At 69.6% G+C, this 55,264-nt stretch carries 57 protein-coding genes and 2 tRNA genes; 31 read left to right on the top strand and 28 right to left on the bottom strand.

Going from position 1 to position 55,264, the window contains the following annotated elements:
• Window positions 1-28 precede the first annotated feature (28 nt).
• The 7 genes from AB0J42_RS13280 to rpmH all read right to left on the bottom strand — a co-directional run bounded on the left by AB0J42_RS13280 (window position 29) and on the right by rpmH (window position 4,327).
• Window positions 29-952, bottom strand: a complete 924-nt coding sequence (locus AB0J42_RS13280) for a ParA family protein (RefSeq protein WP_364292752.1) — start codon at window positions 950-952, stop codon at window positions 29-31.
• A gap of 145 nt (window positions 953-1,097) precedes the next feature.
• Entirely contained in the window at window positions 1,098-1,769 is a 672-nt protein-coding gene (rsmG, locus tag AB0J42_RS13275) for a 16S rRNA (guanine(527)-N(7))-methyltransferase RsmG (RefSeq protein ID WP_364292749.1), read from the bottom strand.
• A 257-nt stretch (window positions 1,770-2,026) separates the two neighbouring features.
• On the bottom strand, window positions 2,027-2,515 hold the full coding sequence (locus AB0J42_RS13270; RefSeq protein ID WP_364292746.1) for a R3H domain-containing nucleic acid-binding protein: 489 nt from the start codon (window positions 2,513-2,515) through the stop codon (window positions 2,027-2,029).
• A 23-nt stretch (window positions 2,516-2,538) separates the two neighbouring features.
• Window positions 2,539-3,486, bottom strand: coding sequence for a membrane protein insertase YidC (gene yidC, locus AB0J42_RS13265; protein WP_364292743.1), 948 nt, complete (start codon window positions 3,484-3,486; stop codon window positions 2,539-2,541).
• Between the two features lie 4 nt (window positions 3,487-3,490).
• A complete protein-coding gene (gene yidD / locus AB0J42_RS13260) occupies window positions 3,491-3,769 on the bottom strand; it encodes a membrane protein insertion efficiency factor YidD (protein WP_364292740.1) in 279 nt (92 codons plus the stop codon).
• On the bottom strand, window positions 3,766-4,128 hold the full coding sequence (gene rnpA / locus AB0J42_RS13255; RefSeq protein ID WP_364292737.1) for a ribonuclease P protein component: 363 nt from the start codon (window positions 4,126-4,128) through the stop codon (window positions 3,766-3,768). The genes yidD and rnpA overlap by 4 nt, the downstream gene beginning before the upstream one ends.
• Before the next feature lie 61 nt (window positions 4,129-4,189).
• Window positions 4,190-4,327 (bottom strand): 50S ribosomal protein L34, encoded by a 138-nt coding sequence (gene rpmH, locus AB0J42_RS13250; RefSeq protein WP_043614899.1) that lies wholly within the window; start codon window positions 4,325-4,327, stop codon window positions 4,190-4,192.
• A 444-nt stretch (window positions 4,328-4,771) separates the two neighbouring features.
• Here rpmH and dnaA point away from each other — a divergent pair, with 444 nt between their 5' ends.
• The 9 genes from dnaA to AB0J42_RS13205 all read left to right on the top strand — a co-directional run bounded on the left by dnaA (window position 4,772) and on the right by AB0J42_RS13205 (window position 16,560).
• Complete coding sequence (dnaA, locus tag AB0J42_RS13245; RefSeq protein WP_364292734.1) at window positions 4,772-6,367, top strand: chromosomal replication initiator protein DnaA; 1,596 nt, start codon at window positions 4,772-4,774, stop codon at window positions 6,365-6,367.
• Between the two features lie 523 nt (window positions 6,368-6,890).
• Window positions 6,891-8,030 carry a DNA polymerase III subunit beta gene (gene dnaN / locus AB0J42_RS13240; protein WP_364292731.1) on the top strand — a complete coding sequence of 380 codons (1,140 nt, stop codon included), beginning with the start codon at window positions 6,891-6,893 and terminating at the stop codon, window positions 8,028-8,030.
• A gap of 17 nt (window positions 8,031-8,047) precedes the next feature.
• On the top strand, window positions 8,048-9,031 hold the full coding sequence (gnd, locus tag AB0J42_RS13235) for a phosphogluconate dehydrogenase (NAD(+)-dependent, decarboxylating) (protein ID WP_364293341.1): 984 nt from the start codon (window positions 8,048-8,050) through the stop codon (window positions 9,029-9,031).
• Between the two features lie 62 nt (window positions 9,032-9,093).
• A complete protein-coding gene (recF, locus tag AB0J42_RS13230; RefSeq protein WP_364292728.1) occupies window positions 9,094-10,326 on the top strand; it encodes a DNA replication/repair protein RecF in 1,233 nt (410 codons plus the stop codon).
• On the top strand, window positions 10,316-10,837 hold the full coding sequence (locus AB0J42_RS13225; RefSeq protein WP_364292725.1) for a DciA family protein: 522 nt from the start codon (window positions 10,316-10,318) through the stop codon (window positions 10,835-10,837). The genes recF and AB0J42_RS13225 overlap by 11 nt, the downstream gene beginning before the upstream one ends.
• A 337-nt stretch (window positions 10,838-11,174) precedes the next feature.
• Window positions 11,175-13,118 (top strand): DNA topoisomerase (ATP-hydrolyzing) subunit B, encoded by a 1,944-nt coding sequence (gene gyrB / locus AB0J42_RS13220; protein WP_364292722.1) that lies wholly within the window; start codon window positions 11,175-11,177, stop codon window positions 13,116-13,118.
• A gap of 36 nt (window positions 13,119-13,154) precedes the next feature.
• Window positions 13,155-15,656: a DNA gyrase subunit A gene (gyrA, locus tag AB0J42_RS13215; protein WP_364292719.1), complete on the top strand. Its 2,502-nt coding sequence runs from the start codon at window positions 13,155-13,157 to the stop codon at window positions 15,654-15,656.
• A 3-nt stretch (window positions 15,657-15,659) separates the two neighbouring features.
• Complete coding sequence (locus tag AB0J42_RS13210; protein WP_364292716.1) at window positions 15,660-16,358, top strand: DUF3566 domain-containing protein; 699 nt, start codon at window positions 15,660-15,662, stop codon at window positions 16,356-16,358.
• Between the two features lie 128 nt (window positions 16,359-16,486).
• A tRNA-Ile gene (locus AB0J42_RS13205) sits at window positions 16,487-16,560 on the top strand.
• 500 nt (window positions 16,561-17,060) lie between these two features.
• Here the strand turns inward: AB0J42_RS13205 and AB0J42_RS13200 are convergent.
• Entirely contained in the window at window positions 17,061-18,644 is a 1,584-nt protein-coding gene (locus AB0J42_RS13200) for a hypothetical protein (RefSeq protein WP_364292713.1), read from the bottom strand.
• A gap of 113 nt (window positions 18,645-18,757) precedes the next feature.
• On the bottom strand, window positions 18,758-19,480 hold the full coding sequence (locus AB0J42_RS13195; protein ID WP_364292710.1) for a TetR/AcrR family transcriptional regulator: 723 nt from the start codon (window positions 19,478-19,480) through the stop codon (window positions 18,758-18,760).
• Window positions 19,481-19,587: 107 nt separating this feature from the next.
• Here AB0J42_RS13195 and AB0J42_RS13190 point away from each other — a divergent pair, with 107 nt between their 5' ends.
• The 5 genes from AB0J42_RS13190 to AB0J42_RS13170 all read left to right on the top strand — a co-directional run bounded on the left by AB0J42_RS13190 (window position 19,588) and on the right by AB0J42_RS13170 (window position 24,776).
• Complete coding sequence (locus tag AB0J42_RS13190; RefSeq protein ID WP_364292707.1) at window positions 19,588-20,784, top strand: DUF418 domain-containing protein; 1,197 nt, start codon at window positions 19,588-19,590, stop codon at window positions 20,782-20,784.
• 350 nt (window positions 20,785-21,134) lie between these two features.
• The gene (locus tag AB0J42_RS13185; protein ID WP_364292704.1) at window positions 21,135-22,079 is read left to right on the top strand and encodes a siderophore ABC transporter substrate-binding protein; all 945 of its coding nucleotides are present in this window, start codon (window positions 21,135-21,137) and stop codon (window positions 22,077-22,079) included.
• Window positions 22,076-23,053 (top strand): iron chelate uptake ABC transporter family permease subunit, encoded by a 978-nt coding sequence (locus AB0J42_RS13180; RefSeq protein ID WP_364292701.1) that lies wholly within the window; start codon window positions 22,076-22,078, stop codon window positions 23,051-23,053. The genes AB0J42_RS13185 and AB0J42_RS13180 overlap by 4 nt, the downstream gene beginning before the upstream one ends.
• The gene (locus tag AB0J42_RS13175) at window positions 23,050-24,021 is read left to right on the top strand and encodes an iron chelate uptake ABC transporter family permease subunit (protein ID WP_364292698.1); all 972 of its coding nucleotides are present in this window, start codon (window positions 23,050-23,052) and stop codon (window positions 24,019-24,021) included. Before AB0J42_RS13180 ends, AB0J42_RS13175 begins: the two co-directional genes overlap by 4 nt.
• Window positions 24,018-24,776, top strand: coding sequence for an ABC transporter ATP-binding protein (locus AB0J42_RS13170; protein ID WP_364292695.1), 759 nt, complete (start codon window positions 24,018-24,020; stop codon window positions 24,774-24,776). Before AB0J42_RS13175 ends, AB0J42_RS13170 begins: the two co-directional genes overlap by 4 nt.
• Before the next feature lie 235 nt (window positions 24,777-25,011).
• On the opposite strand, the gene AB0J42_RS13165 is transcribed toward AB0J42_RS13170, so the two are convergent.
• Window positions 25,012-26,568, bottom strand: a complete 1,557-nt coding sequence (locus AB0J42_RS13165; protein WP_364293338.1) for an RICIN domain-containing protein — start codon at window positions 26,566-26,568, stop codon at window positions 25,012-25,014.
• A 227-nt stretch (window positions 26,569-26,795) separates the two neighbouring features.
• Here AB0J42_RS13165 and AB0J42_RS13160 point away from each other — a divergent pair, with 227 nt between their 5' ends.
• On the top strand, window positions 26,796-27,653 hold the full coding sequence (locus tag AB0J42_RS13160) for a fumarylacetoacetate hydrolase family protein (protein ID WP_364292692.1): 858 nt from the start codon (window positions 26,796-26,798) through the stop codon (window positions 27,651-27,653).
• On the opposite strand, the gene AB0J42_RS13155 is transcribed toward AB0J42_RS13160, so the two are convergent.
• Window positions 27,628-28,626: a methyltransferase gene (locus tag AB0J42_RS13155; RefSeq protein ID WP_364292689.1), complete on the bottom strand. Its 999-nt coding sequence runs from the start codon at window positions 28,624-28,626 to the stop codon at window positions 27,628-27,630. The genes AB0J42_RS13160 and AB0J42_RS13155 overlap by 26 nt on opposite strands.
• Before the next feature lie 336 nt (window positions 28,627-28,962).
• Here AB0J42_RS13155 and AB0J42_RS13150 point away from each other — a divergent pair, with 336 nt between their 5' ends.
• Both AB0J42_RS13150 and AB0J42_RS13145 read left to right on the top strand, forming a co-directional pair.
• A complete protein-coding gene (locus AB0J42_RS13150; RefSeq protein ID WP_364292686.1) occupies window positions 28,963-29,286 on the top strand; it encodes a hypothetical protein in 324 nt (107 codons plus the stop codon).
• 443 nt (window positions 29,287-29,729) lie between these two features.
• Window positions 29,730-30,410 (top strand): hypothetical protein, encoded by a 681-nt coding sequence (locus AB0J42_RS13145; RefSeq protein ID WP_364292683.1) that lies wholly within the window; start codon window positions 29,730-29,732, stop codon window positions 30,408-30,410.
• Window positions 30,411-30,455: 45 nt separating this feature from the next.
• Here the strand turns inward: AB0J42_RS13145 and AB0J42_RS13140 are convergent, their stop codons facing one another.
• Together AB0J42_RS13140 and AB0J42_RS13135 are read right to left on the bottom strand one after the other, a co-directional pair.
• Window positions 30,456-31,046 carry an ATP-binding protein gene (locus AB0J42_RS13140; protein WP_364292680.1) on the bottom strand — a complete coding sequence of 197 codons (591 nt, stop codon included), beginning with the start codon at window positions 31,044-31,046 and terminating at the stop codon, window positions 30,456-30,458.
• A gap of 369 nt (window positions 31,047-31,415) precedes the next feature.
• A complete protein-coding gene (locus AB0J42_RS13135; protein ID WP_364292677.1) occupies window positions 31,416-32,072 on the bottom strand; it encodes a response regulator transcription factor in 657 nt (218 codons plus the stop codon).
• A gap of 131 nt (window positions 32,073-32,203) precedes the next feature.
• On the opposite strand from AB0J42_RS13135, the gene AB0J42_RS13130 reads away from it, so the two are divergent.
• From AB0J42_RS13130 to AB0J42_RS13115, 4 genes are read left to right on the top strand one after another with little or no spacing between them, the layout of a single operon-like run.
• Window positions 32,204-32,683, top strand: a complete 480-nt coding sequence (locus AB0J42_RS13130; RefSeq protein WP_364292674.1) for a hypothetical protein — start codon at window positions 32,204-32,206, stop codon at window positions 32,681-32,683.
• Window positions 32,683-33,726: a peptidoglycan-binding protein gene (locus tag AB0J42_RS13125; RefSeq protein ID WP_364292671.1), complete on the top strand. Its 1,044-nt coding sequence runs from the start codon at window positions 32,683-32,685 to the stop codon at window positions 33,724-33,726. Before AB0J42_RS13130 ends, AB0J42_RS13125 begins: the two co-directional genes overlap by 1 nt.
• Window positions 33,723-34,394 (top strand): ABC transporter ATP-binding protein, encoded by a 672-nt coding sequence (locus AB0J42_RS13120; RefSeq protein WP_364292668.1) that lies wholly within the window; start codon window positions 33,723-33,725, stop codon window positions 34,392-34,394. Before AB0J42_RS13125 ends, AB0J42_RS13120 begins: the two co-directional genes overlap by 4 nt.
• A complete protein-coding gene (locus tag AB0J42_RS13115) occupies window positions 34,394-35,599 on the top strand; it encodes an ABC transporter permease (protein ID WP_364292665.1) in 1,206 nt (401 codons plus the stop codon). Before AB0J42_RS13120 ends, AB0J42_RS13115 begins: the two co-directional genes overlap by 1 nt.
• Before the next feature lie 47 nt (window positions 35,600-35,646).
• Here AB0J42_RS13115 and AB0J42_RS13110 read toward each other — a convergent pair whose 3' ends face one another.
• The 3 genes from AB0J42_RS13110 to AB0J42_RS13100 are packed head-to-tail and all read right to left on the bottom strand — an operon-like array spanning window position 35,647 to window position 37,939.
• Complete coding sequence (locus AB0J42_RS13110; protein WP_364292662.1) at window positions 35,647-36,801, bottom strand: Dyp-type peroxidase; 1,155 nt, start codon at window positions 36,799-36,801, stop codon at window positions 35,647-35,649.
• Window positions 36,801-37,328 (bottom strand): copper chaperone PCu(A)C, encoded by a 528-nt coding sequence (locus AB0J42_RS13105; protein ID WP_364292659.1) that lies wholly within the window; start codon window positions 37,326-37,328, stop codon window positions 36,801-36,803. The genes AB0J42_RS13110 and AB0J42_RS13105 overlap by 1 nt, the downstream gene beginning before the upstream one ends.
• Window positions 37,329-37,384: 56 nt before the next feature.
• The gene (locus AB0J42_RS13100; protein ID WP_364292656.1) at window positions 37,385-37,939 is read right to left on the bottom strand and encodes an MFS transporter; all 555 of its coding nucleotides are present in this window, start codon (window positions 37,937-37,939) and stop codon (window positions 37,385-37,387) included.
• A 94-nt stretch (window positions 37,940-38,033) separates the two neighbouring features.
• Between AB0J42_RS13100 and AB0J42_RS13095 the strand changes: the two genes are divergently transcribed.
• Together AB0J42_RS13095 and AB0J42_RS13090 are read left to right on the top strand one after the other, a co-directional pair.
• Window positions 38,034-38,717, top strand: coding sequence for a hypothetical protein (locus AB0J42_RS13095; RefSeq protein ID WP_364292653.1), 684 nt, complete (start codon window positions 38,034-38,036; stop codon window positions 38,715-38,717).
• 72 nt (window positions 38,718-38,789) lie between these two features.
• Window positions 38,790-39,308 (top strand): universal stress protein, encoded by a 519-nt coding sequence (locus tag AB0J42_RS13090; RefSeq protein WP_364292650.1) that lies wholly within the window; start codon window positions 38,790-38,792, stop codon window positions 39,306-39,308.
• Window positions 39,309-39,313: 5 nt separating this feature from the next.
• On the opposite strand, the gene AB0J42_RS13085 is transcribed toward AB0J42_RS13090, so the two are convergent.
• From AB0J42_RS13085 to AB0J42_RS13075, 3 genes are all read right to left on the bottom strand, one after another.
• Entirely contained in the window at window positions 39,314-41,515 is a 2,202-nt protein-coding gene (locus AB0J42_RS13085) for a heavy metal translocating P-type ATPase (protein ID WP_364292647.1), read from the bottom strand.
• A 19-nt stretch (window positions 41,516-41,534) separates the two neighbouring features.
• Window positions 41,535-42,209 (bottom strand): hypothetical protein, encoded by a 675-nt coding sequence (locus AB0J42_RS13080; protein ID WP_364292644.1) that lies wholly within the window; start codon window positions 42,207-42,209, stop codon window positions 41,535-41,537.
• A gap of 182 nt (window positions 42,210-42,391) precedes the next feature.
• Window positions 42,392-42,604, bottom strand: coding sequence for a heavy-metal-associated domain-containing protein (locus AB0J42_RS13075; protein ID WP_364292641.1), 213 nt, complete (start codon window positions 42,602-42,604; stop codon window positions 42,392-42,394).
• Between the two features lie 279 nt (window positions 42,605-42,883).
• On the opposite strand from AB0J42_RS13075, the gene AB0J42_RS13070 reads away from it, so the two are divergent.
• From AB0J42_RS13070 to AB0J42_RS13060, 3 genes are all read left to right on the top strand, one after another.
• Window positions 42,884-43,003: a DLW-39 family protein gene (locus AB0J42_RS13070; RefSeq protein ID WP_013130296.1), complete on the top strand. Its 120-nt coding sequence runs from the start codon at window positions 42,884-42,886 to the stop codon at window positions 43,001-43,003.
• Between the two features lie 15 nt (window positions 43,004-43,018).
• Window positions 43,019-43,750: an HAD family hydrolase gene (locus tag AB0J42_RS13065; RefSeq protein WP_364292638.1), complete on the top strand. Its 732-nt coding sequence runs from the start codon at window positions 43,019-43,021 to the stop codon at window positions 43,748-43,750.
• Window positions 43,751-43,768: 18 nt separating this feature from the next.
• A tRNA-Ala gene (locus AB0J42_RS13060) sits at window positions 43,769-43,844 on the top strand.
• A 379-nt stretch (window positions 43,845-44,223) separates the two neighbouring features.
• Here the strand turns inward: AB0J42_RS13060 and AB0J42_RS13055 are convergent.
• Complete coding sequence (locus AB0J42_RS13055; protein WP_364292635.1) at window positions 44,224-44,532, bottom strand: hypothetical protein; 309 nt, start codon at window positions 44,530-44,532, stop codon at window positions 44,224-44,226.
• A complete protein-coding gene (locus AB0J42_RS13050; RefSeq protein ID WP_364292632.1) occupies window positions 44,529-44,714 on the bottom strand; it encodes a hypothetical protein in 186 nt (61 codons plus the stop codon). Before AB0J42_RS13050 ends, AB0J42_RS13055 begins: the two co-directional genes overlap by 4 nt.
• 142 nt (window positions 44,715-44,856) lie before the next feature.
• On the opposite strand from AB0J42_RS13050, the gene AB0J42_RS13045 reads away from it, so the two are divergent.
• Complete coding sequence (locus tag AB0J42_RS13045; protein WP_364292629.1) at window positions 44,857-46,251, top strand: helix-turn-helix transcriptional regulator; 1,395 nt, start codon at window positions 44,857-44,859, stop codon at window positions 46,249-46,251.
• The gene (locus AB0J42_RS13040; protein ID WP_364292626.1) at window positions 46,248-46,790 is read left to right on the top strand and encodes a flavoprotein; all 543 of its coding nucleotides are present in this window, start codon (window positions 46,248-46,250) and stop codon (window positions 46,788-46,790) included. The genes AB0J42_RS13045 and AB0J42_RS13040 overlap by 4 nt, the downstream gene beginning before the upstream one ends.
• 176 nt (window positions 46,791-46,966) lie before the next feature.
• Here the strand turns inward: AB0J42_RS13040 and AB0J42_RS13035 are convergent, their stop codons facing one another.
• The gene (locus AB0J42_RS13035) at window positions 46,967-47,458 is read right to left on the bottom strand and encodes an SRPBCC family protein (RefSeq protein WP_364292623.1); all 492 of its coding nucleotides are present in this window, start codon (window positions 47,456-47,458) and stop codon (window positions 46,967-46,969) included.
• 112 nt (window positions 47,459-47,570) lie between these two features.
• Window positions 47,571-48,149, bottom strand: a complete 579-nt coding sequence (locus AB0J42_RS13030) for a TetR family transcriptional regulator (RefSeq protein ID WP_364292620.1) — start codon at window positions 48,147-48,149, stop codon at window positions 47,571-47,573.
• A gap of 87 nt (window positions 48,150-48,236) precedes the next feature.
• Between AB0J42_RS13030 and AB0J42_RS13025 the strand changes: the two genes are divergently transcribed.
• Window positions 48,237-49,691: a hypothetical protein gene (locus AB0J42_RS13025; RefSeq protein WP_364292617.1), complete on the top strand. Its 1,455-nt coding sequence runs from the start codon at window positions 48,237-48,239 to the stop codon at window positions 49,689-49,691.
• Between the two features lie 239 nt (window positions 49,692-49,930).
• On the opposite strand, the gene AB0J42_RS13020 is transcribed toward AB0J42_RS13025, so the two are convergent.
• From AB0J42_RS13020 to AB0J42_RS13010, 3 genes are all read right to left on the bottom strand, one after another.
• Window positions 49,931-50,086 carry a hypothetical protein gene (locus AB0J42_RS13020; RefSeq protein WP_364292614.1) on the bottom strand — a complete coding sequence of 52 codons (156 nt, stop codon included), beginning with the start codon at window positions 50,084-50,086 and terminating at the stop codon, window positions 49,931-49,933.
• A 358-nt stretch (window positions 50,087-50,444) separates the two neighbouring features.
• Complete coding sequence (locus AB0J42_RS13015; RefSeq protein ID WP_364292611.1) at window positions 50,445-51,758, bottom strand: FAD-dependent oxidoreductase; 1,314 nt, start codon at window positions 51,756-51,758, stop codon at window positions 50,445-50,447.
• Window positions 51,755-52,654: an LLM class flavin-dependent oxidoreductase gene (locus AB0J42_RS13010; protein ID WP_364292608.1), complete on the bottom strand. Its 900-nt coding sequence runs from the start codon at window positions 52,652-52,654 to the stop codon at window positions 51,755-51,757. Before AB0J42_RS13010 ends, AB0J42_RS13015 begins: the two co-directional genes overlap by 4 nt.
• 64 nt (window positions 52,655-52,718) lie before the next feature.
• Between AB0J42_RS13010 and AB0J42_RS13005 the strand changes: the two genes are divergently transcribed.
• On the top strand, window positions 52,719-53,081 hold the full coding sequence (locus tag AB0J42_RS13005; RefSeq protein WP_364292605.1) for a helix-turn-helix domain-containing protein: 363 nt from the start codon (window positions 52,719-52,721) through the stop codon (window positions 53,079-53,081).
• Here the strand turns inward: AB0J42_RS13005 and AB0J42_RS13000 are convergent.
• Entirely contained in the window at window positions 53,078-53,713 is a 636-nt protein-coding gene (locus AB0J42_RS13000; protein WP_364292602.1) for a methyltransferase domain-containing protein, read from the bottom strand. The genes AB0J42_RS13005 and AB0J42_RS13000 overlap by 4 nt on opposite strands.
• Before the next feature lie 61 nt (window positions 53,714-53,774).
• Between AB0J42_RS13000 and AB0J42_RS12995 the strand changes: the two genes are divergently transcribed.
• Window positions 53,775-54,413 (top strand): helix-turn-helix domain-containing protein, encoded by a 639-nt coding sequence (locus AB0J42_RS12995; RefSeq protein WP_364292599.1) that lies wholly within the window; start codon window positions 53,775-53,777, stop codon window positions 54,411-54,413.
• Here the strand turns inward: AB0J42_RS12995 and AB0J42_RS12990 are convergent.
• Window positions 54,382-55,140 carry a hypothetical protein gene (locus tag AB0J42_RS12990; protein WP_364292596.1) on the bottom strand — a complete coding sequence of 253 codons (759 nt, stop codon included), beginning with the start codon at window positions 55,138-55,140 and terminating at the stop codon, window positions 54,382-54,384. The genes AB0J42_RS12995 and AB0J42_RS12990 overlap by 32 nt on opposite strands.
• Window positions 55,141-55,264: the final 124 nt, after the last annotated feature.

The following is a 55,264-nucleotide window of genomic DNA, read 5'->3' as shown; positions in this document are numbered from 1 at the left end:
CGGTGCCGCACGCAGCGGTGACCGGCCGTTAGACCAGGGCGCGGTGCGCGATTTCGCGGGCGGCGTCCATGTAGGCCATCGCGCCGCTGGAGCCCGGGTCGTACGTCATGACCGACTGCCCGTAGCTGGGCGCCTCCGAAAGGCGGACGCTGCGCGGGATGACGGTCTTGAGCACGGTGTCGCCGAAGTGGGCCCGGACCTCCTCCGCCACCTGCGACGCGAGCCGGGTGCGGCCGTCGTACATGGTGAGGACGATCGTGGAGAGCCGGAGCGTCGGGTTGAGGTGGGCCTTGATGAGGTCGATGTTCCTGAGGAGCTGGCCGAGGCCTTCCAGCGCGTAGTACTCGCACTGGATCGGGATCATGACCTCGTCGGCCGCCACCAGGGCGTTGACCGTGAGCAGGCCGAGCGACGGCGGGCAGTCGATGATGATGTAGTCGAAGTCGACCGCGTCGTAGGCGGCCAGCGCCCGGCGGAGGCGGGCTTCCCGGGCCACCAGGGAGACGAGCTCGATCTCGGCGCCGGCCAGGTCGATGGTGGCGGGGGCGCAGTAGAGGTTCGGCATGTCGGGGACCTGCTTGACGATCTCGGCCATCGGCAGGTCGTCGACCAGCACCTGGTAGACGTCCGGAACGTCGCCGCGGTGCTCGGTGGCCAGCGCGGTGGACGCGTTGCCCTGCGGGTCCAGGTCGACCACCAGCACCCGCTCCCCCTTCATGGAGAGCGCCGCCGCGATGTTCACCGACGTGGTGGTCTTGCCGACGCCACCCTTCTGGTTGGCCACCGCGATCACGCGGGTCTTGGGCGGCTTGGGCCAGGCGTCGTTCAGGTCGCCGGGGACGTCACCCGTCTGAAGCGGTGGCTGCGCAGCCGGTGTTTCACGTGAAACCACTGAGTTGAGCGCCTCTCGTACCAACGGCGAATCACCTGGGTTCAGGGGGGTCTGGGTCACGATGGCCATCCTTTCAACCCGTGGCGTACCGGTGACGGGGGTTCGCTGTCGCGACCTGCCCGTTTCGGGCCAGCCAACCCCCCTGGGATTCTCGGGCGGAGGCCTGTCGGGCCAGCCGAGACCGCTCTGCGCGACTGGCATGCCGTCACCTCCTCCGTCGCCGCCTTTTCTGCTCCGGCGCGCGACCAGCTACGACCCGCACCAGTGTTGCAGGCGGCTCGACCTTACCGCGCCCCACGGTCACAAGCTCGGCCGTACGGGCGCCGACGGCCTTGAGTCGCGCCTCGGCCTCGGCGAGCTCTTCGGCGGCCCGCTCCCCCTTCATGGCGAACAGCTCGCCGCCCTCGCGGAGCAGCGGCATCGCCCAGGTGAGCAGCCGGTCGAGCGGCGCGACGGCCCGGGCGCTGGCGACGTCGAACACGCGCTTGCCCTTCAGCTCCTCGGCGCGGCCGCGCAGCACCTCGACGTTGTCGAGCTTGAGCTCCGCGACGCACTCCTCCAGGAAGACCGTACGGCGGAGCAGCGGTTCCAGCAGGGTGATGGTGAGATCCGGCCGGACGATCGCCAGCACCAGCCCGGGCAGTCCGGCCCCGGAGCCGATGTCGACCAGGTGGACGTCCCGCGGCACGGCCTCGGCGACGACCGCGCAGTTGAGCAGGTGACGGTCCCAGATCCGCGGCACCTCGCGCGGGCCGAGCAGGCCGCGCACCACCCCCGGACCGGCGAGCAGTCCGGCGAACTGCCGGGCCTGATCCCAGGCTTCGCCCGCGAACACCTCCCGCGCGATGTCCGGCGGAGGCGGCAGTTCGTCGCTCACTACTTGGGGACCCTTTCTCACGGGTGACGGTTTCTAGGCTAGGCGGGCGGACCAGGACTGAAGACTATCGGCCCCGCGTGAACAGCACCTCAGAGCGCGCCGCGCCGACTTTTCCACAATGCGGAAGTGCAGATGGGCGTGGGTGCTGTGGATAAAGCTGTGGATAAAAGCGCGCTCGTTCGTACGGGAGAAAACGCCGGGAACGCGACCGGCCGCCGGGCCCGAAGGCGCCGGCGGCCGGGAGGTCTGGGAGGTGGTCAGGCGGGCATGACCACGACGTAGCGGTTGGGCTCCTCGCCTTCGGACTCGCTGACGAGGCCGGCGGCTGCCACCGCATCGTGAACGATCTTGCGCTCGAAGGGGGTCATCGGCTCCAGCGCCCGGGGTTCGCCGCGCTCCTGCACCTCGCTGGCGACCTCGGCACCCAGCTTGGTGAGCTCGGTGCGGCGGCGCTCCCGGTAGCCGGCGATGTCGAGCATGAGGCGCGACCGCTCCCCCGTCTGCCTGTGGACGGCCAGGCGGGTGAGCTCCTGGAGGGCTTCCAGCACCTCGCCGTGCGGGCCGACCAGCTCGGTGCTCTTGATGCCGACGACGGAGACCAGGGCGCGGTCGCCCTCGACGTCCATGTCGATATCGCCGTCGATGTCGGCGATGTCGAGAAGGCCTTCGATGTAGTCGGCCGCGATCTCGCCCTCCTGCTCCAGCGCGCTGAGATCAGGAGCCTTGTCCTGCTCGGCCTCGGTCATGGCCGGCCTCTCCTTCGTGTTCACTACTTCTTGCTGCCGGTGCGCTTGCTGCGGCTCTGGCGGACGGGCTGGTTCCTGACGATCTTAGGCTGCGGAGGCGGGGCGGGGGCCTCTTCTTCCGGAGTCGTCCCGCGCACCCGCTGAACCAGCGTCGGCTTGGGCTTGACCGGGATGACGTTGCCCTTGGCGTCGAACTGCGGCGCCGGGTGCCGGCTGTAGAACCAGTGCTGCTGGCCGAGCGTCCACAGGTTGGTGGTCACCCAGTAGAGGATCAGGCCGAGCGGGAAGTTCAGGCTGAAGAACGCGAACAGCGGCGAGATCCACATGAGGATCTTCTGCTGCTGGGCCATCGGGTTGTCGGGCATCTGCGCCATCGAGCGGGTGACGCTCTGCCGGACGGTGAGGAACGTGGTCAGCGAGCTGAGCGCGACGAAGACGCCCATCACGACCCGGGTCTGGATCGGGTTCGCGTTGAGCGCCACCATGTCCGCCTCGGACATGAAGAAGTAGGCGGGCAGCGGCGCGCCGAAGATGTGGGCCGCGCCGGCGCTGTCGACCAGTTCCTGCGTCATGCCGAACTTCGGCTGGCCGCTGGCCATCGCGTTCAGCACGGTGAACATGCCGATGAAGATCGGGAACTGCGCCAGGACGGGGAGGCAGCCGCCGAGGGGGTTCGCGCCCGCCCCCTGGTAGAGCGCCATGACCTCCTGGTTCATCCGCTGTTTGTCGTTCTTGTAACGCTTGCGGATCTCGGCGACCTTGGGGGCGAGTTCCTGCATCTTCTTCGACGAGCGCATCTGCTTGAGGAAGAGCGGGAAGATGCAGATCCTCATCAGCACGGTCAGCGTGATGATGGTCAACGCCCACGTCAGACCACTGTCCGGGTTCAGGAAGGTGGCGTATCCCGTATGGATCCAGGTGATGACGAAGGCTACGGCTTCATAGAGCCAGTTCAGCCAGGACAGCTCCACCGAGCTATCTCCCTTGCAATTCGTGAGACCGAACCGGGCGTGGGGGCACCGGGTCAATACCTCCGGGGTGGAATGGGTGGCACCGCCCGATGCGCCGGACAGTCAACCATGTGCCGCGCAGTGCCCCGTGTACGGCGATCGCCTCCAGCCCGTACGCGCTGCACGACGGGTAGAAGCGGCAGCGTGGACCGAGCATGGGGCTGATGAACGCCCGGTAGAACCGGATGGGGACGATCAGCACCCGAGCGGCGAGGCTCGGCGTCCCTTGCGGTTGCTCCGTCATCTCTGCCTATCCGTCGCGGACTCGTGCCGCCTGAGCACTCGGTCCAGGGTGGAGTCGAGCTCGGCGGCGAGGTGCTCGTATCGCGCTGACGCGGCCGGGGGGTTGGCGCGTACCACAAGCAGGCTACCTCTCGGAAGCCGGTCTAGACGCTCGCGCATCAGGTGTCGAAGCCGCCGCTTGACCTTGTTGCGCACGACCGCGCCTCCCACGGCCCGGCTCACCACGAAGCCCACCAGAGGCGTCTCTTCCCCGGAAACGGCGAAATGCACCACCAGAGTGGGGCGTCCGGCGCGTTTACCGCGCCTGATCGCCTTCTGGAAGTCTTCGCCCCGCCGCATGCGGGATTGCCGGGAAAGCACGGATACGCCTATCGCCCGCCGGCGGAGGTCGCCGGCGGGCGGAAGGTCGGGCGCGGAACGCTCAGGCCGACAGCTTCTCGCGACCCTTGCGGCGGCGGGCGGCGAGGATGGCACGACCGGCCCGGGTGCGCATCCGCAGCCGGAAGCCGTGGGTCTTCGCGCGGCGACGGTTGTTCGGCTGGAAAGTACGCTTGCTCACGAGTGGGCTCCAGGCTTGAAGGTGCGCACGAGGCGCTGAACACACAGGGCTGGCTTGTCGTGGCGCGAGGGCACGCGAAATAGCCGACGCGTGACAAGCCGACCGTCGTACGTTACGGGTCAGAGGCGCCCGAGGTCAAACCGGAGACCGTCATCCACGAATCCACAGGCCGGTTTTCCACCGGTCGCACGCGTCCACATGTTGTGCACTCAGGTACCACTAGGCTGTGGACAACGCCTTGAACCCGGCTGTGCACATAGATACTGTCGGCCCTTCCAGACCCGCTAGAAGGCTGTGTACAACCTGTGGATCTTCTGTGGAGGCCGCGGGTGTTCCGCTCAGGCGCGAGGCTGTGGACGACAGGGTTGCCCGCGACGTGGCGACCCTCTGTTTGTGGATAACTATCGCGGGGGGCCGCGAGAAGGAAGGAGGGGGAGTCGCGCGATGACCAATGTCGACCTCGGCGCGGTATGGGCCAGGGCTTTGGGCAACTTTCTCAACGAGAACGTGCCCATTCAGCAGCGCACCTGGCTCGGGATGGTGCGCCCCATCGCCCTCGCGGACGACACGATCGTGCTCGGCGTCCCCAACGACTTCCTGAAGGACCTCATCGAGGGCAAGCTGCGCCCGCTGGTGACCCACGCGCTCTCCCAGGAGCTGGGCCGCGCCATGCGGCTGGCCGTGATGATCGACACCACCGCCCCCGAGCAGCCCAAGCAGGACCACAATCCCCAGCCTGGGGGTAACGGTTATCCCCAGGGTGGGGATGCCCAGCCGCGTTTTCCACAGGGCACGAATCCCCAGCATTTCCAGGCTTCCGAGCCGCCGCAGTTCTACTCTCCGCAGTCGGAGCCGGGCCAGCCGTCCACCGATTATCCACAGCCTTCGTTCACCTTCGACCAGGGCTCGTTCGACCAGGCTCCCTCGTACACACCCCCTGTGGAGAAGGCGCCGGAACCGGCGCCGAACCGGTGGGAGGCCAAGAGCAGCAAGCCCAGCGAGCCGGCCCGGCTGAACCAGAAGTACACGTTCGAGACCTTTGTCATCGGGGCCAGCAACCGGTTCGCGCACGCCGCCGCCGTGGCCGTCGCCGAGTCGCCCGCCAAGGCGTACAACCCGCTGTTCATCTACGGAGACTCGGGGCTGGGGAAGACGCACCTGCTCCACGCGATCGGGCATTACGCGCAGAGCCTGTACGACGGCGCCCGGGTGCGGTACGTGAGCTCCGAGGAGTTCACCAACGACTTCATCAACAGCATCCGCGACCACAAGGCCGACGGTTTCCGGGGCCGCTACCGCGCGATCGACATCCTGCTTGTGGACGACATCCAGTTCCTGGAGGGCAAGGAGCAGACGCAGGAGGAGTTCTTCCACACCTTCAACACGCTCCACAACGCCAACAAGCAGATCGTGATCTCCAGTGACCGGGCGCCGAAGCAGCTGATCACGCTGGAGGACCGGCTGCGCAACCGGTTCGAGTGGGGCCTGATCACCGACGTGCAGCCGCCCGAGCTGGAGACGCGGATCGCGATTCTGCGGAAGAAGGCCATACAGGAGGGCCTGGCGGCGCCGCCCGAGGTGCTGGAGTACATCGCCAGCCGGATCTCCACCAACATCCGCGAGCTGGAGGGGGCGCTGATCAGGGTCACCGCGTTCGCCAGCCTCAACCGGCAGGGTGTGGATCTCCAGCTGGCCGAGGTGGTGCTGAAGGATCTGATCACCTCCGAGTCGGGGCCGGAGATCACGATCGCGACGATCATGGCGAAGACGGCGGAGTACTTCGGCATCAGCGTCGACGACCTGTGCGGCAGCTCGCGCAGCAGGGCGCTGGTGAACGCGCGGCAGATCGCGATGTACCTGGCGCGGGAGCTGACGGAGCTGTCGCTGCCGAAGATCGGGCAGCAGTTCGGCGGCCGTGACCACACGACCGTGATGCACGCCGAGCGCAAGATCCGGTCGCTCATCGCGGAGCGCCGCTCGATGTACAACCAGGTCAATGAGCTGACAATGCGGATCAAGCAGACGTCCCGTGGATCTTGACCGTCATACACAGCCTGTGGATAACACTGTGGACCAGGGAAAACGCGCTGAGAGCCCGTTCGTACGCCCGTCTATGCCCCGAAATCTTCCGCACAAGGCCTGGGGATAACCATGGGGACATCCTGTAGAGAACCTGGGGACGACCGGTGGATGACTTGGGGACGCCCTGTGAACAGTCTCCGAGAGGCGAGAAGAACACACGTTTACCCCGTGGATAACCGGTGGAAACCCGGTGGATGACCGGTGGACGAAGACCCCATGATCTGGGGACGGCCTGTGGGTGAAGATGCTCCGTCCCCAGGCGGCGAAGTTACCCCCAGGCGTCACCCACACCCCCGGTGGATGAAAATCGGGGGGCTGAGCTGCGAAGACGCCGGTTGTCCACAGTATCCACCGCCCCTACTGTGATGACTCCACCTATCTCTTAAGAAGAAACTCAAGACCCATAGAGGGGTTCTCTCGGTCCGCGCGTGCGGGAGGCGAGACACTTGCAAAGCAACGACGAACCAGGAGGCTGATCACCGTGATGTTCCGAATCGAGCGAGACGTCCTCGCTGAGGCGGTGGCATGGACGGCGCGCAGTCTCCCCGCCCGTCCGTCCGTGCCCGTCCTGGCCGGCATGCGCCTGGAGGTGACCGAGGAGCAGCAGCTGAAGCTGTCCGGCTTCGACTACGAGGTCTCGGCGGAGGTGACGCTCGAACTCCACACCGGTGAGCCCGGCGTCGTCCTGGTCTCGGGCAAGCTGCTCGCCGAGATCACCCGCTCGCTCCCCGCACAGCCTGTGGACTTCGTGGTGGAGGGCGCCAAGGCGGTCGTGACGTGCGGCAGCGCCCGGTTCACCCTCCTCACCATGCCTGTGGAGGACTACCCGACGCTCCCCGACATGCCGCCCGCGGCCGGGCGGGTGGGCAGCGACGTCTTCGCCTCCGCCGTCAGCCAGGTGGCCGTCGCCGCCGGGCGCGACGACACGCTGCCGATGCTCACCGGTGTGCGGATGGAGATCGACGGCGACACCGTCACCCTGGCCGCGACCGACCGCTACCGCCTGGCCGTGCGCGAGCTGAAGTGGCAGCCGGGCCAGCCCGACTTCTCCGCCGTCGCGATGATCCCCGGCAAGACCCTGGCCGACACGGCCAAGGCCCTGGGGGCGACCGGCGCCGAGGTGGAGATCGCGCTCAGCTCGGCGGGCGGCACCGGCGAGGGCATGATCGGCTTCTCCAGCGCGGGCCGGCGCACCACCACGCGCCTGCTCGACCCCGAGTTCCCCAAGTACCGCTCGCTGCTGCCGACCGAGTTCTCCGCCCGCGCCGACTTGTCCACAGGCCCGTTCGTGGAGGCGGTCAAGCGGGTGGCCCTGGTCGCCGAGCGCAACACCCCGGTCCGGCTGGCGTTCCGGAGCGGCGAGGTCGTGCTGGAGGCCGGCAGCGGCGACGAGGCCCAGGCCGTCGAGGCGCTGCCTGTGGACTACGAGGGCGAGGAGATGAACATCGCCTTCAACCACCAGTTCCTGCTGGAAGGGCTGGGCGCCATCGACTCCGACGTGGCCCGCCTGCAGATGACCACCTCGACCAAGCCCGCCATCCTCACCGGCGGCAAGCCTGTGGACGAAGACGGCACTCCCGACTACCGCTACCTGATCATGCCCATCCGCCTGTCAAGCTGAATAATCAGGACGGAATCATCAAAGCCCGACCAGGGGGTAGGTGGCGCAGCATGCAGATCGGCATGGTGGGACTCGGCAGGATGGGCGGCAACATGGCCGAGCGGCTGCGCCGCGGCGGTCACGACGTGGTCGGATTCGACCGCGACCCCTCGGCCAGCGACGTCGCAAGCCTGAAGGAGCTGGTCGAAAGGCTGCGAGCACCCCGCGTGGTCTGGGTGATGGTGCCCGCCGGCGCGCCCACGCAGCAGGTGGTCGACGACCTCGGCGAGCTGCTGTCCGAAGGCGACCTGGTCGTCGACGGCGGCAACGCGCACTATGTGGACGACCAGCGGCACGCCGAGGAACTGGCGCGCAAGGGCGTCGGCTTCGTCGACTGCGGCGTCAGCGGCGGCGTCTGGGGGCTGGACAACGGCTACGCGCTCATGTGCGGCGGCGAGAAGGCCCACGTCGAACGGCTCATGCCGATCTTCGAGACGCTCAAGCCCGAGGGCGAGGACGGCTTCGTGCACGCCGGCGACGTGGGCGCCGGCCACTTCGCGAAGATGGTCCACAACGGCATCGAGTACGGCATGATGCAGGCCTTCGCCGAAGGCTGGGAGCTGCTCGAGGCCTCCGACGTCGTCAAGGACGTGCGGGGCTGCTTCAGCAGCTGGCGCACCGGCACCGTGATCCGCTCCTGGCTGCTCGACCTGATGGTGCGGGCGCTCGACGACGACGAGCACCTGGAGCACCTGCGCGGTTACGCACAGGACTCCGGCGAGGGCCGGTGGACGGTGCAGGCGGCCGTCGACCACCAGGTGCCGCTGCCGGTGATCACCGCCGCGCTGTTCGCCCGGTTCTCCTCCCGGCAGGACGACTCCCCGGCGATGAAGGTGGTGGCCGCGCTGCGCAACCAGTTCGGCGGCCACGAGATCACCTCCACCGAGGGCTCGACGGCCAAGGGCGTCGACTCGCCGGGCGCGGACGTGCTGCCCCCGCCCCGCGACGGCGAGCGGTCGTGAGTTTTCCACAGGCTGTGCGCCGGTGACCGCAGCGGTCGGCGGGGCGGGCTAACCTTCGTGACGTGCATGTCGCCCACCTTTCGCTGACCGACTTCCGGTCCTACGAGTCTGTGGAGCTCGGCCTGGAGCCGGGCGCCACGGCCCTCGTGGGCCCCAACGGCCAGGGCAAGACCAACCTGGTCGAGGCGCTCGGCTACGTGGCGACCCACTCCAGTCACCGGGTGGCGAGCGACGCGCCGCTGGTGCGCCACGGCGCCTCGCGGGCCGTCGTCCGCTGCGCCGTCCAGAGAGGCGACCGGCGCGCCCTGGTGGAGCTGGAGATCAACCCGGGCCGGGCCAACCGCGCCCGGCTCAACCGCTCCCCCGTCCCCCGCGCCCGCGACGTCGTCGGGCTGCTGCGCACGGTCCTGTTCGCCCCGGAAGACCTCGCCATGATCAAGGGCGACCCGTCGGAGCGCCGCCGCTTCCTCGACGACCTGCTGGTCTCGCGGGCGCCCCGGTTCGCGGGTGTACGAGCCGACTACGACCGGGTGCTGAAGCAGCGCGGCGCGCTCCTGCGTACGGCCGCGCAGGCCCGCAGAGGCGCCAGGCGGGGCCGCAGAGCCGAGAGCGAGGCCGCGTTCGCCGCGGCGGGCGCCGGCGACGTGCTGAGCACCCTGGAGGTGTGGGACGCCCAGCTGGCCCGCCACGGCGCCGAGTTGCTGCGCGGCCGCCTGGAGCTGATCGAGGAGCTCCGCCCGCTGGTCGCCGGGGCGTACGCCGCGCTGGCTCCGTCGAGCGGCGCCGCGACGCTGAGTTATCGCAGCACGTTGTCCACAGGTGTGGATGACGCGGAGGGTGAAACCCCCGGTAGGAGCGGATCTTCCGATGCGCAGACGTTATCCACAGACCTGGGGATAACTCTCGAAGAGCGGTTCCGCGAGCGGCTGCTTGAGGTGCGTCCCGCCGAGCTCGAACGCGGTGTGACGCTCGCCGGCCCGCACCGCGACGACCTCGTCCTCAGCCTCGGCGAGCTGCCCGCGCGGGGCTACGCCAGCCACGGCGAGTCCTGGTCGTTCGCGCTCGCCCTGCGGCTGGCCGCCTACGACCTGCTGCGCGCCGACGGCGACGACCCGGTGCTGATCCTCGACGACGTCTTCGCCGAGCTCGACACCCAGCGCCGGCGCCGCCTCGCCGAGATCGTCGCCCCGGCCGAGCAGGTGCTCATCACCGCGGCTGTGGACGACGACGTGCCGCCCGAGCTGTCCGGAGCCAGGTTCCGAGTCGCCGAAGGGAGCGTGAGCCGTGTCAGCTGATCACCCTGCCGATCACACCGCGAACCACGACGCCAACGCCAGGGGCGCCGCCCTGGCCAGGGAGAAGCTCGCCCAGGCCAAGGCCGACGCGGCCAGGCGGGGCCGGCTGCCGCGCGAGCCCCGGCGCAGGGCGTCCGGCCCGCGCCGGGAGGCCGGCGACCCGCAGCTGTTCGGCCAGGCCATCGCCGACCTGCTGGCGGCCCGGGGCTGGGAGCAGTCCGCGGCCGTGGGCGGGGTGTTCGGCCGCTGGGCCGACATCGTCGGTCCCGACCTGGCCGCCCACACCAAGCCCGAGTCGTTCACCGACGGCGAGGTGCTGGTCGTGGCCGACTCCACGGCCTGGGCCACGCAGGTCAGGCTGCTCGCGCGCACCCTCGTACGACGGCTCAACGAGGAGCTCGGCGACAACACCGTGACCCGGGTGAAGGTCCGCGGCCCGATGAATGCGCCGCGGCCGGCGGGCGGGTTGCGGGTGACCGGAAGCCGGGGGCCGCGCGACACCTACGGCTAGTTTCGCCCGCCGAGATCCACAGCAGGCGGGGCTCACGCTGCTGGGCGATCAGAGGGCTCACAGACGCGCTGACCCCCCCAACGCAAGGGGGGATGTTCATCCGGGGGGAAAACGGGCCAGAGAGCATCACAGGCGCGTTCAATGCCACCTTCGGCCGCCGAACCCGGTAGAATGAAAGCGGATTCCGGACACGTCCGCTTGCGTGTCACCCCGGCAGGCAAGCCGACTCCCCTGGGTGACCGCGCATCGGGGCACTCACGACGGTGACGGGCACGGCAGGGGCAGCTTTTCTCATTCCAGGTCCCCGCCGCGTGTCCGCGGCAGGAGGATTACGCAGTTGTCCTACGACGCTAGCTCAATCACCGTACTCGAGGGGCTTGAGGCAGTCCGCAAGCGCCCGGGTATGTATATCGGTTCGACCGGCGAGCGCGGCCTGCACCACCTCGTCCAGGAGATCGTCGACAACGCGGTCGACGAGGCCCTCGCCGGCTACGCCGACAAGATCGAAGTCACGCTGCTCGCCGACAACGGCGTACGGGTGGTCGACAACGGCCGTGGTATCCCGACCGGCATACACCCGGCGGAGAACCGCTCGGCGGTCGAGGTCGTGCTGACGACCCTGCACGCCGGCGGCAAGTTCGACAGCCAGGCCTACGCCGTCTCCGGCGGTCTGCACGGCGTCGGCTCGGCCGTCGTCAACGCGCTCTCCACCCGCATGGAGGTGGAGATCAAGCAGAACGGCTACTACTGGCGCATCAACTTCGACAAGTCGAAGCCGACCGCTCCCCTGACCAGGGGCGAGCCGACCGACGAGACCGGCACCAGCGTCACGTTCTGGCCCGACCCGGAGATCTTCGAGACCACCACGTGGAACTTCGAGACGCTCTCGCGCCGGTTCCAGGAGATGGCCTTCCTCAACAAGGGCCTGTCGATCACCTTCGTCGACGAGCGGCCCGACTACATCAACGGCGAGCCGCACCGCGTCGAGTACCACTACGAGGGCGGCCTGGCCGACTTCGTCAAGCACCTCAACGACAAGAAGGAGCCGGCGCACGCGTCGATCATCTCCTTCGAGACCGAGGGCGACGGCATAGCGGTCGAGATCGCGATGCAGTGGAACAACTCCTACGCGGAGTCGGTCTACACCTTCGCCAACACGATCAACACCGCCGAGGGCGGCACCCACGAGGAGGGCTTCCGCGCCGCGCTGACGTCCATCGTCAACCGCTACGCGCGCGAGCAGAAGTTCCTCAAGGAGGGCAAGGACGAGAACCTGTCGGGTGAGGACGTCCGCGAGGGCCTGACCGCGATCATCTCGGTCAAGCTGTCCGACCCGCAGTTCGAGGGCCAGACGAAGACCAAGCTCGGCAACACCGAGGCCAAGTCGTTCGTGCAGAAGGCCTGCAACGACCACCTGCGCGACTGGTTCGAGCGCAACCCGGGCGAGGCCAAGGACATCATCAACAAGTGCCTCCAGGCCTCGCGCGCCCGGATGGCCGCCCGTCAGGCCCGCGACCTGACGCGCCGCAAGTCGCTGCTGGAGTCCGGCAGCGGGCTGCCCGGCAAGCTGGCCGACTGCCAGTGGAACGACCCGGAGAAGTGCGAGCTGTTCATCGTCGAGGGCGACTCGGCGGGCGGCTCGGCCAAGGGTGGCCGCGACTCGCGCTACCAGGCGATCCTGCCCATCCGCGGCAAGATCCTCAACGTCGAGAAGGCGCGGATCGACAAGGTCCTGAAGAACAACGAGGTTCAGGCGCTCATCACCGCGCTCGGCACCGGCGTGCACGACGACTTCGACATCGCCAGGCTGCGCTACCACAAGGTCATCCTGATGGCCGACGCCGACGTCGACGGGCAGCACATCAACACCCTGCTGCTGACGCTGCTGTTCAGGTTCATGCGGCCGCTCATCGAGGCGGGCCACGTCTACCTGTCCTGCCCGCCGCTCTACAAGATCAAGTGGGACCGCAAGGGCGAGGACGCCTCGTACGCCTACTCCGACGCCGAGCGCGACGCCGTCATCCAGGCGGGCATAGAGGCCGGCAAGCCCGACCCGCGCCCGCGCGACAACGTCCAGCGGTTCAAGGGTCTCGGCGAGATGAACGCCGCCCAGCTCTGGGAGACCACGATGAACCCCGAGACCCGGCTGCTGCGCCTGGTCACCCTCGACGACGCCGCCCAGGCCGACGACCTGTTCAGCGTGCTCATGGGCGAGGACGTGGAGGCGCGCCGCGACTTCATCATCCGCAACGCGCGCGACGTCCGCTTCCTCGACGTCTGAGCGGCCTAGTCGCATCACGAAAAAGGACCACAACCTGTGACGGAAGTGAACACCACTCCCCCGGCTGATCGCATCGAACCGGTGGACATCCAGTCCGAGATGCAGCGCAGCTACATGGACTACGCGATGTCCGTCATCGTGTCCAGAGCGCTGCCGGACGTGCGCGACGGGCTCAAACCGGTGCACCGCCGGGTGCTGTACGCCATGTACGACGGCGGCTACCGTCCCGACCGCGGCTACTTCAAGTGCGCCCGCGTCGTCGGCGACGTGATGGGCACCTACCACCCGCACGGCGACACCTCGATCTACGACGCGCTCGTCCGGCTCGCCCAGCACTGGTCGCTGCGCTACCCGCTGGTCGACGGGCAGGGCAACTTCGGCTCCCCGGGCAACGACCCGGCGGCGGCGATGCGCTACACCGAGTGCAAGCTCGCGCCCATCGCCATGGAGATGCTGCGCGACATCGACAAGGAGACCGTCGACTTCCGGCCCAACTACGACGGCAAGTCGCAGGAGCCGGACGTCCTGCCGGCGCGGTTCCCGCAGCTGCTGGTCAACGGCTCCGGCGGCATCGCGGTCGGCATGGCCACCAACATCCCGCCGCACAACCTGCGCGAGGTCGCCGCCGCCGTCAAGTGGTGCCTCGACAACCCCGAGGCCACCGACGAAGAGCTGCTCGAAGCCTCGATGAAGCTCGTCAAGGGGCCCGACTTCCCCACCGCGGCGCTGATCGTCGGCCGCCGCGGCATCGAGGACGCCTACCGCACGGGCCGCGGCTCGATCACCATGCGGGCCGTGGTCGAGGTCGAGGAGGACAACAAGGGCCGGCAGGCGCTCGTCGTCACCGAGCTGCCCTACCAGGTCAACCCCGACAACCTCGCCCTCAAGATCGCCGAGCTGGTCCGCGAGGGCAAGCTGACCGGCATCGCCGACGTCCGCGACGAGAGCTCCTCCCGAGTCGGGCAGCGGCTCGTGATCGTGCTCAAGCGCGACGCGGTCGCCAAGGTCGTGCTCAACAACCTCTACAAGCACACCCAGCTGCAGGACACCTTCGGCGCCAACATGCTGGCCCTGGTCGACGGCGTGCCGCGCACGCTCCGGCTCGACCAGTTCATCCGCCACTACGTGGCCCACCAGATCGAGGTCATCGTCCGCCGTACGCGCTACCTGCTGCGCAAGGCGGAGGAGCGCGCGCACATCCTGCGCGCGCTGCTGAAGGCGCTCGACCGGCTCGACGAGGTCATCGCGCTCATCCGGGCGTCGGAGTCCGCCTCCCACGCCCAGCAGGGCCTGATGGGGCTGCTGGAGATCGACGAGGTCCAGGCGCAGGCCATCCTCGACATGCAGCTCCGCAAGCTCGCCGCCCTGGAGCGCCAGGCGATCCAGGACGAGTACGATCACCTGATGGCGCAGATCGCCGAGTACAACGCGATCCTCGCCAGCGAGGCCCGCCAGCGGGAGATCGTCGGCGAGGAGCTGGGCGAGCTCGTCGCGCGCTACGGCGACGACCGCCGCACCGAGATCATCGCGCACGACGGCGACATGTCCATCGAGGACCTCATCGCCGAAGAGGACATCGTCGTCACCATCACCCGGGGCGGCTACGCCAAGCGCACCAAGACCGACCTCTACCGCGCGCAGAAGCGCGGCGGCAAGGGCGTGCGCGGCGCGCAGCTGCGCCAGGACGACATCGTCGACCACTTCTTCGTCACCACGACCCACCACTGGCTGCTGTTCTTCACCAACAAGGGCAGGGTCTACCGGGTCAAGGCGTACGAACTGCCCGACGCGGGGCGCGACGCCCGCGGCATGCACCTGGCCAACCTGCTGGCCATGCAGCCCGACGAGACGGTCATGGAGGTCCTCTACCTGCGTGACTACGACGCCGCCCCCTACCTCGTGCTCGCCACCCGCAGCGGCCTGGTGAAGAAGACGCGGCTGTCGGAGTACGACTCCCCCAGGTCCGGCGGCCTCATCGCCATCAACCTGCGCGAGGACGACGAGGTCATCGGCGCCCGCCTGATCTCCGAGGACGACGATCTGCTGCTCGTCTCCCGCAACGCGCAGTCGATCCGGTTCACCGCCTCCGACGAGGCGCTGCGGCCGATGGGGCGCGCCACCAGCGGCGTCATCGGCATGCGTTTCCTCGAAGGCGACGAACTCCTGGCCATGAACAGGATCTCGGACGGTCAAGACGTGCTTATCGCCACGGAGGCTGGGTACGCGAAACGCACACCCGTCGAGCACTACCCGGTGCAAGGACGTGGCGGAAAGGGCGTGCTCACTGCAAAAATCGTGAGCTCTCGTGGCAAGCTAATCGGAGCCGTCATGGTCAACCCGGAGGACGAGGTCTTCGCGATCACATCCGCAGGCGGGGTGATCAGGACGAGTGCCGGCGAGATCAAGCAGTCCGGCCGCCAGACCATGGGAGTCCGATTGATGAATCTCGCCGAAGGCGACAGCGTGGTGGCCCTCGCCCGGAACGCCGAGTCGATGGAGACTTCGGTGGAGAGTGAAGAAGACGGGGGAGGAGAGTAATAGATGAGCGCCCAGGGTGGCGCCGCCAGGACCCAGGCGGCCCGGGACAACGGCCAGAAAAAGCCGGACAAGACTCCTGACAGGGAGGGCTACAAGGCCCGCGAGGAGGAGGGCAACCCGACCCAACCGGCACGACAGCCGGACGGACAGCAGCCCCGGCCCCAGACCGCGGGCCCGGCGCCCACGGCTCCCGCACGGGCCCCCGGCCCGCCGGAGCACGACAACGACACCACACGCCTCAGCCGGTCGCTCGCGACCGAGGCTCCCCCGCCGGCCGTCGAGCTGAGCGGCAAGAAGAAGTCGTCGGGCGGAGGCGCGCGCCTCCCCCGCAAGGCCCACCTGGTGCTGCGCCGCATCGAGCCGTGGTCGGCCATGAAGTTCAGCTTCGTGGTGTCCCTGGTCTGCTTCGTGGTGCTCTTCGTCGCGGTCGCCGTCCTGTACGGAGTGCTGTCGGCCCTGGGCGTCTTCGACTCGATCGTGGGCCTGGTCAACCAGCTGAGCCAGGGCGAGCAGGGCGAGGGGGCGCTCCAGATCGACATCGCCTCCTGGTTCGAGCCGATGCGCATCCTGGGCTACACGGCTCTCATCGGCGCTGTGAACGTCGTTCTCATCACCGCCCTCGCCACCCTCGGCGCCGTCATCTACAACGTCTCCAGCGACCTTGTGGGCGGCGTGGAGGTGACCTTCAGCGAGGCCGAGTAAACCTTTCCGCGCGGGCTCGCGCCGTCTCCCGGACGGCGCGAGCAGCGTGCGGGAGGCGGTAAGCTTTCTTCTGCCCGGACCGGCCGGTTCGCCTCCGCGCGGCGGATGCGGTACGGTTCGAGTGTCGCGGGGCTATAGCTCAGACGGTTAGAGCGCTTCCCTGATAAGGAAGAGGTCCCTGGTTCAAGTCCAGGTAGCCCCACACAGTCTGACCAGTCAAGAGGCCGCTATCCGATCTTCGGAGAGCGGCCTTCTGCTGTCTGCGTGTCTATCTGCGTGACTATCGTTCCGGATCACTTGTTGCAGAGCCTCAGACCTGCGTCACTCCGTCTCACCATGCCAAGTCTCTCGTGGATGTTCTATCCGGTGGATCGTCACGCCCTCTACTACAAGGCAGACAAGCTTCCAGAGTATTGTTCTAGGGTTCTGGCCTGCGTAGACGCGAGGCTACCCTGCGCTGGCTTCCTGCGTGATGCGTCTACCCCCACCGAGATTCGGTGAGGGCAGACGCGGGACGGGGGGCCGCGCCGCTGTCCGGTCTCATCTGCGGGACGCGTACGCGAGCTCGCAGGCGTGGGTCATGACCGCGGGCCCGGTGCAGGAGTTCATCCACAGCGGGGGGACGGAGATCATGGAGGAAATTGTCGCCCTGCACCGGTCGGGGGGTGGCGAATGATCCGCGGGCTCGGGAGGCGGTCGCTCTCAAGGGATGGTCGGGGGGTCGCAGTGGGCTTCCTTCAGGGTGGGGCGGCAGACGTAGTTCGCCTGGATGGGGCGGCGGGATTCGACGGTCATGAGCCACACCTCGCGGTTCTGGGCGTCGTGGTCGGTGGCGTCGGCGGAGAAGGACACGGTGCCGGTCGCGCCGTCGAACGCCTGGCCGCGCAGGTTGTAGTGGACGCCGCTGGGGATGTCGTCGGCGTCGCTCTGGGTGCGGTACGTGTCGAAGGCGATGCCGACGGCCTGGGCGGCGTCGTAGCCGAACGCGGCGTGCGCGAAGGAGACGGTGGCGCCGGACTTCTCCGCCCACTGCCGCAGGGTGCGCTGGCTCTGGTTTTCGAGCGCCGGGTCGCGGACGTCGGTCAGCGACACGAAGGACATGCTCATGTCGTGGCCGGCCGGGTTCGACCGTACGTTCTTCGCGATGGCGCCGGTGATGTCGTCCGAGGCGAGCAGTTTGACGCCGCGCTGCTCGCAGGAGGCGCCCCAGGCCCGTACGAGGCTGCTCAGGAAGTCGGCTCTGCCCGTGTAGTAGACGACTTTCGCGCCCGATTCGCAGCCGTCCCGGATGGCCGCCCCGAGCGAGGCGTCGTCCCTGAACGGGTAGTCGCGGCCGGGCGGCTGGAAGCGGTGGCCTGCCGGCGGCTGCGAGGTGGAGGCGACCAGCAGCAGCGGGCCGCGCTGCCCGTCGCGGGCCCGCACCTCTTCCACGAGTTCCATGAACCGGCGGCCGGTGGTGCCCGGCTCGGCGTCCTGGAGCGCTATCAGGGGGTAGGCGTTGCGGCCCCAGCCGGGCCAGGGGATGAGGCGGCGCTGGTAGGCCTGGCGGAGGTCCTCCAGCAGGGCGGTCACCATCAGCCGTTCGACCTCGTCCTGATCGGCGCGGCCGACGCTGATGGCGTACGCGATGAGGTCCTCGCCTCTCCTGCGCCGGACGTAGGGGGCCTTGCGGAACCAGCGGTAGAAGAGCCAGCCGCGGATCAGCAGCAGGGCGTGGAGCAGGGCGCCGACGACGGCCACGATCGGGCTGGCCAGCCAGAGCACCAGGCTGACGCCGTCCACGAGCTTCTGGAGCCCGAACGTGGCCAGCCCGGTGGCGGGCAGCCAGGTGGTCATGGTCCTGCTGAGGTAGTCGGCCATGACGCGTAAGGCCGGGCCGGTGAAGGCGTCCTTCTTCCGCCGCTCGGACAGCGAGCGCCGCAGAGTCGTCCGTACACCGACAGGGTCTTTCGGCTCGTTCGCCGCGGTCGCCCGCTCGTTCCAGGCCCAGAGGACGAACCGGGTCAGCGGAAAACGGGGAGGCGGCAGCAGCGTGCCCTTGACCCACGGCGTCAGGGAGCCGTTATTTCCGACGAGTTTCCCGACGATTGTCGAAATGTCCGCTTCGTGGGTGTTTATCTCTGCGTACGGGGCCCTTCGCCGGAAACGCTTCGCCGTCTCCACGGCCTCCTCGGCAGACTTCGCGTCGCCGGTGAACACCAGGATCGGCAGCGCACGCTCTCTGGCCAGCAGTGGGGGACGGCGTTGTGCCTCGTCAAGCAGCTCGTACACGGAAATGGACGGCACCAAGCCTCCGGACTCGTGTCGCGCCCCCCGCAGCATTCGTCGACAAGAGGACTATCTCGCGACCAGTATTCCTCCGTTCATATTCAATTCGGTCGATTCAGGCAAGAGCGAATTCAGATGCGGGCGGCGACGCCGTCGAGGATCAGTTCGAGCCCGAGTGAGAAGTCCAGATCGGCGGTGTCCGGCGGGGCGTTCTCGAAGGCCGCCGAGGCGAACAGCCGGGCCGTCTCGGGGAAGCGCCCGGGGTCGACCAGCCGGGCCAGCGCGCGTCCGTAGTCGCGCTCGGCCTCGGCCTGCCCCTGACCTTCCGCTCTGCCCTCGGCGAGCTCGCTGTGCTGCCGTACGGAGTGGACGACGTAGCCGTTGAGCAGGGACAGGATGCCGACCTTGTGAGCCCAGTCGAGGCGGGTGCGGGACAGGATCGCGAGCCCGGCCTCCAGCCAGGCGATCCCGTGCGGGCCGGAGGGCGGGCCGGAGGTGGGCACGCGGGTCAGCCAGGGCCGGCGACGGAATACCTCGCGCTGGGCGAGCGCCCAGGCGCGGAGTCCTTGTCGCCAGTCGCCGGTGTCGAGGTCGGGCGGGGTGCCCATGGCGGCGTCGGCCATGAGCGTGAGCAGCTCGTCCTTGGATCCGACGTGCCGGTAGAGCGACATCCCGGTGAAACCGAGACTCTTGGCGACCTTGGGGATGGTGACGCCGCCGAGCCCGTCACGGTCGGCGATCTTCACGGCGGCGGCAATGATCACGTCGACGTCGAGGGTCGCGGGCCGCCCCAGCCGCGAGGACTCGGGCAGCCGCCACAGCCGGCGCAGCGCCGCCGGAACTTCGCTGGTCATCGCTCCCTCGTTCGCCCCCCGGAGAGTCGGCTCCCATCATGCCAGAGTCTATTAATTTATCTGTGATACTTTCTCTCTGAAACTAAGTCTCGGCGAGAGGGATGAACATGAGCGTCGACGCCGCGCCGCGGACACCGAGAGGGCCGGTCCGGCGCGCCGAACGCGCCCTCGCGCCGGACCTGGCCAGGGGCTCGATGCTGCTGATCATCGCGGTGGCCAACGCCGCCGGGGTCGTCTTCGCCAGTCAGCCCGGCCTCGACCCCGCGCCCGAAGGCGTCGAGCGCGGCCTCGGCTTCCTGCTCTTCGAGCTCGTCCACGCCCGCGGCTACCCGGTCTTCGCCGTGATGTTCGGCTACGGCATCGTCCAGCTCGCCCGCCGCCAGGACGCCTCCGGCGCCCCGCCGCGGCGGGTCCGCTCGGTGCTGGTGCGCCGCAACCTCTGGCTCGTCGCCTTCGGGTTCGCGCACGCCGCCCTGCTGAACTACGGCGACTTCCTCGGCGCGTACGGGATCATCGGGATCGTGATGACCCTGGCGCTGCTGCGCCGGGGCGACAGGTTCCACCGGATCGCGCTGGTGATCTGGGCGGTGGCGGCGGCGCAGACCCTGGTCATGGGCGTCATGGTGGTTCGCGGTATCGGAGCGCCGGGCGGGCCGGCCCCGCTGCCGGTGATCCACGTCGAGTCTCTCGCCGCGCCCGGATACCTGGAGTCGATGCAGGCCCGCCTGGTCGAATGGCCGCCGCACACCCTCACTGTGGTGCCCTCGATCCTCATCGCCTGGCTGGGCATGTGGGCCGCCCGCAGGCGCGTCCTCGAAGAGCCCGCCCGGCACCGGACCCTGCTGACGTGGACCGCCGTGCTCGGGCTCGGCATCGCCGTCGTCGGAGGGCTGCCCGCCGCCCTGGTCGGCGCCGGATGGCTGCACGTGGACGCGGCGACCGCCGGTTCGATGCTGACCCTCCACGGCGCCAGCGGGATGTTCGCCGGCCCGGGTTACGTGGCCGTCTTCGGCCTGATCGCGATGCGGGTCACGCGGCCCGGTCCCGTCGCCGGAGCCCTGTCGGCGCTGGGCCGCCGGTCCCTGTCCGGGTACCTGTTCCAGTCGGTGGCCTGGCTCGTCCTCCTGGCGCCCTTCACGCTCGACCTCGGCCGCCGCTCCGGCAGTCCTGCGGTGACGGGGCTGGTCGTCGCGGTCGCGGTCTGGCTGGTGACCGTCCTGATCGCCGTCCTCCTCGACCGGCGAGAGCAGGCCGGCCCGGCCGAGACCGTGCTGCGCCGGCTGACCTACGGTCCTCGCCCGTAGCCGCGGCTCCACAGGACGCGCATCCAGATGTTCGTCGCGTGCGGTGCGCAGGTCGGTGACGAAGGTGACGTCCGGCACGGGGGCGGCCGGCGGCTGGTGGGTGAGGACGAACTGGGGCCCGCTCCACCCGCCGCCGAACGCCTCGCCCTCGTGCTCGGTTCCTTTGTACGGGTCGTCGCCGCGGAAGGAGCGGTTGCCGACGAGAAGCGTGCCGATCCGGGGGAGCAGGTCGTCGACGGTGGGGTTGGGTGGCTGTCCGGGGTGGGCGGAGTCATCGCGGGACCCTCCTTCTGTCTGGTTTGGGGGGTGCATTAGGTTAGCCTTGCCTAAGTTGAGCGATTGGAGAACCGATGCGCCGTCCCTTCCGTGCCCGCCTGCTCGGGGCGCTTCTCGCCCCCGCCCTGATCGCGCTCGCGGCCTGCGGCAGCGAAGGCGGGACCGACGTGGCCGCCGCCACCGGCGGCGTGACCGTGACCCACGCCCAGGGCAGCACCACCCTGCCCGCCACGCCGGAGAAGGTCGTCGTCTTCGACCTCGGCGTCCTCGCCACCCTGGACGAGCTCGGCGTCGAGGTGGCCGGGGTGCCGGCGATCGAGAACCTGCCGGACAAGCTGGCCAAGTACGCCGGGGACGACTACACCAAGGTCGGCTCGCTGTTCGAGCCGGACTTCGAGAAGGTCAACGCGCTGGACCCGGACCTCATCGTCGTGGCCGGGCGCTCCTCGCCCGCCTACGCCGAGCTGGCGAAGATCGCCCCCACCGTCGACCTGACCGTGGACAACACCAAGTTCCTGGACAGCTTCCGCGAGCGCACCACCGCCCTCGGCACGATCTTCGGCAAGGAGGCCGAGGTCAAGCAGCGCCTCGACGCCATCGACAGCGCCGTGGCCGAGGTCAAGGCCAAGGCGGGCGACCGCAGAGGGCTGGTCGTGCTCACCACCGGCGGCAAGATCACCGCACACGGTCCCGGCGGCCGGTTCGGCTTCGTACACGACGAGCTGGGCGTGCGGCCCGCCGCCGACGGCCTGAAGGCGGAGACGCACGGCGAGGCGGTCTCGGCCGAGTTCATCGCCAAGACCGACCCCGACCTGCTGTACGTGGTCGACCGCGACGCGGCCGTCGGCGAGAGCGGCCAGGCCGCCAAGCAGGTGCTCGACAACGCGCTCGTCAAGGGCACCAAGGCCGCCCAGAACGACAAGATCGTCTACCTCGACCCGTTCACCTGGTACCTGGCCCCGACCGCGCTCAGCTCCGTCGACAGCATGGTCGAGGTCATCGGAGACAGCCTGTCGTGACGCGGCTGCGCGCCTGGCACCTCGCGGCCGGGACGGCGCTGCTCGCCGTCCTGGCCGCCTGGTCGCTGTTCGTGGGCGTCAGTGACCTCTCCCTCGCGGGCCTGCTCGACGGGCGGCCGGACGAGGTACGGATGCTCGTCGAGTCCCGGCTGCCGAGGCTGCTCGCCATCCTGCTGGCCGGGACCGCGATGAGCGTGGCCGGGCTGGTCATGATGCACATCACCGGCAACCGGTTCGTCACCCCGTCCACCGCGGGCACCACCGAGTCGGCCACCCTGGGCGTCCTCGTGGCCACGCTGCTGGCGGGCGGCGAGGCGCTGATCGTCAAGATGTCCTTCGCGGTGGCCTGCGCGCTGGTCGGCACCTTCTTCTTCCTGGCGGTGCTGCGCCGGCTCACCTTCCGCGACATGATCCTCGTACCGCTGGCCGGGATCATGTTCGGCAGCGTCGTCGGCGCCGCCACCACGTTCGTCGCCTACCGGGCCGACCTGCTGCAGAGCCTCGGCGCGTGGACCTCGGGCGACTTCTCCGGCGTGCTGCGCGGGCGCTACGAGCTGCTGTGGATCGCGGGCGCGGTGACCGTGCTCGGCTATCTGTACGCGGACCGGTTCACGGTCGCGGGGCTGGGCCGGAGCTTCGCCGTCAACCTCGGCGTCCGCTACGACCGGGTGGTCAACACCGGGCTGGTGCTGACCGCCGTCATCACCGCGGTCGTGGTGGTGACGGTCGGGGAGGTGCCGTTCGTCGGGCTCATCGTGCCCAACCTGGTCACGATGGTGCTCGGTGACCACCTGCGGTACGCGCTGCCCGCGACCGCGCTGGCCGGGGCGCTGTTCGTGCTGCTCTGCGACATCGCCGGAAGACTGGTGCGGTTCCCGTACGAGATCCCCGTCTCGACCGTGCTGGGCGTGGTCGGCGCCGCCGCGTTCCTGGCCCTGCTGCTGGGCGGAGGCAGGCAGGTGAGGGCGCGATGACGGCCACCCGCGTCGCTGCCGCCCCCGCCCGCCGCAGGCTCGCGCTGCTCGCCCTGCTCGCGGTCGTCGCGGCCGCCGGGTTCTGCCTGATCGGGCTCGCCGGGAACTGGGAGTACGCGCTGATCATCCGGTCGCGCAAGCTGGCCACGATGGTCGTGGTGGGCGTGGCCGTCGCCTGCTCCAGCGTGCTGTTCCAGACCGTGACGGGCAACCGGATCCTGACGCCCGGCATCATGGGCTTCGACCAGCTCTTCGTGCTGATCCAGACGATGATCGTGTTCCTGTTCGGGGCGCTGGCGCTCAGCTCGGCCGACCCCCGGCTGCTGTTCGCCGGGCAGGTCGCGGTGATGGTGGTCTTCGCCGGGCTGCTCTACCGGTGGCTGTTCGGCCGCGACGGGCGCGACCTGTTCGTGCTGGTGCTGGCCGGGGTCGTCTGCGGCACGCTGTTCGGCAGCCTCTCCTCGCTGGCCGCCCGGCTGATCAACCCGAACGACTTCGTGGTGCTGCAGGACAGCCTGTTCGCCAGCTTCAACCAGGTGGATCCCGCCCTGCTCGGGCTGTCGGCCGTGCTGGTCGCCGCGATGGCGGTCTGGACCGTACGGCTCGCGTACCGGCTCGACGTGGTCGCGCTCAGCCGCGAGCACGCGATCAACCTGGGCGTGCACCACGCCTCGGTCGTCAACCAGGCGCTGGTCGTGGTCGCGGTGCTGGTGTCGGTGTCCACCGCGCTGGTCGGCCCGCTCACCTTCCTCGGGGTGCTGGTCGCGAACCTGGCCAGGCAGCTCACCGGCACCTTCCGCCACCTGACCCTGCTGCCCGCCGCGGCGTTCGTCTCCGTGATCGTGCTGGTCGGCGGGCAACTCGTGCTGGAACGGGTGTTCGGCATGAACACCGCGCTCAGCGTCATCATCAACTTCGTGGGCGGTGCCTACTTCATCGCCCTGCTCATCCGGGAGTCCCGACGGTGATCGAGATCAAGGACATCACCAAACGCTACGGCGGCACGACCGTCGTCGACCGGGTGTCGCTGACCATCCCGCCCGGCGGCGTCACCTCCGTCATCGGCGCCAACGGGGCGGGCAAGTCGACGCTGCTGTCGATCGTCAGCCGGCTCATCCCCGCCGACGAAGGCACCGTCACCGTGGACGGCATGGACGTGGCCACCACCCCCGGCGAGCGCCTGGCCCGCCGGCTGGCCGTGCTCCGCCAGGACAACCACCTGTCGGTCCGGCTCACCGTACGAGAACTCGTCGCCTTCGGGCGCTTCCCGCACTCCGGCGGGCGGCTCACCGCCCGCGACCACCGGCTCGTCGACGAGGCCATCGACTACTTCGAACTGGGCGACCTCGCCGACCGGCAGCTCGACCAGCTCTCCGGCGGGCAGCGGCAGCGCGCCCACGTCGCCATGGTGCTCTGCCAGGACACCGACTACGTGCTGCTGGACGAGCCGCTCAACAACCTCGACATGCGCCACGCGGTGCACATGATGCGCCGCCTGCGCCGGATGGCCGACGACTTCGGCAAGACCGTGGTCCTGGTCGTGCACGACATCAACTTCGCCTCCTGCCACTCCGACACGATCGTGGCGATGAAGGACGGCGCGGTGATCGCGCAGGGGAGCACGGCGGACATGATGACGCCCGAACTCCTCCACCAGGTCTACGACCTCGACATCGACGTGCACGACATCGGCGGCAGCCGCATCGGCGTCTACTTCTCCTGACAGAACACCGTCCCCAGCGCCTTGGCGAGGGCGGTCGGGTGGCCAGGTCCTTCGTGGTCGAGACCAGCTCACCGGCGCCGTACTCCAGGGACGGGTTCATCCGGGTGGCGTCCACCATCTTGCCCCGGTAGGGGATCTCCTTCACCAGCCCGTCGAGCTGGGTCTTCACGCTAGGAGCGGCGGCCCGCCCCGGAGGATGGGGCGGGCCGCACGGTTTCGCTGCGGAGAACCGCAGTCAGCAGCGGTTGATGCGGGAGTTCACCAGGTTGATGTTGCGGATGACGATGTTGGTGCCGCACGGGTTCTCGTTGATCGCCGAGTTCGTCAGCGTGAGGTTCTGCAGCGTGATGTCCCTGGTGACGGGGAACTCGCTGCGGGCCGCGATGCGGATGTCGGAGCCGTTCACGGTGCCGCTCTGGGCGGCGATCGTGACGTTGTAGCAGTTCTCGATGAGGATGGAGTTGCTGCCGGTCTGCGCGATGTCCACCCGGTCGATCACCGCGCCGCCGCTCTCCGACACGCAGAAGACGCCCCGGCCGCCGCCGCGCGCCTTGACGGTGCCGACGCGCACGTTGACGGGGTACGAGCTGCCGATCCGGCCGTTGCGGTTGGCCATCCGGAAGGCGGCGTAGCCGGTGCCGGTGCCGGCGCCCTCGGCGTCCACGGTGCCGATGTCGGCGTTGATCGTGTCGTTGAGGAGGAGGCCGGACTCGCCGGTGTTGCGGGCGGTGACGGTGCCGATGGTGATGCCGTCGACGCCGTACGTCTCGACGCCGTGGCTGCCGCCGCCGGAGGCGTACACGCTGTCGATGCGGACGTTCCTGGTGCGGACGTTCCGGTTGGCGTGGTTGTCGATGCGCACGCCGAGGCCGGCCGAGCCGAGCCGCAGGTCGAGCCGGCCGAGGGTGATGTTGGTGCCGTTCCGGACGAAGACGCCGAAGTACGGGTTGCCGGTCACGTTGAGCCGGGTGATCTCGACGTCAGTGACGTTCTGGGCGCGCACGGCGGCGTTGTTGGCGCTGATCGTGCCGGTGACGTTGATCGTGCCGCACACTTCCAGGATGGTGTAGCTGGGCAGGTCGAGCGACTGGTTGGCGTTCATGTTGCCGGAGCCGCGGACGACCACCTTCTGCTTGGAGGTGCGGCCGGAGGTGAGGCTGCCGACGGCGCGGCGCATGGCCTCGATCATGCTGCTGCCGGTGTAGAGGGTGGTGCCGCCGTTCCTGGCCGTCCAGGTGCCGCCGTTGAGGACGGCCTCGGCGTGGTAGGAGCCGCTGCCGCAGTCGCCGGTGCCGCCGCCGCTGCCCATCTTGACGAGCTGCCACTGCTGGTTGGCGCCGTTGAGGTCGTCCCATTGGGAGATGCGGGCGCCGTCGGCGGTGGACCACTCCCAGACTTCGAGGGCTTTGCCGCTGTGCCGGTTGATCAGGCGGACGTGGCCGCCGTCGGAGTCGGCGAGGCGGAACTGCTGGTTCCAGCCGTTGGTGTCGGTCCATTGGACGATCTGGGCGCCGCCTTCGGCGTTCCACTCGTACACGTCGAGGACCTTGCCGCTGTGGCGGGATTTGAGCCGGTAGTAGCCGTCGCCGGAGCTGACGAACTGCCACTGCTGCTGGTTGCCGTCGGTGCGGGCCCACTGCACCATCGGGGCGCCGTCGTTGGTGGCCAAGTTGTAGACGTCGAGGGCTTTGCCGCTGTGCCGGTTGACCAGCACGTACCAGGCGTTGGTGTCGACGCTGGCCGCCTGGGCGGGTAACTGGAGGGCGACGACGCCGGTCAGCGCCGTGGCCAGGGCGGCCAGGACGGTGAGCAGGCACCGCCAGGCTCGGGCAACGGATTTCACGTCTCTGCTCCCATCCCGATCAAGGAAAGCGCTTTCCTTCAGCACTAGATCAGCGAGGACAGGCCGCCCCGTCAAGCGCGCCGAACCGGGCAGAGCGACTGCCAGCCGAAACCTGGTGAAACTTTCATCGGATGTCTTAGGCTGGTCACCCCCGACAATCCACCAGAAGGGCCCGCATGCACCTCATAAGGTCCGCTCAATCGCCCCAGTGGGTGGTCCGCACCGAGGACGGTGACCGGGCGCTGCCCGCCGGCTTCTCCCTCGGTGACGCGCTCTCCGCCGACCTCGGCCACTTCCGCGACCAGCTCGCCCGCGCCGGAGGATCCGTCGCCGCGGTCACCCCCGCCGCCCCCGTCGACCCCGACACCGAGGTGTGGGCGGCCGGCGTCACCTACCGCCGCTCCCGCGAGGCCCGGGTCGAAGAGAGCACCGAACCCGACATCTACCAGCGGGTCTACGACGCCGAGCGGCCCGAGCTGTTCTTCAAGTCGATCGGCTGGCGGGTCCGCGGCCACGACGAGACCATCGGCATCCGCGAGGACTCCACCTGGGACGTGCCCGAACCCGAGCTGGCCGTCATTCTCACCGCGAGCGGCGAGGTCGCCGGCTACACCGTCTGCGACGACGTCAGCAGCCGCTCCATCGAGGGCGACAACCCCCTCTACCTGCCGCAGGCCAAGATGTACGCGGGAGCCACCGCGCTCGGCCCCGGCATCCGCCCCGCCTGGGAAGTGCCCGACCCCTACGACCTGACGATGACCGTCACCATCACCCGCGACGGCGAGACCGCCTGGACGGAGACGGCGAGCACGGGCCAGCTGCACCGCCGCATCGACGAGCTGGCCGCCTGCCTGTTCACGGCCGAGCGCTACCCGCGCGGCGCGGTGCTGTCGACCGGCACCTGCCTGGTCCCCGGCTCGGACTTCACGCTGCGTCCGGGCGACCGGGTGGAGATCGCCATCGACGGCGTGGGCACCCTCGCCAACGAGGTGCGGCCCGCCAAGGAGATCAGCTCGCAGCCTCCACCACGTTGAAGACCCCGCCGCCGGAGACGCGGGCCAGCCGCAGGCCGGCCCGCTCGAACAGCTCCGCGTACTCCCCCGCCGTCCGCTGACGGGCACCCCTGGCGATCACCAGCATCTCCAGGTCGATCAGCGTGGCGGCGGTCGGCTCGCGCGGCGGGTCCGGGATGACGGCCTCGCACAGCAGCACCCGGCCGCCGTCGCGCATCGCCCGCCGGCAGTTGGCCAGGATGCGCACGGCGTCGTCGTCACCCCAGTCGTGGACGATGTTCGACAGCAGGTAGGCGTCCCCTCCCGGCGGCACCGCCGTGAAGAAGTCGCCGCCCACCAGCTCGCACCGGTCCGCCACCCCCGCCGCCGCGAGCGGCCCGCCCGCCCCCTCGATGACGTGCGGCAGGTCGAACAGCACCCCGCGCCCCTCCGGGTGCGCCGACAGGATGGCGGCCAGCATCGCGCCGTGGCCGCCGCCCACGTCGACGACGGTCCGGTACGGAGTGAAGTCGTGGCCGCGCACCGCGGGCCAGACGAACGCGGTGGACACCGACGTCATCGCGTCGTTCAGCACCTCGCCGTGCCCGGGATGGTCGCGGAAGTGCTCGAAGGCCGGGCCGAAGACCCGCTCGAACGCCGACTCGCCGGTCCGCACGCTCTCGACCAGCCCCGACCAGGCCTGCCGGTGCCACGCCGAACCCAGCATCACCGCGAACCCGCGCTGCGACTCCGGATGATCCCGGCGCAGCCGCTCCCCCACCTCGGTCAGCTCGAAGACGCGCCCGTCCAGCTCCCGGAGCACACCCAGATCGGCCAGCGCCCGCAGCAGCCGGTAGAACGCCCCGGGATGCGCGCCCACCGCCCGGGCCAGCGCGTCGGCGTCACGCGCGCCACCGGCCAGCTCGTCGGCCACCCCGAGCCGCGCGGCGGCACAGACCGCCGGCGCCACCCAGGCACCGCTGATGTAGCTGAGCAACAGCTGGGCCGGGTCCATGGAACCCTCCTCGGGTCGTCGCGTCCGGAGGGGGTCACCGCGCCGTCATTATCCCTCAGGTGAACGCGCCGTCCCGCGCTCGTGTCGTACGAATGAGCAGAAACTGGACAGGATGTGGCCTGGTGAACGGCTGCCCGCGACCGCCATCGTGTCCCGTACCCGCACCCTCACGCGGGGCGGCCATCCACCGGCGGATGGCCGGGGCGCGGTAGCGGTCCGTTGGGCGCGGGGGGCCTCGCTCAACGGACCCACCGCGCCGTCTCGGGAAACAGTGGGAACTTCGCATCGCCGTCGCGGCAAAGACCTGCGTCACCGCCGCAACCGGAGAGGCAGCAGATGCGACGACTGAGCCCGCCGTCGGATCCCGAGACCCTGGACGACGCCGAGGTCATCGCCAGGTCGAGGGACGATCCCGAGCGGTTCGCCGTCCTGTTCACCCGGCACGCTCCCGTGCTCAAGCGGTACGTCGTGCGCAGGCTCGGCGCCGAGGCGGCCGAGGACATCGTGGCCGAGACGTTCACGGCGGCGTTCCGGCAGCGCGCCCGCCGCCACCCTTGTGCGCTGGCTTCGCTCAACGGACCTACCGCCGCCGCTGTCAGGTGTCCTCGCCGATCTAGAATCTTCTCTTCAGGACTCGGAGCAGTCGGTCCAGAACCCTGATTGCCGCAGTTCGGCGCTCCTGGCTTTTCGACCACACGGCGGGTAGAACGACACCAACGTATACAGCAGCGGCGATGACCAGCACTACTTGGATTAGACTCATTGACACGTTGCACCTCTGATGGGTTCGACGTAGTGGGAAAGATGACGGCCTCCCGCGCCATCGGGAGGCCGTCCGCCCTGGTCACCTGCCCTCGATCATGAGGGAATGCGACCCGGACACGTTGTTGTTCAGCAAGGTCCGTAGCGGGTCAGACGTTTGACGCATCAAAGGAAAGCAGTAGTTGCACAACTCCGGCAATGTCGATGGTCTGACACGCGGGTTGAGGGAGTTACCTCTGGGTGTGGGAATCCTCCTCCGTCGGGGGAAAACGTGAGACCTTCGTAGCCGATGACGTCGAGGTGTGGATGCGGTATCGGGTCAAACGCATATGCTGTGACCCATGAAATCCATGGCCCTCCTGGAGCCTGACGATCTCTTATGTCTGCTGCGCATGCGTGTTCATGCGGGGTCGAACACCAGTGACCTTGAAGAAGCGAAGAAGATCGTGCAGGGTGCGGTGTCAGTCCAGGTCAACGAGTTGTCCTTGGCGTCTTCTTCTCGAGTTCTGGAGATCAGGAAATATGCCGTCACTAGTAGTGACGAGGCAGGCTCTCGTATTGGGAGAGGATTGACTCCGGCGGCTTCCTCGACCGCATTTATCTGGGATGTGCAGTGTACTTATCTGGATCTAGATCACGAAGAAGTCTGGATCTATACTTCTCCAGAAGATGCTATGTCCACGTACATGGCGGAGATGAGAAGGGCGTTCGCGCCAAGATTCCCGTTCGCGCCAGGCGGGTCGCATGTAACTAGCTGGATCGGTCACATCTTTGCGTTGCTCTTTGACGCCCCTCCAGCCGAGCCGCGCTTGCCGGCCGCTGTATCCCGCGTACGCACCGTCAGCCGACTGGAACTGAAAGCCACTGAAGCACGAATTTTCGATGCCCCGCATTCCCGGCGGCGGAAGATCGCGCTCGCACTCTATGATTCGGGCTTCAGGAACATTAGGAAACTGGCGTCCTTGACCGGCCTTACGCGTGACACCGTTTATCGCGAGCTTCGACGAGAAGAAAGAAGATAATAGGACGTCGGGGATCGTGGACGAGGCGGGGGAGACGCCCTGAGGTCAGTGGCGGGGGAGTACGGCGGTCATCACGAGGCCGCCGCCCTCGCGGGGGTGGGCTGTCACGTCGCCGCCGTGGGCGCGGGCCACGGAGCGGACGATGGACAGGCCCAGGCCCGCGCTCCGGCCGGTGACGGTGCGTTCGCCGTTGAGGCGGCGGAAGGGTTTGAAGAGTTCCTGCACGTCGTACGGGGGGACTGCCGGGCCGGTGTTGGTGACCGTCACCGTGACCTTGCCGCCGGGGGCGGTGCCGCTGGTGACGCGGACCCAGCCGGTGCCGTCGTGCAGGTTGTGCCGGATGCCGTTCTCGACCAGGTTCGTCACCAGCCGCTCCAGGAGCAGCGCGTCCCCGGTCGTGGGCGCCGGGCGGGCTTCCTCGTACACCTGGACCTTCTCCTGCGCGGCCTCCGGGGCGGTCTGGGCGACCACGTGCGCCACGATGTCGGCGAGGTCCACCGGCGAGCGGTCGGTCACCTCGTGCTCGGCCCGGGCGAGCAGCAGCAGCCCGGAGATGAGCCGCTCGTGCCGGGCGTTGATCTCCAGCAGGCTCTCGCCGAGCTGTCTCACGTCGGCGGACGCGGAGCGGCGGTGCATGGCCAGCGGTCACCTTGTGCAGCGGGGCCAGCATGCGCCCGGCCAGCACCCAGCCCAGCGCGGTCGCCAGGCAGGCGACCAGCAGCACCGCGATCACGCCCTGGGCCAGCAGGGACGTGGTGGCGGCGGTGCGCAGCGCCCCCTCCTGCTCGGCCAGCAGCCGCCGCGACTCCTCCGGGCTGAGCAGCACGCCGTCCCTGACGATGGAGAGGAAGCGGTGCCGGTTCCCGCCCGGGGCGCCGTACTTCTCCTCGAACATCCGTACCAGCTCCCGGTCGAACAGCAGGTACGTGACGCCGACGAGCACCACGCCGGCCAGCATGAACAGCGCCCCGTACACGACCGTGAGGCGCAGGCGCAGCGACAGCCTCATGGGATGCGGTAGCCCGCGCCGGGCACGGTCAGCACCACCGGCGGGTCGCCGAGCTTGCGCCGCAGCTTGAGCACGGTCAGCCGGACCACGCCGGTGAACGGGTCGGCGTTCTCGTCCCACGCCTTCTCCAGCAGCCGCTCGGACGAGACCACGGCGCCCTCGGCGCGCAGCAGCTCGGCCAGCACGGCGAACTCCTTGTTCGACAGCGGCACGTACCGCCCGTTCCGGTACACCTCCCGCCGGGCCGGGTCGAGCGTGATCCCGGCGCGGCGCAGCACCGGCGGCAGGGCGGGCCGGGCGCGCCGGCCGAGCGCCTGCACCCGGGCCGACAGCTCGGCGAACGCGAACGGCTTGGGCAGGTAGTCGTCGGCACCTAGCGACAGCCCGGTCACCCGGTCGCCGATCTCCCCCGCCGCCGTCAGCATCAGCACCCGCGCCGTCGACTCCGACTCCACCAGTTCCCGGCACACGTCGTCGCCGTGGACGAGCGGCAGGTCCCGGTCCAGGATGACCACGTCGTAGTCGTTGACCGCGATCCGCTCCAGCGCCGACTCGCCGTCCCCGGCGGTGTCCACGGCGTGCGCCTCGTCCCGGAGCCACTCGGCTATCGCGTCGGCCAGAATCCGCTCGTCCTCGACCACCAGCACTCGCATGCCGGAAATGGTGGCCGATGGGATGTTTGCTCGCCGTTAGCGCTGGTGGAAACCGCCGGGAAACCGGCGCCTCGGTTCCATCTCTTCCCGGACGGCCGGAACGGTTCCGGCCCCGATCGAGGAGAGACGTGATGCGAGTACGGATGCTCGGCCTGGCCGGGGCGCTCGCGCTGGCGCTGGCCGGGTGCGGCGCGGACGACCCCGGCGTGGCCACCGCGGGCGGCGACCCCGCGGCCGGCGCGCCCCCGAGCCTCAGCCGCGAGGAGCAGGGCCTGAAGTGGGCGCAGTGCATGCGCGAGAACGGCGTCGACGTCCCCGACCCCAAGCCCGGCCAGGGCATCCGGATGACGATGCGGCCCGGCGGCGAGGAGAAGATGGCCAAGGCCCGCGAGGCGTGCAAGGAGTGGCAGCCGACCGGAGGCGAGCGGGCGGGCGGCCGGGACGACGAGCACCTGCGCGCCATCGCCGCCTGCATGCGCGAGAACGGCGTGGAGAACTTCCCCGACCCAGACGGCGGGATGATGCGCATCACCAAGGACGTGGGCGACGACCCCGACTTCGCGGCGGCGCGGAAGAAGTGCCAGCTGGACCAGCCCAGGGGAGGCGACTGATGGGCGTGCGCCGCTGGACGGTCACGGCCGTGGTGCTGGCGGGCGCGGTGGCCGCCGCGGGTTTCGGCCTGCTCGGCAGGAGCCCGGCCGGGAAGCCCGCCGCCGCGCTGCCCCCGGCGACCGTGACGATCGGCAAGGAGACGCTGCGGGACACGGTGGAGGCCGACGGCGAGCTGGGCTACGGCCCGGCCACCTCGGCCGTGAACCGGCTGGGCGGCACCGTCACCTGGCTGCCCGGCAGCGGCGACGTGGTCGCCCGCGGCGAACCGCTCTACAAGATCGACAACGATCCGGTGGTGCTCATGTACGGGGGCACGCCCGCGTACCGGAACCTGACCGTCGGCGCGGAGGGCCGCGACGTCGCCGGCCTGGAACGCAACCTGAGCAAGCTCGGCTACGACGGCTTCACCGTGGACGACACCTACACCTGGGCCACCGCCCAGGCGGTCATGAGATGGCAGGAGGACCTCGGCCTGCCGGTGACGGGCGTGGTCGAGCTGGGCCGGGTGGTGTTCGCGAGCGGGCGGGTACGGGTCGACACCGTGGACGCCGAGGCCGGGCAGCCCGCCGCCCCCGGCCGGCGGGTGCTCGGCTACACGGGCACCGCCAAGGTCGTCACCGTACGGCTCACGCCGGAGGACCGGCGGCCGGCGGAGGAGGGCACGAAGGTGACGGTCACGCTGCCCGGCGGCGAGGACATCACCGGCAAGATCACCGAGGTCGCCACCGTGATCAGCCAGGGGCAGGGGAACGAGGAGGCGCGGACCGAGGTCGAGGTGCTGGTCTCGGTCCGCGGCAAGAAGGTCGCGGCCCTCGACCAGGCGGCGGTGGACGTGACGTTCACCGCCGAGGAGCGCGAGAACGTGCTCACCGTCCCGGTCGCCGCGCTGGTGGCGCTCCGCGAGGGCGGGTTCGGCGTGGAGGTCGTCGAGGGCGGAACCACCCGCTACGTACCGGTCGAGGTGGGCCTGTTCTCCGGCGGACGGGTGGAGATCACCGGTCCCGGGCTCGCCGAGGGCATGACGGTCGGGATGGCGAAATGATCGAGCTGACGCGGGTGAGCAAGGTCTACCCGGGCGGCGTCACCGCGCTTGACGAGGTCTCGCTGGAGATCCGGCGCGGCGAGCTGGTCGCCATCGCCGGGCCGTCCGGGTCGGGCAAGTCGACGATGCTCAACACCATCGGCACGCTCGACCGGCCCACCTCGGGCACGGTCCGGATCGACGGGTACGACGTCGCGGCGCTCTCCGACGACCGGCTGTCGGCGCTGCGGGGGACCAGGATCGGCTTCGTGTTCCAGCAGTTCCACCTGGCCGCGAACGTCCCGGCGCTGGACAACGTGGCCGACGGCCTGCTCTACAGCGGCCTGCCGCCCGCCGAACGCCGCCGCCGCGCCCGGGCCGCGCTGGAACGGGTGGGGCTCGGCCACCGCCTGGACCACCAGCCGCACGAGCTGTCCGGCGGCGAGCGCCAGCGGGTGGCCATCGCCAGGGCGGTGGCCGGGGACCCGCCGCTGCTGCTGGCCGACGAGCCGACCGGCGCGCTGGACTCGGCGTCCGGGGCGGGGGTGATGGACCTGCTGCGCGACCTGCACGCCTCCGGTACGACGGTGCTGATCATCACGCACGACCGGGAGATCGCCGCCGGTCTGCCCCGCCGGGTGCGGATGCGCGACGGCCGGATCGTCGCCGACGACACCGGAGCGGCCTGATGGACCACCGCGACCTCACCCCGCCCCGGCTGCGGCCGGGCGACGTGCTCAGAGCCGGCGCGGTCGGCCTGCGCACCCGCCCGCTGCGGGCCTTCCTGTCGGCGCTCGGCATCGCCATCGGCATCGCGGCGATGATCGGCGTCGTCGGCATCTCCTCCTCGTCCGGCGCCGAGCTGGACCGGCAGCTCACCGCGCTCGGCACGAACCTGCTGACCGTCTCGTCCGGCACCACCCTCACCGGCGAGCAGGCCCGGATGCCGGTGGAGGCCGAGGCGATGATCGAACGCATCGGCCCGGTGCTGTCGGTGTCGTCCGTCGGGCTCGTCCCGGACGCCAAGGTCTACCGGTCGGAACGCATCCCGAAGGCGCAGACCGGCGGCATCTCCACCTACGCGGCCCGGCTCGACCTGCCCGGCGCGGTCGGCGCGACTCTGCGCACCGGCTCCTGGCTCAACCCCGCCACGCACACCTACCCCGCCGTGGTGCTCGGCTCCAAGGCCGCCGAACGGCTCGGCGTCGGCACGGCGGGCCCCGACACGCAGGTGCTGATCGGCGGTGAGCGTTTCACCGTCGCCGGCATCCTGGACCCGGTGGCGCTCGCCGCCGAGCTGGACACCGCCGCGCTGGTCGGCTGGCCGGTCGCGGAGGCCGAGCTGGGCTTCGACGGCCACCCCACCGTCCTCTACACGCGGGTGGACGAACAGCACATGGAGGCCGTACGGGACGTGCTGGCGGGCACCGGCAACCCGGAGGCCCCCAACGAGGTGGACGTCTCCCGCCCGTCGGACGCGCTCGCCGCCAAACAGGCCACCGACCAGGCGTTCACCGGCCTGCTGCTGGGCGTCGGCGCGGTGGCGCTGATCGTCGGCGGGGTCGGGGTGGCCAACACGATGGTCATCTCGGTGCTGGAGCGCCGGGCCGAGATCGGCCTGCGCCGCTCGCTGGGCGCCACCCGGGGCCAGATCCGCCTGCAGTTCCTGGCCGAGTCGCTGCTGCTGTCGGCGATCGGCGGGCTGGGCGGCGTCTGCGCCGGGGCCGCCGTCACAGTCGGCTACGCCACGTACGAGGGATGGCCGTCGGTGATCCCGGCCGAGGCGACGGCGGGCGGGCTGGCCGCGACGCTGCTCATCGGCGCGGTGGCCGGGCTCTACCCGGCGATCCGGGCCGCCCGCCTCTCCCCGACGGAGGCCCTGGCCGCGCCCTGAGCCCCGCCCCGGCCGCCGGTGGGCCACACCGGCGGCCGGGCGAGCCGTCACGCGAGCAGCGTCTCCCCGATCCAGCCGTCCGGGCCGCACCCGGGCGGGATCGCGAAGACCGCCGACCCGATCGTGGTGACCCACTCGTTGAGCAGGTCACCCTCGGCGAGCCGCCGCTGCACCGGGACGAACTGCCTGTCCACATCCGCCTGGTAGGCGGCGAACAGCAGCCCCGAGTCGGAGGTGCCGTCCTTCGCCAGCCCCTCGTCGTAGTTGTACGAGCGGCGCAGCATCCGCAGGCCGGGATCGTCCACCCGGGCCCGCCTGATGTGGGCGTACTCGTCGATGACGGGGAAGCCGAGGTGGTTCAGCTTGCCGAAGTCGGGCTCGTCGTGCTCCTTCTGGCCGGTGAGCGGCGCGCCGTCGCTGAGGCGGCGGCCGATCGTGAACTCCCGGCCGGTCCTGTCCACCTTGTCCCACGTCTCCAGCTCCATCCGGATCCGGCGCAGCACGAGCGTGGTGCCGCCCCGCATCGGGCCCTGGTGGAGCCAGACCGCGCGGTCCAGGTCGGTCGCGTTGACCGTGCCGTCGAGCTGGCCCATCAGGTTGCGCTGGGTGGTGCCGGGGGACTGGACGTGCGCGCTGCGCCGGAAGCCGCGCTGGGTCCAGCGCACCGTGGCGAACGCGCGGGTGTCCTTGACCACCATCCGCAGCGCGTGCGCGACGGTCAGCGGGTCGTCGGCGCAGATCTGCACCAGCAGGTCACCGCCGGACCAGCGGTCCTGCAGCTTGTCCGTCTCGAACTCCGGCAGCTTCCGGACCGGCGGCTCCACCCCGGCCGCCTTGAACAGGCCGGGCCCGAACCCGAACGTGACCGTCAGCCGGGCGGGGGAGACGGCCAGCTCGGGCTCGGTGTCGGCGAGCGCGCCCCGGCCCTGGGTGAGCCGGCGCGCGTCGTCGGTCAGGAGCCGCATGAGCCGGGTGATCGGCTCCTTCCCGGTGCCGCGCTTGAGGTCGAAGGCGACGAACACGGCGTGCGCCTGCGGGTCCGTGGCGATCCCGGCCTGGTGGACGCCGTGGAACGGCACGACGTCGGCTCCGGAGGGAGTCTGCGCGGCGGCCGGGGGAGTCGTGGCGGCGAGGGTGCCCGCCGCCGCCGTGACCGCGCCCGCCGCGAACAGCCCCCGCCGGGTGATCCTGGGCGCCGCCATCAGTGCTCCATGTCCGCGTGGTAGTCCTCCTCGGCCCCGGCGAAGTCCTTGCCGACGGCGGTGAACTCCAGGTCGGGACCGCCCTCGACGATCAGCGTGAACGGGATCTCCGCGCCCGGCTTCACCTCCTCCTGGACGTCCATCAGCATGATGTGGTCGCCGCCGGGCGCGAGCTCGTGGCTGCCGCGCGCCGGGACGACGAACCCGCCCTGCTTCTGCTGCATGACCGTCTTGTCGCCGGACTCGACCACCTCGTGCAGCTCGATCTTCGACGAGAGCGGCGAGGTGGCGCCGACGACGGTGATCGGGCTGTCGGTGTGGTTGACCAGGGTGCCGAACGCGGCGGTCATCCCGTCCTCCGCCGCCTTCACCCAGGGGTCGGTGATGGTCAGCGGCTGGGCGGGGGCGGCCTCGGCGCTCGCGCTCGCGCTCGCGGCGGGCGCGGGCTCGGCGGCCGGGGTGGCGGCGCCGCAGCCCGCGAGGAGCACGGCGGCGGCGGTGGCGAGCAGGGTCGTACGGATGTTCATGGCATGCCTTCCTGCGCCCTCGGCGACTGCCGGGGCGATGGTCATCGGAATATGGGTCAGTGGTCTCCGATGACCGGGGGCGGCCCGCGCCCGATGACGGCGTACCGGAGCAGCGCCGGGCGCAGCACCGGCGGCTCGGCGTAGGGCAGCGACAGGAAGGGCGTCGCCGGGGCCGGGGGCAGCAGCACGGCGACGAGCCGCACGGCCAGCCTGCGCAGCAGCCCCCACAGCGCGGCCTCGCCGCGTGAGAGCCAGAGCGTCGTCAGCACGACCGCCCAGCCGTGGGTGACGAGCATCCCCAGGTCGGCCGCCAGCCCGGCGGAGGCGTGCGCCGGGTGCGCCAGGGTGGCGACGGGGGAGCCGGCCTCGGCGACGGAGAACATCGCGTGCAGGGCGGCCTGCAGCCCGCTCAGCAGCGCCAGGATCGTCCGCGGGCCCCGCTCGCGGCCGGCCAGCGGGTACGCGCACGCCCCGGCCAGGCCGAACCCGGCGACCATCGCGGGACCCGGCACGCTGCCGCCCGCGAAGACGTGCGCCACCATGCCCAGGCCGAGACACACCACGGCGAACGCCGTGGTGCGGACCAGGCGGAACAGCAGGCTCGACGACACGGTGCAGCCATAATCGCACGCGACCCCCTCGCCCTCCGGATCGCCCGCCGCCATTTCCCCACGTAGCGCCGGATGTCCTGAAATAATGCGCCGGATGCTGATCCCTGCGGATCCGGACGCCTACGCGGCGGCGATCGCCCCGGTCGTCGACGCGGTCCACATCCACGTGCACGCCGCCGCCCACTCCGATCTCGGGATGCTCAACGACCTGCGCTTCACGCTCCCGCTGCGCGCACTCACCCGCCGCGACCTGGCCGCCGTCTACCGGTACGCGGGGGAGAACGAGCTTGAGGATGGCATCCGCGAGCACGTCCGCCGTGGCGACCTGGCCGACGAGGGGGACGCGCTCCGGCTGACGGATCAGGGTTTCGACCTCGTACGAGGCTTGTACATCAGTCACGCGGCCGCCACCGCGCGGATCTGGCGGGGCCGCGACCTCGGACCTCTCGCCGCGCTGGCCGAGCGGGTGCTCGGCAAGGCGACGGCCGAGCCGGGGGACGCGCTCGCGGCGATGGCGCCGCCGTACGAGCCCGAGGGGTCACCGGCGGGGCTGCTGCTCTTCAACAGGCTGGCGGCGCTACGCTACGCCCGCGCCGACGCGCACGCGGCCGCCTGGCGGGAGGCGGGGCTGACCGCGGCCGAGGTCGTCGCGCTGGAGCCCGGTCCGCTGCGCACGCGTGTCGAAGCGGGCACCAACCGCCGGGCGGCGGTGCCATACCACGCCCTTTCCCGGGCAGAACGTGAATTTCTCTACAGAGGGTTGCTGGACCTGGTGTGAGGGTCCGAAACTCATACCTCCCGGTTACTAGCCATAAGGCGCATTATGGATATCTCGGCAAGGGAGGGCGTGGTGGATCAGGACATGCCCGGCGGCGCACGGCTCATCGTGGGGGTGGACGAGACCCCGGCCTCGCGCTGGGCCCTGGCCTGGGCCATCGGCACGGCCCGGTTGCGCCGCATGGCCATCGTCGCGGTGCACGTCAGCCGGGCCCCGGTGCACCCGTTCCCCGAGGCGCTGCCCGTCCAGCACGCCATCAGGTCCGGTGAGGAGGCGCGCGGCAGCGAGGTGATCGCCGGCGTCTTCGAGGACGTGGCGGGCGGAGTGCCCGACGACATCCACACCGTCATGGTGTCCAAGGTCGGCGACCCCGGCTACCACCTCGTCGACCTGGCCCGCGAAGGCGACCTGCTGGTGCTCGGCCGCAGCCGCCGCGGCCTGTTCAGCCGCATGTTCCTGCCCTCGACCAGCATGTACTGCGCGCGCCACGCCAAGACGACCGTGGTGATCGTGCAGCAGCCGACCCCGCCCGACGAGCCGGAGGTGTCAGCGGACCGCACCCGCCGCTACCGGGGGCGCGGTCACGACTGACCCGCTCACTTGAACGCCCGCAGCCGCAGGCTGTTGCTCACCACGAACACGCTGGAGAACGCCATCGCCGCCCCCGCGATCATCGGGTTGAGCAGCCCCATCGCGGCCAGCGGCAGCGCCGCCACGTTGTAGGCGAACGCCCAGAACAGGTTCCCCTTGATGGTGGCGAGCGTCCGGCGCGACAGCCGCAGGGCGTCGGCCGCCACCCGCAGATCACCCCGGACCAGCGTCAGATCGGACGCCTCGATCGCCGCGTCGGTGCCGGTGCCCATCGCCAGCCCCAGGTCGGCCTGGGCGAGCGCGGCGGCGTCGTTCACGCCGTCGCCCACCATTGCCACGACCTTGCCCTCGCCCTGCAGCCGCTTGACCACGTCGACCTTGTCGGCGGGCAGCACCTCGGCGATCACCTCGTCGATGCGCACCTCGGCCGCCACCGCGCGGGCCACCCGCTCGTTGTCTCCGGTCAGCAGGATCGGCGTCAGACCGAGCCGCCTCAGCTCCTTGACGGCCTCCGCGCTGGTCGGCTTCACCACGTCGGACACCACCAGCACGGCACGCGCCCGGCCGTCCCAGCCGACCGCGACCGCCGTGCGGCCCGCGTCCTGCGCCTGCTCCAGCGCCCGCTGAAGCTCGGGTGTGAGGTGCTGCGACCACTCCTCCAGCAGCCGGGGCCGGCCGACCAGCACCGCGTGCCCGTCCACGACCCCCTGCACGCCGAGCCCCTCGACGTTCGCGAAGTCCTCGACCGTCGCGTCCGACTTGGCCGCCTCGGCCACGGCCCGCGCGATCGGGTGCTCCGAGGCGTGCTCCAGGGCGCCCGCCAGGCGCAGCACCTCGGCCTCGTCCTCGCCCTCGGCCACGTGGACCCCGGTCAGCGTCATCCGCCCCTCGGTGACCGTGCCGGTCTTGTCGAGCACGATCGTGTCCGCCTTGCGGGTGGACTCCAGCACCTCGGGACCCTTGATCAGGATGCCGAGCTGGGCGCCCCGGCCGGTGCCGACCAGCAGCGCCGTCGGCGTGGCCAGCCCCAGCGCGCACGGGCAGGCGATGATCAGCACCGCCACCGCCGCGGTGAACGCCGCCCCCGCCCCGTGACCCGTACCGAGCCAGAACCCGAGCGTGCCCACGGCGAGCGCGATCACGATCGGTACGAACACGCCCGAGATGCGGTCGGCGAGCCGCTGCACCTCGGCCTTGCCCGTCTGCGCCTCCTCGACCAGCCGCGCCATCTGCGCCAGCTGCGTGTCGGCGCCGACCCGGGTGGCGCGGACGACGAGCCGGCCGCCCGCGTTCACGGTCGCGCCCGTCACCGCGTCGCCCGGCCCCACCTCGACCGGCACCGACTCGCCCGTCAGCATCGAGGCGTCCACCGCGGACGTGCCCTCGTCGACCACGCCGTCCGTGGCGATCTTCTCGCCCGGCCTGACCACGAACCGGTCGCCCGCCTTGAGCCGGTCGATCGGGACGCGGCGGCCGTCGGCCAGCTCCACGTCCTTGGCGCCCAGCTCCATCAGCGCGCGCAGCGCCGCCCCCGCCCGCCGCTTGGACCGCGCCTCGAAGTAGCGCCCGGCCAGGATGAACGCCGTCACCCCCGCCGCGGCCTCCAGATAGATGTTGCCGGAGCCGTCGGTCCGCTGGATCGTCAGCTCGAACGGGTGGGTCATGCCCGGCTCTCCGGCCGTACCGAAGAACAGTGCCCACAGCGACCAGCCGAGCGCCGCCAGCGTGCCCATCGACACCAGCGTGTCCATGGTGGCCGTGCCCTGGCGCAGGTTCGCCCAGGCCGCCTTGTGGAACGGCCAGCCCCCGTACACCACCACCGGCGCCGCCAGCACCAGCGACAGCCACTGCCAGTAACGGAACTGCAGCGCCGGAATCATGGCCATCGCCACCACCGGGACGCTCAGCACGATCGCGACGAGCAGCCGGTCGCGCAGGCTGTTGTCCGGCGTCTCCGGCTTCTCCTCCGGCTCCTCGTGCGGCAGCTCGGCCGTGTAGCCGGCCTTCTCCACCTCCTGGACCAGCGCCTGCGGGTCCAGCTCGGCAGGGAAGGTGACCTTCGCCTTCTCCGTCGCGTAGTTGACCGTCGCGGTCACGCCGTCGAGCTTGTTGAGCTTGCGCTCGATCCGGTTCGCGCAGGAAGCGCAGGTCATGCCGCCGATCGAGAGCTCGACCGCGTTGCGGCGGTCTTCCGTGAGCGAGGACATCACTCTTCTCCTCCCGGCGTCAGTGGCCGTGCGGTGCGGTCTCGGCGGTGAAGGCCGCCGTCCGCACCTCCCCGTCGTGCTTGAAGTCCAGGAACAGGCGGTAGGCGCCGCCGCTGGGCACCTCCGCGGAGAACGTGATCTCCGGGCCCGCGCCTGTCTCTTCCGGATGTACGTGCAAATAGGCGAGATCGCCTGCCCGGAGCGCCACCAGGTGACCGTAGGCGCCGAGGTAGGGCTCCAAGTCGGTCACCGGCTCGCCGTCCTTGCCGACCTTGAGCGTCAGCCTGCTCGACCGGCCCGGCTCCAGGGCGCCGTCGAGGGTCACCGTGTAGTCGCCGGTGCGGGCCTCGGTGCTCGCGTGCGGGAGCTGCTGCGGGCGGTAGTCGCCCGGGACCTGGAGGTCCAGGCCGAGGGTCAGCTTGCCGGCGCCGGTGGGCTTGAAGTCGGCGAAGGCTCGGTACGGGCCGGGCTCCTTGAGGGGGAGCCGGGTGTGCCAGGTGCCGTCGTCGGCCAGCTCCGGGTGGAGGTGGTGGAAGGCCGTCAGGTCGCGGGAGGCGACGATGAGGTGGAGCTTCTTGTCGTGCTCGACGTCGTACGCTGTAACCGGGTCGCCGTCCGGGTCCGTGATTTCGAAGCGGAAGTCGTCGGGGTCGTCGGTGGCGATCCGGGTGAAGGTGTAGCCGTTCTCGGACACCTGAAGCCCCCCGGGGGTATGTGCTTCGTGGGCCGCTTCCGTTGTGTGGCCTGTTGTTTTCTGGCCTGTTGCTTCTTGGCCTGCCGCGCTCGGGGCTGGCCCGACCGCGCTGCCGGCGCCCAGGGCGGCGGCGAAGACGACCGCGAGCCCGGCGCCGTAGAGGCTCAGCCGGGCCGCGGTGTTCATGAGGCACTCACCAGCTCGTATCCGGCCTCCTCGACCGCGCCGCTGATCTTCGCCTCGTCGAGCGGGCCGTCGCTGACGACGGTCAGCCGGCCGCTTTGGAGGTCGACGTCGACCGAGGTCACGCCGGCCACCTCGCCGACCTCCTCCTTGACGGAGCTGACGCAGTGTCCGCAGGTCATGCCCTTGACGGTGTAGGTGGCGGTGGCCATCTCATGCTCCTTCATATGGTCGTACTGCTCTTCCCGAAGTCTACCGCCGTACCCCCGGAGGGTATGTATCGGGGCGTGCGCTCCCATACCTGGTGGGGGTATGGGCAGGACGATATATACGCCTAGGGGGTATGTCAATGCCCGTGGCCGCGTGTTACCGAACAATCCATACATCTGGTCCCCGCAAACACGGGGAGGGCAGCCATCCCTTGCTAGGCTTCGAAACATCCGCTGGCTCATGCCCAGCGGGCGAGACCGTCGAAGAAGTGGGGTCACACAGTGAAGAAGCTGCTTGTTCTGGCGCTGGTCGCCCTTGGGGGGCTGCTGATCTGGCGCAAGGTTCAGGCCGACCGGGCAGAGCTGGATCTCTGGACCGAGGCGACCGGTAGCGAGAACTAACCGACCGGCGAGGCGATGAGTGACATCGTCCCCATCAAGCTGGTGTGCCTGGACCTGGCAGGCACCACGGTCGGCGACATCGCCACGGTAGAGCGTGCGTTCGCCGAGGCGATCGCCACCCAGGGCATCGTCCCCGGGACCGGAGCGTACGCGCGTGCCATGGTGCACGTACACCGGTCCCGGGGGCAATCACAGATCGACGTCTTCCGGGGCATCTTCCCCGACAACGAAGCCCGCGCCCAGGCCGCCAACCTGACCTTCGAACGCGCCTACGAAGGCGCACTCGAACGCTCCGGCCTCACCCCCACGCCGGGCGTCCTCGAAGTCATCGACAAACTCCGCGGCGCCGACATCAGGCTCGCCCTGCTCACCGGCTTCAGCCGCGACACCCTCGGCCGCGTCCTCGGCCTCCTCGGCTGGCACGACAAGATCGACCTCGCGATCAGCCCCGAAGACGCGGGCGGCCGCGGCCGTCCCTGGCCCGACATGATCCTGCATGCCGTCCTCCGCCTCGGCATCCCCGACGTCCGCCAAGTAGCGGTCGCCGGCGACACCGAAAGCCACATCCTCGCCGGCCGCCGCGCCGGCGCCGCCGTCGTCGCCGGCATCCTCAGCCCCGACGGCCACAGCCGCGAACGCCTCCTCCGCGGCGGCGCCACCCACATCCTGGACTCGCTCGACTTACTGCCCGAGCTGATCCTCACGGGTGATCTGGGAAGCGCGCGGGTACCCGTGTCGGCCCGGTAAGCTATCTTCATCCTTGAAGGGGCCTTAGCTCAGCTGGCAGAGCGCCTGCTTTGCAAGCAGGAAGTCAGGAGTTCGAATCTCCTAGGCTCCACCATCTCCACCCACCCCTTGACCATCTGAGGGGTGGGCCGTGGCAGCCCGCCCGTCTTCCAGGGCCTCGCTTCGCTCGGGCTGTGTTTCCTGGGGCGCGCCTTCGGCGCGCCGGCTTCGCCGTCAGGTACTTCGTTGACCGCTCGGCAGATGGTGTCTCGCTTGCCCGAGGGCGTTGGTGAGGCTCTATTGGTGTTAACCCTCTACAGGCCCCCGGCGGACCCGAGTAGAGCACTGCACGCGGGACCACCAGCAACCAAGCCCCTGCTCGAGATTTGCAGTGTCCCTCACCCGCCGAGGGGTGGTGCGGCGCGACGAGGCAGGGCCAGCGCAATATCCTCCACAGCCGTGCGGAGGGACCGCCACCTCGCCGCGCCGGTCTCTCAGCCGCCAACGCGCGGTGTACTGATGCGCGGCGTGCGCACCAACTCCCGCAACGCCCCGGCAAGGCTCTTGGGGTCGATGGCCGGATGCCGCTCGCCATCGCCCCAGATGTAGACCTCGCCCCGCCCGTCCACCGTCACCCACACCGGCAAGCCGCCATGCGGACGCGGCACCATCAACGAGCTGTCGTTGTCGTGAAGCTCCGCTGGCACCCCGAGATCGACGAGCAGGTCGCGCAGCCGTACCAGCTTGACCGCGACATCGCGCTGGTGCAGCACCTCAGGCGTACACGTCATGATCGGATTCATTGCTCATCCCCTTCGGCCAGGCCGTCGCCGAGGCATTCACGCTCTCCCGTGCTGTAGTCGTCGACACCAGCGCCCCCGAGCAGCACGCGGCGCGAGGTGCACAGCTTCGCCCCACGTCTCGACACGCCGGGCACCCGCGGGCTTGCTAGGGGCAGGATCACCATCGCGATCTCCTCGTTCATCCGGCTATCCCTGCTTCGGGTTGGCCGTTTCACGTACCGTGTTCGTTGATGACAAGTCCACCGGCAATTCGACACCTGGAGCTCCCCTAACAGGCCCCCCTCTCAGCCCCTTTTCGATCCTCCATCGGAAAGCAGAGCGCCCATGACAAAGCCGACTCCGAACGCGAAACTTCGGACATGGCGCCAGAAAGCCGGATTGACGCGCGCCGAAATGGCGAAGCTGATCAACCTCAGCGCGAGCGGCATCAAACACGGGCTGACCTGCGACGAGGAACGCATCCGCCGCTGGGAAGTAGGGGAAGTCAAATGGCCACACGAACCCTACCGACTCGCCATCCAGGAAGTCACCCACCAAGACCCCGAAGACCTCGGGTTCACCCCAACCCGCCGATCCCGCATCATCACCGAGCCGAGCCCGAACGAAAGAGAAGTTGAAGACGACAACGTCGTCCATACGGTGGACCACACCAACCTCGGGGAGGATGAGAACGACGTGCGACGCCGTGAATTCGTCGGCCTCACCGGAGCCGGGCTCTTCAGCGTCGTCCTGAACGACGGCCGCGACACCAAGCCCGCGGAGCACCAAGGCGAGGACCTGGCCGCCGTTCTCGTGGACCACACCCCACCCACAGACGGCCCGATCGATCTGGCAGCCCTCGCGGCCGGCGTCGCCCTGGCCAAGCAGCACTACCAAGCCTGCCGCTACTCCCGGGTCGCCACCCAGCTGCCCACGCTCGTGCGCAAGCTGCGCACGGCATGCGCTTACGCAGAGGGCGACGAACGCCTACGAGCCCACGCCCTGTCCGCCGAAGCACACCACGTCGCCGCCTCCATCCTGCTCAAGCAGGAAGACAAGGGGATGGCCTGGCTCGCAGCCGACCGCAGCGTCCAAGCCGCCCACGCCAGCCAAAGCCCCCTCATGGTCGGCTCCAGCTCCCGCATCATCACCCACGCCCTCATGGACGGCGGACACCACCGCACCGCTACCGACACCGCCCGCACCGCAGCCCTGCGCATGGACGCCGACCTCACCCAGCCATCCGAAAACGACCTGTCGATCTACGGCTCCCTGCTGCTGCTGCGAGGCGCCATCGCCGCCGCCCACACCGGCAACCGGCACACCATCGCCGAACTCCTGGACGAAGCCGAACAGGCAGCCACCCGGCTCGGCCACGACGGCAACCACATGTGGACCGCCTTCGGCCCGAACAACGTCCTGTGCCACCGCGTCACCATCGCTCTCAGGCTTGGCGACGCGGGCATCGCCATCGACTACGCCCGCCAGGTCGACCTCGACAAGCTGCCGATCAACGAACGCAAGGCGACCCTCCTGCTCGACACCTCCCGCGCCTTCCTCATGCGCAACCAGCACGACAAGGCCCTGCACATCCTCCGGGTGGCCGGCGAGATAGCCCCCGAAGAAGTCACCGGCCGCGCCACAGCCTGGCGGCTCGTTCGTGACATCCTGGCCACCGCACCCATCAGCGTGCGCCGGGAAGCCCGCGAATACGCCGAATCGCTGGGAGTCATCGCGTGACCCAACCGGGCAAGGTCCTCTACATCATCGTGTGCGCCGCCGGCCCGGCCGGTGAAGTCGGCCGCCTGGCAACCATGGCCCAGCAAGACGGCTGGACCGTCCAGATCATCGCCACCCCATCCGCCCTCGGCTTCATCGACGTGCCCGCGCTGGAGAAGCAGACCGGCCGCCCCGTCCGCAGCCAATACCGCAAGCCGCACGAGCCCAAGTCACCGCGAGCCGACGCCATCATCGTCGCGCCGGCGACCTACAACACCATCAACAAGTTCGCCCAGGGCATCGCCGACACCTACGCCCTCGGCATCCTGTCCGAGGCCCCGGGGCTGGGCATCCCCGTCGTGGTCCTGCCCTTCGTCAACACCGCGCTGGCCTCGCGCACGCCGTTCATCCGCAGCGTCGAAGACCTTCGAGCCGAAGGCGTTCGCGTCCTGCTCGGCCCAGGCGAGTTCGAGTCCCATCCGCCAAGCTCTGGTGCTGATCGAATCGACACCTATCCCTGGAATCGGGCACTCAAAGCACTTGCCGAACTGTTCTCGTAGGCAGCGCCGTTCTCGCGCACGGCCGTGCTCGGGCCGCGCGCCAGAACGCTCCAATGATTGCTAGACGTAGCTCCTCAGGCACCAGATCACTCCAGGCTGTGATGCCGTCGTATCACTGAATTAGGACCGAGCTTGGCTTGAGCATCGCGCGCCTGCTGCTCCTGTCAACAAATAGGTCAGTCCTTCGCTTCGCGGACGTCCTTGCCCTGCTCGGCGAACGCCTTGAAGTCCTGCATGTGCCGTAGCGACTGCTTGCGGAAGGCACCGGGCATCATGAGCGCCACCAGCCGCATCAGCAAGCGGTCGAACCGGTATTCGTTTTCGCTCTCCCACAGCGTCGTCTCCGGGCCGGCTTCGATCAGCCGCTCGCGCGCGGCGTTCCACATGCCCTTGCCGACGATCTCGCGCTCGAAGTGGACGACGGTCTCTTTCGGGATCTCGCGCAGGTCTGCCGGCTCCCGGCGCGTGATGGTCTCGGTGGCCTCCATCTTCTGATTTCCCATCTGCATCACGACCCGCGACTTGGTGCCGACCTGGCCGTGTTCTCCGCTGATCGGCTCGTGCAGTACCAGGCCCCGCAGCCACTTCGGCATGTGCGCCGGGTCGGCGAGCAGCTGGGCCACCTTCTCCCGGGGCAGGGCGATTTCGATCGAGACGGTGTATTTCATGGCGGAGCGCTCCAGGTTCCTGACGGGAACGAACCCACGCTAACAGCCTCACCTCAGGCTGTTTCCCCTGGTGGCTGGCCTCGGATCAGATGGGTCCTGGGGTCCGGGACAGCTACCGGGAGTCGCCTGGGGGCTTCACGGCGGTGAGGGCGCTCATGCCCTCCAGGACGTAGTCGAGCAGGGGACGTGAACGTCCCTCCAGGTGCCACTGCTCCAGCGAGCCGAAGTAGACCCCGAACCAGAACGCCCGCGCCACCACCCGGGCCTGCGCCGGCGAGTCGCCGCGTTCGCGCAGCCGGGCGGCCAGGCGTTCGGCGGCCTCGTCCAGCGAGCCGTACACCGCCGCGCGCACGGCCGGTTCTTCGAGCACGTAGCGCATGCCGCGCCAGGGGGAGTGGCCGGGGGACTCGCTCAGCAGACTGATCAGCCTCTCCAGCGAGCCCGGCAGGTCGTCCGGGTCGAGCTGGGTGGAGTGGAGGTCGAGACCGGCTGCCGCGAACGGGTCGGTGGTGAACAACCCTTCCTTGGTGCCGAAGTAGCGGTAGAAGGTGCGTGGCGACACCCCGGATGCGGCGGCGATCTCGTCGATCGTCACGGCGTTGTAGCCGCGTTCGTCGAACAGGTCCATCGCCGTGTCCATGATCTGGTGGATCGCTGAGAGCCGGTTGCGCTGGCGAAGGGTCAAGGACACGACGCCAGCGTACGGCGTAACCGTTCCGATGGCAGTCACTGCCTATGTGGCAGATACTGCCATAGAGTTCGGGGGACGGGGGCGACGATGAGGCCGTTCGAGATCGTGCTGGTGGTGGCGGAGGCGCTGGTGTGCCTCGGTCTGCCGTTCCGGCCGCCGCGCGTCTCCGCGCTGCTCGGGCTGGTGATTCCGGTCGCGGTTGCGGTGCAGGTGCTGGCGGAGGGGGCGCGGTGGCCGATGGCTCCGGCGTACGTGCTGGCGGCGTTCTTGGGTGTGTGGGCACTCGGCGCGATCCCCGCCGTGCGCCAGCAGATGAACGATGGGCGTGCCCTCCTCCCAGGGGGACGGACGAGGCGGGCAGGGGTGGTGCTCGCGGTCGCGATGGCGGTCGTGGTGACCGTGCCGTCGCTGCTGCCCGTGTTCCGCTTCCCCAGCCCCACCGGCCCGTACGGTGTCGGCACCCTCACGTACCACTGGGTCGATCACTCCCGCCGAGAGATCTTCGGCCCTGATCCCGGAGCGCCGCGCGAGTTGATGGCGCAGATCTGGTATCCGGCCCGGGCTGAGGCGTCCGCGCGGCGCGCCTCGTACATGCAGGACGACGCCCTCCCGGACGGCGTCGCCCGGCTGCTCGGCGTGCCCGGCATCACCTTCCGGCACCTGCGCCAGGTACGCACCAACGCCGTCGCCGGGGTGCCCGCCGTTCCCGGCCGGCACCCGGTGCTGATCTTCCTGACCGGTGCGCACGGCTTCCGCCAGTCGAACACGTTCCAGGCCGAGGAACTGGCCTCGCGCGGGTACGTGGTCGCGGGCCTCGATCAGCCGTACACCGCGGCCGCGGTCGCGTTCCCCGACGGGCGCACGGTCCGGGCCCTGCCCCGGGACCGGATGCGCGCTCTCATCGACCAGAGCCTCACGCACACGCTCCCCCAGGGGTTGATCCCGCATCTCGCCCGCGACGTGTCGTTCGCGCTGGACCGACTGAGCGACCTCGACCGGGCCGACCCGCGCCAGGTCCTGACCGGGCGGCTCGACGTGGCGCGCGCCGGGGTGTTCGGTGTGTCACTGGGCGGCATCGTCGCCCCGCCGGCCGCCAACCTGGAGCCCCGCCTGCGCGCCGCTCTCGTCATGGACGCCCGCATGACCGCCGAGGTCGTACGCGACGGCGTCCGCACCCCTGCCATGTGGCTCACCAGGGACGCCGCCACCATGCGCCGCGAAGGCTGGGACGAAACCGAAATCCAGCAGCACCAGGCAACCATGCGAGCGGCCTACGGCAAACGTCCGGCTGACGGCTACTTCGTCACCATGCCGGACACGTTCCACCTCGACTACACGGACGCGGCGGCCTGGTCGCCGGTCAGCTCCCTGCTGGGTTTCTCCGGTCCCATCGGGGCAGAGCGGGCCCATGCCATCATCAACGCTTATACGGTGGCGTTCTTCGACACGTACCTGAAGGGCGCCCGACCGGCCCTGCCCGTTTTCTCCGGCGTGCACGTCGAGACCACACCGGCTTTGAGCCCGGGCCCGCCAAGCGGCTGACCTGGCTCACCCGGCGGCATCAGTGAAGGTGGCGCGGCTCGAACTCGCCGCCAACCGTGCCACCTACAAGCTACGTGTCGGCAAGCTGACGAAGACACACCTCGAGTTCATGGGCCCGCGTACCGATCGGCGCACTACAGAGGCCCGGCACACAGCTTGACGGCCTCTACATAGCGGGCCACTACGTCCACGGATGAGACTTCGCCACGCTCGATCTGTGCGACACGCGCCTTCAGCCATCAGGAGAGCGACTCGTTCTGTGTCGGAGCAGCGCTCTGGGCAAGCTGCCAGGCATCGATGAAGTCGTCAACGATGCGCCGGGTCTCGGCAAGGGCCTCTTCCCCTCCGGCCTGCTCAACGTGCTTGGCGCGGTTCCACTTCTTGAACGTTGTCATTGGTTCTGCTCCTCCCCTCTGCGCGCTCTTTCACATAGATTTCGTACAGCCGCTCCGCGTGCGGTACGGCCTCCTCATACCAGCGGTTACCCGGCGCCCAAAGCCCCTGGTGTCCTTGCCACCGCCAACGCCTTCAGACAAGCAAGACATCATCTGCCAAGCGGTCAACCAAGTACCTGACGGCGAAGCCCGGTGCGCCGAAGGCGCGTCCCACGAGGGCGGGCGGGCTCCACGGCCCACCCCTCGGATGGTCAAGGGGTGGGGGGAGATGGTGGAGCCCAGGACATTCGATCCTGACCGTTGAATCAGCCGCTCGCACCATCAGCCCACCGCTCTGAACGTACTGGCGAGTCGTCGTTCACCGCCGTTTCGCTTGAGACGGCTGCCAGAGGGATTGGAAGATGCCGTCCGGGTCGTACCGGCTCCATACCTCCCTGACCCGGTCACCGGTCGCGTCCGGGTAGATCCGTTTGAAGGCGCTCTCGTCCGGCCGGCTCTCGAACCCGATGTACGCACCGTCAACCCGACCACTCAGCGGCTCCCAGACCGCATCCAGCCGCGCCCCGCCTCGTGGCGGAAACATCGTGCCGATCACCAGCACCCCATGATGCCGATGCGCGTAAGCGGTCGCATCCGCCGGCACGTCGTTGACCGCCCCGCCCAGGGACCGCATCTGGATCAACGGCTGCCCCGGCCCGGTCACGACGGACATGATCGCCGCCGCGTCGTCATCGGTCATGGCTGTCAGCAGCCCGTTGGTGGTGGTGACGGGTTGCTGGCCGACGTTCGGATGGAGGTGCGCCGTAGACACCAGCGCAGCGTACGGAGCGATCTGCGCATGCTCGTCGAGGACCCCGGTGCCGATCGCGAGCAGCGGCTCGACAGCCGCCCGCAGCCGCCGCTCACTGGCCCCCGCCACCACGGCGGTAATGGAGGCGACCGCAGACCGCCCATGCGGCACGAGCGTAACGGCGGTGGACAGCTCACGCGGAGCGGACGCCATATAGTCGGCCCACCGCCGCAGCGCACGCCCCTCCCGGTCGAGCCCCACGGCGAGCTGAGCGATTCCCACGTCCCGCAGTTCGAGCGCTTCGATCTCGAAGGCCACCACGACCCCCACCCCGGAACCGGCACCCCGCACAGCCCACAGAAGGTCGGGTTCGTTGTCGGCGTCGGCACGCACAACCCTGCCATCGGCCAGGACGACCTCGGCCGCGCGGATGTGGTCGATGGTGAGCCCGTACTGGCGGACCAGCCAGCCGACCCCTCCGCCGGTGGCGAGCCCGCCGACGCCGACGTTGCCGTGGTCGCCGGAGCTGATCGCGAGTCCGTACGGGGTGAGCGCCTGCGCGACCTGGGCCCAGCGCGCACCGGCCTCCACCCGGACGATCCGCGCCTTCCGGTCGATCACGTCGACCCGGTTCATGCCGGACAGGTCGATGACCACACCGTCGTCGTTGGTCGCCCGGCCTGACAGTCCATGCCCGCCGCTTCGTACGGATAAGGGCAGGTTCCGCTCGCGGGCGTAGCGGAGTGCGGCGGCGACCTGCGCGGGGTTCTCGGGGAGCAGGACGGCGGCGGGGGAGCCCACGGTCGTGTACGTGGAGCGGAGCTGACGGTAGCGGCTGTCTCGGGGCAGGACGATCTTGTCCTGCAGCTCGGAGGTGGTCATCGCTGCCCCCGGATCTGGCTGACCTGCTCGCGGACCGCCGGGACGACCTCGGCGGCGAACACCTCGAACTGGGCCTGATGGTCGGTCATCGGCCAGAAGACGAACGTGTCGAAGCCCAGCTCGACCACCCATTCGGTGAGGGTTTCCGTCCAGACGCGCACGTCGCCGATCAGTCCTTGGCTGCCGCGGAAGCGGCCGATGGCGCCGATCACGTTGTAGATGCGGCGGATCCGGGCCGGGTCGCGGCCCGCTTCACGTGCGGCTTCGTCGATGATTTTCTGCTTGGCGGGGACTTCGTCGGGTGGGACGTAGATGTTGAGGGGTGAGATCCAGCCGTCGGCGGAGCGGCCGGTGACGGCGAGCATTTTGGACTTCTGGGCGCCGAGCCAGAGCGGGATGGGCGCGGGCGGCACGGGCCCGGCCGAGTAGCCTTCGATCGCGTGGTGGTCGCTGACCAGGCGCACGCCGCCGCCGGCCAGCGCGGCACGCATCACGTGCAGGGACTCTTCGGCGTAGGCGACCATTTCGCCGCGGGTGCGGCGTCCGCCGCCCATGCCGGCGATGGCGTCGGTGAACGTGCCGCCGCCGAGTCCGAGGGTGAGGCGGCCTTCGGTCAGGACGCCGAGCGAGGCGGCGGCCTTGGCCAGCATGGCGGGTGGGCGGAGTTGCAGGTCGAGGACGTCGGTGAGGAACGTGATGCGCCTGGTCTCGGCTGTCAGCCGGGTGATGAGGGTCCAGGTGTCGAGGTGCCCGGCCTGGTAGGCGTGGTCTTGGACGGCCAGGTAGTCCAGCCCGGCCTCGTCGGCGCTGCCGGCCAGCCGGAAGGTTCGGTCGAGCTGGTCGACGCCGGGGTCGAGGGCGAGTCCGAATGTGGGGGATTGTCCGTAGTCAGTCACGGATTCATGGTCGGTACGGGGGCGCTGATAGGCAAATACGAGATTAGCTACTAATCTTTGGTAAGTGACTATCGAATCCGCACCCGGCAGCCCGGCCATCTTCGAACCGGGCTGCCGTAGCTTTCAGGACACCGTCGAGCTCGTGGGCCGCCGGTGGACCAGCGCGATCCTGCTCGCCGGGAGACGGGGTGCTCGCCGGTTCGGCGAGTACCGCCACGCGGTGCAGGGGATTTCCGATCGGCTGCTCGCTCAGCGGCTCAAGGAGCTCGAAGCCGAGGGTCTGATGACGCGCACCGTGATTCCGACCACGCCGGTGCAGATCCTCTACACCCTGTCGCAGGAGGGGGAAGAGCTGATGTCCATCCTGCAGCCCTTGGTCGACTGGAGTCACCGCCGCCGCGGGCAAGCCGCTGACAGTCTTCGCTAGCTGTCGCGGCGCAGCGTGACCCAGAAGGTCGGCATCTGGTTGGTGCCCGGCGTGAGGTCGACGATCTCCCAGCCGGCGAACCTGGTGCGCAGCTCGTCGGCGGTGACGCCTGCGTCCCACGACTTGATCTCGGGGTTCGGATTGTGCTGGGCGTCGCCACCGTACGCGAACATCAGCAGCCGCGCTCCGGGAGCGGCGCGCTCGGTGAGCCCGGCGGCGTAGGCGTCGCGGCGGTGCAGGGGGATCCCGCAGTAGCAGCTCAGGTCGAAGAACAGGTCGAACGGGCCGGGCACGCTCAGGTCGTCCAGGCGGGTGGCGTCCCCTTGGAGCACCCGTACCGACACTCCCTCCGCCTCGGCCTTCTCCCGGGCCTGCTCGACGGCGCGGTCGATCAGGTCGACGGCCGTCACGTCCCAGCCGTGCCGTGCGAGGTAGACGGCGTTGGTGCCGGTGCCGCAGCCGAGTTCGAGCACGCGGCCGGGCGGTCCGTCGTGCTCCTCCACCAGGGTGACCAGTTCGGGCGGGGTCACGCCGGTGTCCCACGGCGGTCTGCCGTTGAGGTAGTAGCCCTCCATCGCTCGATAGACGGCCTCTTCCTCCTGCTCCTGCGCTGTCTGGCTGGACTGGGCCATGGGCTTCTCCTCGTAATTAGAGTTGAACTCTAGTGTTGGGCTTTAAAGTTAAACTCGCCCCATGGAAAGAGTCAAGCGGCCGGACAAGCGGGCCGAGCGCGCACGCCGGACCAGGGAGAAGGTCATCGAGGCGGCTCGCGAGCTGTTCGTGGCGCAGGGGTACGGGGCGACGAGCCTGCAAGAGGTGGCGGATCGGGCCGGTGTGGCCGTACAGACGGTCTACTTCGTCTTCCGCAACAAGCGCACGCTGTTCAAAGACGTCGTCGACACGTCCATCGCCGGGGACACCGAGCCCGTCGCCACCATGGACCGCGAGTGGTTCCGCACCGCGTGCGCCGAACCCACCGCGGCCGGGCAGCTACGCGCCCACGTCCGCGGCACCTGCGAGATCCTGGGCCGGGTCGCCCCGATCATGCCGCTGATCGAGACCGCCGCGGCCACCGACCCGGAGATCGCCGCGCAGTGGACGGGCGGCCCCGACCCGCGCTACACCGTGCAACGCACGGCGGCCGAAGCCCTGGTCGGCAAGCCCGACGCCCGCCCCGGCCTCTCCGCCGAGACGACGGCCGACCTGCTCTACGGCCTGCTCAGCCCGCAGCTCTACCTGATCTTCGTCCGCGACCGCGGCTGGTCACCGGAGGCATTTGAAGAGTGGGCGCGGGCCACCCTTACTTCCCAGCTCTGCGATCGTTCACCCTGACGGTGCCGTCCTCGCCACGCTTCTGTGAGCGGAGGACGAGAAAGAAGGCCGCCACGACCGCGGACGTGACGACGAAAATTCCGCCGCATATTAGAAGGTATCGATCCCACCCGCCCGGGCCGATAAGAGTTCCCCCCAAACCGGTGATGGCGAAGGGAATCATCCCCGCCAGGAAAACGCCCTTTCGGTGCTCACCCGCAGGTGTCCTTACGGCGAGCCGTGGCAGAACTCCGAAAGCGACGGTGATGAGCGCCACCGCCCCGAACAGTCCGACCGCGCGCATCTCCCGGGTGGGATCGTCCACCGGGGTGTCAGGCGTGTCCCACCATTTTTCCGCCACCCTCGTCTGGACGATTTTGCCGTTCCAGTCGTGCACCAAAATCTCGTCACCGACCTCGACCAGGCGGAACACGGTCGTGACCGGAAAGAACCTCTTGTATGGCTGGTCGTGGTCCAGTGCCTCGATTTCCAGCCGGGGATTCTGCCGAATGCCGCGGTTCTGGCGAGCGGGGATTTTCTCTGTCACCCTTGCTCGGAATTCGTGGCAGTGGCTCGCGTCGCCCCATTCCACGCGCTCGGTGCGACAGGGGAGGGCGTTCTGATACTGCTCGTACTCGGCCGCGCTGCCACCGATCTGCCAGATCCCGATCACCGCGGTGATAAGCGCAAGAGCCGCGAAGGCGACGGCTTTTCCGACGCCGGCCGACGATCGTCGTCTTCCCCGCAAGGCGTCCCGCTCCGTTCCGGGCCTGGATGCAATGCCGCTAAGTTAAGCCGCTGCTGGGAGTCCTTCGAGTTGGATGGTCGGCGGGCTGGCGTGGGTGACACTGACGTCGGTACGGCGTTTGACC

The sequence above is a fragment of the Nonomuraea sp. NPDC049649 genome (assembly GCF_040675175.1).
Lineage (GTDB): Bacteria > Actinomycetota > Actinomycetes > Streptosporangiales > Streptosporangiaceae > Nonomuraea.
This window is presented reverse-complemented; position numbering and strand designations above follow the sequence as displayed.

What these genes read in the sequence shown, in the direction of transcription:
- AB0J42_RS13270 (WP_364292746.1), bottom strand. Translation starts at nt 2,515, where the DNA reads ATGACCGAGGCCGAGCAGGACAAGGCTCCTGATCTCAGCGCGCTGGAG.
- yidD (WP_364292740.1), bottom strand. Translation starts at nt 3,769, where the DNA reads ATGACGGAGCAACCGCAAGGGACGCCGAGCCTCGCCGCTCGGGTGCTG.
- dnaA (WP_364292734.1), top strand. Translation starts at nt 4,772, where the DNA reads ATGACCAATGTCGACCTCGGCGCGGTATGGGCCAGGGCTTTGGGCAAC.
- AB0J42_RS13210 (WP_364292716.1), top strand. Translation starts at nt 15,660, where the DNA reads ATGAGCGCCCAGGGTGGCGCCGCCAGGACCCAGGCGGCCCGGGACAAC.
- AB0J42_RS13195 (WP_364292710.1), bottom strand. Translation starts at nt 19,480, where the DNA reads ATGACCAGCGAAGTTCCGGCGGCGCTGCGCCGGCTGTGGCGGCTGCCC.
- AB0J42_RS13190 (WP_364292707.1), top strand. Translation starts at nt 19,588, where the DNA reads ATGAGCGTCGACGCCGCGCCGCGGACACCGAGAGGGCCGGTCCGGCGC.
- AB0J42_RS13185 (WP_364292704.1), top strand. Translation starts at nt 21,135, where the DNA reads ATGCGCCGTCCCTTCCGTGCCCGCCTGCTCGGGGCGCTTCTCGCCCCC.
- AB0J42_RS13175 (WP_364292698.1), top strand. Translation starts at nt 23,050, where the DNA reads ATGACGGCCACCCGCGTCGCTGCCGCCCCCGCCCGCCGCAGGCTCGCG.
- AB0J42_RS13160 (WP_364292692.1), top strand. Translation starts at nt 26,796, where the DNA reads ATGCACCTCATAAGGTCCGCTCAATCGCCCCAGTGGGTGGTCCGCACC.
- AB0J42_RS13155 (WP_364292689.1), bottom strand. Translation starts at nt 28,626, where the DNA reads ATGGACCCGGCCCAGCTGTTGCTCAGCTACATCAGCGGTGCCTGGGTG.
- AB0J42_RS13150 (WP_364292686.1), top strand. Translation starts at nt 28,963, where the DNA reads ATGCGACGACTGAGCCCGCCGTCGGATCCCGAGACCCTGGACGACGCC.
- AB0J42_RS13145 (WP_364292683.1), top strand. Translation starts at nt 29,730, where the DNA reads ATGAAATCCATGGCCCTCCTGGAGCCTGACGATCTCTTATGTCTGCTG.
- AB0J42_RS13140 (WP_364292680.1), bottom strand. Translation starts at nt 31,046, where the DNA reads ATGCACCGCCGCTCCGCGTCCGCCGACGTGAGACAGCTCGGCGAGAGC.
- AB0J42_RS13135 (WP_364292677.1), bottom strand. Translation starts at nt 32,072, where the DNA reads ATGCGAGTGCTGGTGGTCGAGGACGAGCGGATTCTGGCCGACGCGATA.
- AB0J42_RS13130 (WP_364292674.1), top strand. Translation starts at nt 32,204, where the DNA reads ATGCGAGTACGGATGCTCGGCCTGGCCGGGGCGCTCGCGCTGGCGCTG.
- AB0J42_RS13125 (WP_364292671.1), top strand. Translation starts at nt 32,683, where the DNA reads ATGGGCGTGCGCCGCTGGACGGTCACGGCCGTGGTGCTGGCGGGCGCG.
- AB0J42_RS13120 (WP_364292668.1), top strand. Translation starts at nt 33,723, where the DNA reads ATGATCGAGCTGACGCGGGTGAGCAAGGTCTACCCGGGCGGCGTCACC.
- AB0J42_RS13115 (WP_364292665.1), top strand. Translation starts at nt 34,394, where the DNA reads ATGGACCACCGCGACCTCACCCCGCCCCGGCTGCGGCCGGGCGACGTG.
- AB0J42_RS13110 (WP_364292662.1), bottom strand. Translation starts at nt 36,801, where the DNA reads ATGGCGGCGCCCAGGATCACCCGGCGGGGGCTGTTCGCGGCGGGCGCG.
- AB0J42_RS13105 (WP_364292659.1), bottom strand. Translation starts at nt 37,328, where the DNA reads ATGAACATCCGTACGACCCTGCTCGCCACCGCCGCCGCCGTGCTCCTC.
- AB0J42_RS13095 (WP_364292653.1), top strand. Translation starts at nt 38,034, where the DNA reads ATGCTGATCCCTGCGGATCCGGACGCCTACGCGGCGGCGATCGCCCCG.
- AB0J42_RS13085 (WP_364292647.1), bottom strand. Translation starts at nt 41,515, where the DNA reads ATGTCCTCGCTCACGGAAGACCGCCGCAACGCGGTCGAGCTCTCGATC.
- AB0J42_RS13075 (WP_364292641.1), bottom strand. Translation starts at nt 42,604, where the DNA reads ATGGCCACCGCCACCTACACCGTCAAGGGCATGACCTGCGGACACTGC.
- AB0J42_RS13065 (WP_364292638.1), top strand. Translation starts at nt 43,019, where the DNA reads ATGAGTGACATCGTCCCCATCAAGCTGGTGTGCCTGGACCTGGCAGGC.
- AB0J42_RS13055 (WP_364292635.1), bottom strand. Translation starts at nt 44,532, where the DNA reads ATGAATCCGATCATGACGTGTACGCCTGAGGTGCTGCACCAGCGCGAT.
- AB0J42_RS13050 (WP_364292632.1), bottom strand. Translation starts at nt 44,714, where the DNA reads ATGAACGAGGAGATCGCGATGGTGATCCTGCCCCTAGCAAGCCCGCGG.
- AB0J42_RS13045 (WP_364292629.1), top strand. Translation starts at nt 44,857, where the DNA reads ATGACAAAGCCGACTCCGAACGCGAAACTTCGGACATGGCGCCAGAAA.
- AB0J42_RS13035 (WP_364292623.1), bottom strand. Translation starts at nt 47,458, where the DNA reads ATGAAATACACCGTCTCGATCGAAATCGCCCTGCCCCGGGAGAAGGTG.
- AB0J42_RS13025 (WP_364292617.1), top strand. Translation starts at nt 48,237, where the DNA reads ATGAGGCCGTTCGAGATCGTGCTGGTGGTGGCGGAGGCGCTGGTGTGC.
- AB0J42_RS13020 (WP_364292614.1), bottom strand. Translation starts at nt 50,086, where the DNA reads ATGACAACGTTCAAGAAGTGGAACCGCGCCAAGCACGTTGAGCAGGCC.
- AB0J42_RS13015 (WP_364292611.1), bottom strand. Translation starts at nt 51,758, where the DNA reads ATGACCACCTCCGAGCTGCAGGACAAGATCGTCCTGCCCCGAGACAGC.
- AB0J42_RS13000 (WP_364292602.1), bottom strand. Translation starts at nt 53,713, where the DNA reads ATGGCCCAGTCCAGCCAGACAGCGCAGGAGCAGGAGGAAGAGGCCGTC.
- AB0J42_RS12995 (WP_364292599.1), top strand. Translation starts at nt 53,775, where the DNA reads ATGGAAAGAGTCAAGCGGCCGGACAAGCGGGCCGAGCGCGCACGCCGG.